This window comes from Actinoplanes sp. NPDC004185 (assembly GCF_053603475.1).
In genome coordinates this window covers 1-56073 of record NZ_JBSGFR010000007.1, presented here as the reverse complement: position 1 = coordinate 56073, position 56073 = coordinate 1, and the positions used below count along the sequence as shown (strand labels likewise).

The following is a 56073-nucleotide window of genomic DNA, read 5'->3' as shown; positions in this document are numbered from 1 at the left end:
ACTGCTTGAGCTCGACCTGCATCTGCTGGCGCAACTGCAGATCCAGCGCGCCCAGCGGCTCGTCCAGCAGCAGCACCTTGGGCCGCACCACCAGCGCGCGGGCCAGGGCGACCCGCTGGCGCTGGCCCCCGGAGAGCTGGCCGGGCTTGCGGTCGCCGAAGCCGGTCATCCGTACGCCGGTCAGCGCCTGCTCGGCCCGTTCGCGGCGTTCGGCCCGGCCGACCTTGCGCACCGCCAGCCCGTACTCGACGTTCTGGCGGACCGACAGGTGCGGGAAGAGCGCGTAGTCCTGGAACACGGTGCTGACGTCGCGCTGGAACGGCGCGGCGCCGGTGACGTCCACGCCGCCGAGCAGGACCCGCCCGGCGGTGGGCCGCTCGAAACCGGCGATCATCCGCAGCACCGTGGTCTTGCCCGACCCGGACGGGCCCAGCATGGAGAAGAACTCACCGTCGGCGATCGTCAGATCGAGGCCGTCGACCGCGACGGTGCTGCCGAAGGTCTTGTGCAGGCCGGTCAGGGTGATCGCCGGAGCAGTGTCCACGCAGGCCCCCGGTGACTGGAGAATTCCGCCGTTGCGGCGAAACCTATGGCGTCGCCGCGCGGAGCACAAGCCTTGATCAGCGGGCCCGGCGGGCGGTCAGCGCACGGCGGGACCCCAGTCCGGGTAGCTGTCGTAGAGCTCGGTGCGGGTGATGTTGCGGACGTGCGTGGCGTCAGCGTCCATGACCAGGACATCGGCGTTGGTCCCGCCGGTCTCCGGCCGCCGCCCGACGGTGATCTTCCGGCCGTCCGGGGAGTACGACGAACCCAGGTAGTTGACGGTCCCGCCGACCTCGAAGGTGAGCTGACGCAGGTGACTGCCGTCGGGATGGACCGTGTAGAGGTTGGCGGAGACCTCCGGCACGCCGTTCTCGTTGGAGTGGAAGAGGATGCGCCGTCCGTCGGGGGACCAGTCGGGGGAGTCACCGCCGCGCAGGGGGTACGGGGTGATCCGGTGTTCCCGGCCGGAGGCGAGATCGATCGTCCAGAGCGCGAGGCCGCCGCTCGGTAGCGCGGCACGAACGTTGGTGCGCTCGAAGACCATGGTGCGGCCGTCCGGGGACCACTGCGGATCGGTGTCCTCGCCGTTGGACGGACGCGCCCGCTGGGTCAGCTGGTGCAGGTGCGAGCCGTCGGCGTTCATGACGTAGATGCCGACGTTCTCCACGTAGTCGTCGACCACCGGGCCGGACTCACGGTTGAAGGCGATCCGGCGGCCGCTGGGCGACCAGGCGGGTGAGCCGTTGCAGAAGCCGTCGTTGCCGCAGCCCAGGCCGGGAGCGCTGTGGGTGAGCTGGGTCGGACGGGTGCCGTCGGTCCGGACGATGAAGATCTCCGAGGTGGTGCAGCCCGGTCCGCAGTCGACGGCCTCGCGCTGGAAGGCGATCCACCGGCCGTCGGGGGAGACATCGGGATTGCGGTCGACATAGCCCCGCGGTGGCCGGGTCACCTGACGTTCCCCGGAACCGTCGGGCCGGACGGTGAAGACCGCACCCCAGGTCCGGTCCTCGTTGAGGAACCGGCGGAAGGCGATACGGCCGTTGTCGCCGGGGAAGGTGGCCTGCGCCGGCGCCGCGGGAACGGTGAGACCGGCGACGAGCAGGACGAGGGCGGACAGAGCCAGGGGAGTTCGCTGCGGACGCACGGAAGCTCCTACGGACCCGGACCCGGAGCAGGAGGTCGCGGTGCACGGGCGCGGCCGGCACCGTCGCGGAGGTGACTTCGGACCTCCGTCGGCGGTGGATCCGGTCCGCCCTCCGTTCTACTCCCGGCCCGGCGGCCCGGACATCCCTCGATCGGTTGCCGGCCTCAGGTGCAGGCCACCGTCAGGCACCCGACGACCGAGGTCTTGTCGATGACCGGGCCGTACGCCGTCGGGCCCGACGTGCTGGCGAAGTCGATCGTGGCCGGGCCACCGGTGCCGACGAAGACGAAGCTCCGGCGGACGTAGCCCATCTTCGTGAACGACCTGCCCGTGGTGTCGAAGGAGAACGTCTGGCGCACCGTACCGTTGATCAGGACCTGGCCGGTCTTGACCGCCGGGCCGCCGGCCGGGTTGCCGGCCAGGTAGTAGCTGACCCGGTAGCGGACCGAGGGCTGGGTCGCGGCCGTGGTGCGGACCGTGCCCTCGGACCGTCCGTTCAGGTCGATCGACTGCCGGCTGTCGGCGGCCTGCCAGTAGCCGCGGCCGATCTGGTCGATGCTGCCCCGGGTGACCGTCCACCGGCCGAACGTCTCGCCCGCGGTGCGGGTGACGTAGGTGCCGGGGGTGACGACGGGCTTCTCGAAGCCGTCGGCCGGCCGGCCGGGTGCGGCGGATGCCGGTGCGGCCACCCCGGCCAGGACACAGAGCACGACAGCGGTACGGCCCCACGTGCGCATCAGCGCGCGTCGATCTCTACATAGTCCAGATCGCCGGCGTAGTAGTCGCAGCCCACGTCGATCTGGTCGCAGTCGGTCTTTCCGCCGATGCTCACCGGCCACGAGTTCGCGATCCGGCCGGTCCAGCCCGCGGCGCGCGCCACCTTCGCGCCGTCGACGAACAGGGTCACCCCGTCGCCCGTACGGGCGCAGCGCACGGTGTGCCAGCGACCGTCGTTGAGGCGGCGCGGGGACGACACCGTCAGCGAGCGGGACGAGCCGCGGAACAGGCACTCGACGATGCCGCTGGGGATCTGCAGTTTGAAGTTGCCGCCGGAGACCGTCGCCTGGCCCTTCTGGATGATGTTGCCGAACTTGTGGGTGGTGCGGAGCCGGACCGTCACGGCGAAGTCGCGGGTGCCGGGGTCGAGGGCGTCCGAGTCGCGCACCGTCACCAGATGGCCCGGGTGGGCCGGCGGGGAGTCGGGTTCCAGCCGGTCGAAGCGGTAGCCGGTGGCGCCGTTGACGCGGGTGTCGGTCCGTACCTCGCTGCCGATCCGGCCGTGCAGCCCGCGGCCGCTGCTGTCGGTCATGGTGCGGGCGCCGGAACGCTCGTCCATCTCCCAGACGGCGACCGGCCGGTCGGAGGAGGCGTCAGCGGTCGCCGCGGTGGCCAGCAGGACAGTTCCGACCGTCAGAAAGACGGTCAACGAGCGGCGACTTCTCATGGCATCCTCACGCTTGCCGGCAGGTGAGGACCATGCTAAACGCCGTTAACGGGATCAAAAGCGTAATAACGTCTAAATCGCTCGGGCGTGCTGGTCGGGCCGTCCGGGCGGTGGTCGCCCACACCCCGTGCGAGCAGGCGTTTCCTGGTCCGGACCGGTCCGAACGGCCGACGGCTCCCGCTGAACGGCTTCTCGCGTCCGGCCTGTTCAAGTTGGTAACATGCCGCCGATCATGGCCAGCGTTCCAGCCGGTACGCCGGGGCCGACAGCCGCGTCGACCGTGTCCGCTCCCGCCTCCCGGCAGGGGCCTCGTCGACCGAAGCCGCCGCGGTGAAGCCGCACGTACGGAGGTCTCCAGTGACTGACAACCGGATGAAGGATCGCGTCAAGGTCATGCTCGGGACGTCGCCCGACGGCGCGACCTCCGAGCACGCGCTGGTCTCGCCCACGCCCGTACCGGGCCTGCCGAGCCAGGCCCTCCAGGTGCTGACCATGGCCCAGCGCACCGCCGAGGACTACGTCGCCAAGGCCCACCAGGAGGCCGACAAGATCCGTACGGAGGCGCTGGCCGCGGCGGAGAACATCGCCCGCGACGCCCAGATCCACGCGCACAACGTGCGCCGCGAGGCCGACAAGGTGCTCTACGACGCCCGCGCGGGGGCCGAGCAGATCGGTCAGGACGCCCGCGCGGCCGCCGAGGAGGCCCGGCGCAACGCCGAGCAGATCGTGCTCGACGCCCAGGCCCGGGCCGATGCCGTCGCCGCCGAGGCCAAGGCCAACGCCGAGCAGCTGAACCTGCAGGCCAAGCAGCGGTACGACGACGTGGTCGGCAGCCTCGGCGTCAAGCGGGAGGCCCTGCAGGAGCAGATCGAGGCGCTCGAGCAGTTCGACCGGGAGTACCGCGGCCGCCTCATGACCTTCATGCAGGGCCAGCTGCGCGCCCTGTGGGTGGACCAGCCCCAGGTCATCGGCGAGCTGCCGGTGCCGGACGAGTCGGCGGGCCGGCACGGCTCCAGCGCCGAGGCCGTCGTCCCGGCGCAGCGCCAGCCGGTGGAGGACACCGTCGAGGTCCAGCAGGAGGACCCCGAGCGCGCCGAGGCCGAGCCGGTGCCCAGCGAGCGCTGACGTCCCTCAGGCGTCCGGGGCGGCGTGCACGCGTTCGCCCCGGATGTAGGTCAGCGCCACCCGGGCCTCCGCGATCGCCTCCGGCGGGCCCGCGAACAGGTCCCGATCGAGGACCACCAGGTCAGCCTGATTGCCGGCCCGCAGCGTGCCGGTGTCGTCCCGGTGATTCACAAAGGCCGACCCCGACGTGTACGCCCGCAGCGCCGTCGCCAGCTCGAGCCGCTGCCCCGGCAGGAACGCCTCGGCGTCGCTGCCCGGCAGTGCCCGGTTGACCGCCACGTGGATGCCGCGCAACGGATCCGGGCTGCTCACCGGCCAGTCGCTGCCCGCGGCCAGGGTCGCGCCGGCGCGGTGCAGGTCGCCGAACGGGTACTGCCGCCCGGACAGCTCCGGGTCCAGGAACGGCAGCGTCAGCTCGTCCATCTGCGGCTCATGGGTGGCCCACAGCGCCTGGATGGTCGCGGTGGCCCCGAGGGTCCGGAAGCGCGGCACGTCCTGCGGGTGCACCACCTGCAAGTGGGCCAGGTGCGGCCGGGTGTCCCGCGGGCCGTTGGCCGCCCGGGCCGCGGCGATCCCGTCCAGGGCCTCGCGGACGGCCCGGTCGCCGAGCGCGTGGAAGTGCGCCTGGAAGTCCAGCGCGTCCACCGCGGTGACGTAGTCGCGCAACGCGACCGGATCGATGAACGACAGGCCGCTGTTCGCGGTCGTGCAGCCGTGCCCGTCGCGGTAGGGAGCCGTCATCGCCGCGGTGAAGTTCTCGGCGACCCCGTCGAGCATGAACTTCACCGAGCCGCAGCGCAGCCGCCCGACGCTGAGCTCGGCCCGCTTGGCCACGAGCTCGGGGAGCTGGCCGGCGTCCCGCTCGCGGTCCCACCAGAGCGCGCCGACGACGGTGGAGATCAGCGAGCCGTCGGTGGCCGCGGTGCGGTAGGCGTCGGAGATGTCCGGATAGCCGTTGGTCGCGCACAGCATCGCGTCCTGCCAGGCGGTGATCCCCAGCTCGTGCAGCAGCCGCTGGGCCCGCAGCAGACCGGCGAGCCGTTGCGCCGGGGTCACCGCCGGCACGACCGCCGCGACCAGCGCCATCGCGCCCTCCTGGAGACCGCCGCTCGGGGCGCCGCCGGGCTCGCGGTCGATCCGGCCGTCGACCGGGTCCGGGGTGCCGGCGGTGATCCCGGCCAGGGCGAGCGCCCTGCTGTTCACCCAGGCCCCGTGGTGGTCCCGGTTGGTCAGGTACACCGGCCGGTCGCCGACCACCGCGTCCAGCAGCTCGCGGCCGGGCACACCGCCGGGGAAACTCTCCATCGACCACCCGCCGCCGACGATCCAGGGATCGTCCGGGTGGGCCCGCGCGTACGCGTCGATCCGGGCGAGATAGTCGGTGAGCTCCGTCGTGCCGGTCAGATCGCACTGGCCGAGCTCCACACCGCCCATCACGGCGTGCACGTGGGCGTCCTGGAAACCGGGGAGCAGCATCCGCCCGCGCAGGTCGACGACCTCGGTGCGTGGCCCGGCCAGCTCGGTGACCTCGGCACCGCCGACGGCGAGGATCCGGCCGTCGCGCACAGCCAGGGCTCCGGCGGAGCCTCGACCGGGATCGGCGGTGAAGACGCGACCGCCGGTGAAGATCAGGTCAGCCGTGGTGTCCACGGCGGCCAGAGTGCCACGTTCACCGGCCGTCGGCGACCACTGTCATGGCGGCCTCGATCAGGGAGCCCGTCGTCTCGGCGGCCCGCGACCGCAGCAGCGCGTACGCCAGGTCCGCGTTGGTCTGCCGATCGGAGATGATCATGCCGATCGCCTGCTGGATCGTGGCTCGGACGGCGAACGCGCCGACGAGCCCGGCGATCAGGTCCTGCGCGCCCGGGCAGAGATCCTCGGCCGGGCCCGCCGGGCGTCCCTCCGGTGCGTCGTCGTAGGCGGACAGGACCGCCGCGCTCAGCGGCGCCATGGCGGCCGGGTCATGACTGTAGAGATTGAGTGCTGCCACCGGCAGTCCGCGCCCGGCGAACAGCGGGATGGACAGCGACGAGCGCAGACCGAGCTTGTAGGCGGCGTCCCGGAAGGCGGGCCAGATCATCGTCGCATCGATCCGCGGCACGCTGGTCGGGGAGCCGCTGTCCAGGGCGTCGAGGCAAGGTCCCGCTTTTTCGGCGTACTGGGCCTCGTCGACGGCCATGGCGAGCTCGCTGCTCACCGCCACCGTGCTGTAACCGCTCTCGTCCTGGCAGGTCACCGAGGCGAAGGCCACCGCGTCCACCATGTCGGCCGCCAGCTGCGCGATCGTGGTCAGCCGGCCGCCGACGGTCGAGTCGTCGTCGGCCGTGCCCGCCAGGTCGATCAGGGCGTCGGTCAGGGTGCCGCGGCCCGGGGGTCTGGCCGGCGCCGGGGGCTGCGATCGGGTCACCACTACATCTCCTCGCTGGGCAACGGGGAACGTCGGTGTTACCCGGCGTTCGCCGTGCTACACGCGACTTTCCCCGCTCAGGCGCCGATGAGCAGACCGTCCAGGTTCGCCACCTCGAGCACCATCCGGACCATCGGCCCGGGCTCGCGCAGGCGCAGCGTGATGCCCTTGAGCTCGGCGGCCCGGCGGGCGGCGACCAGCATGCCGAGGCCGGAGGAGTCCAGGAACGTCACGGCGTGCATGTCGACCTCGATGCGGCCGTCGTGCTTGTCCGCGACCACCTGGCGCAGGACCTCGCGCAGGTAGGTCGCGGTCTCCAGGTCGACGTCACCCTCGGGGGTGACCACGACGGTGTCACCCTGGCGCTCCACGGTGCAATCGAATGCCATGTCAGCTCCGCTCTTTCCTCGCACGGCCGTCCGTCCGGCAACCATTGTCGCGGATCACCAATCGTCGCCACTCCCGGCCTTGGTGACCAGTGCGGAGGCGACGTCGCGCAGCTTACGGTCGGCATCCTGGGAGATCCGGGTGAGGACCTGGAACGCCTCGTCGGCCGAGCACCGGCGGCGGCCCATGACGATGCCCTTGGCCTGCTCGATCACGGCCCGGCCGGCCATCGCCGTCTGCAGCTGCCGGGCCAGGCGGGCCGTGACGCCGTACAGGTTGGCGTTGGCCAGGGCGACCGCCGCATAGCCGGCGAAGGTCTCGGCCAGCACCACCGCGTCGTCGTCGAACGCCGCATCGCGGACGCCGTAGAAATTGAGCGCGCCGCCGACCTGCTCCTCGATCGGCAGCCCGACCGACAGTGAGCTGCGCGCGCCTGTCGCCACCGCATGTTTCGCCCAGTCCGGCCAGCGCGCCTCCCCGGCGAGGTCCGGCACCGAGACGGTCGCGTTCGCCGCGGCGGCCTCCAGGCATGGCCCGGTACCCCGCTGGTACTGCCACTGGTCCAGGGTCAGGGCCAGGTGCCCGGTGTACGCGGCGGTCTCCGCGATCGATCCGCGGACCATGGTGACGGAGACCTCGTCGGCGCCGGGCACGGTACGCCGGGCCAGGTCGGCGACCCGGGACAGCACCCCATCGAGATCGTTCTCGGCGAGGCTGATGCGGCCCAGCTCAGCGAAGGCGGCCGTGGGATCCAACCGGTCCGATGACATGTGCGTCGAGCTCCCTGTCCACCCCGGCCCGGTGGCCTGGGCTCACTGACGGATCTGCCGGCGTTAACCGCCGGACTTCCCGGTCTGCACCGGAGCATCTTGGCGATCGCAACCCGGCCGCACCCCGGGCGGTAGAAAATGACCCTCTCGGAGGTCGGTCGGCGAAGCGGGGGCGGGTGACATGGCGGCTGCGCGCAGCGCATCGGGAAGCCACCGCCGGCCGGGGCCGGTCGCTCGCCGCGTGGCCGGCGCCTGGCTGAGCTTCCTGCTGGCCGGCAGCGTCGTGGCGGTCGCGGCCGCGTTCGCCACGCCCACCGGCCGGGAGGCCGCCTACGCCCTGCTGTGCCTGGCCGTCATCGGCGCCGTGGCCACCGGCGTCCGGCTGCACCGGCCCGCCCGCCCGCTGGGCTGGTGGCTGCTGGCCGCCGGCATGGGCTGCGGCGTGGTCGCGCACAGCCGGTGGGTCTTCCAGCAGCCGGACGCCGTGCTGAACGCGGCGGTCACCTGGACCGAGGTCGTCTACTTCTCGATGTACCTCCTGGTCGCCGCGGCCGTGGCGGCCCTGTCGGCGTCCCGCCGCCGGGGTGCGGCGCTGGCGGGTATGAGCGAGGCGGGCATCGTGGCCTGCACGGCGGTCGTGCTCGCCTGGGTCTTCCTGCTGGACCCGTTCATCAACGACCGCGACGACTGGTCCGCCGGTGCCGCTGTGCTCGCGTACCCGTTTCTGGACCTGCTCGTCCTCACGATGGTGGTCCGCCTGCGCTTCACGACCCGGGCGCTGAGCCGCGCCCAGCAGCTTCTCGTGCTGGCCGTCGTCGTGGTCCTGGCCGCGGACCTGGCCTACATCGTCGCCGTGATGGCCGGCGGCCGGTGGGCCGGATCGGCTTTCAGCGCCGCCGGCTGGCTGATGTTCCTGGTGCTGCTGGGCGCCGCGGCCCTGCACCCCTCCATGGCGGTCGGGCCCGGCGCCCACGGCAGCCGGCTGACGCCGGGCAACGGCCGGTGGATCGTGGCCGGTCTGCTGACCGTCGTGCTGATCGGTCCGGCGGCCACCTGTTACGCCCTGCTGAAGGACATCGCGGAGGGCGACCTCGACGTCATCGACGTCGTGCTGCCGCTCGGCGCCACCGCGGTCACCGCCGTCCTGCTCATCGCCCGCCTGATCAGCGCCAGCGCCCTGGCCCGGCGGCGCGCGGCCGAGCTGCAGGACGCCGTGGAGTACCAGGCCACGCTGCAACGGGAGATGAGCCACCTGGCCCTGCACGATCCGTTGACCGGACTGCCGAACCGCCTGCACCTCGACCGTGAGCTGCGCGCCCGGGCGCACCGGGACGACCCGGGCTGCCTGCTGCTGCTGGACGTCGACGGCTTCAAGCACATCAACGAGAGCCTGGGTCACCCGATCGGGGACGCGCTGCTGGTCGCCCTGGCCCAGCGCCTGCTGGACACCGTGGGGTCCGACGCGCTGCTCGCCCGCCTCGGCGGCGACGAATTCGCCGTGCTGATGCCCTGCGGGGACGCCGGCGCGGTCGACAGCCGGTGCGCGAAGATCCTCGCCGCGGTGCGGCGTCCCGCCGACATCCACGGCCACCGGCTGCACGTGACGATCAGCATCGGGGTACGCCGGCTGGCCGGCTCGGCCGGCAGCACCGACGCGCTCAGCGACGCCGACCTGGCGCTGTACGAGGCCAAGGCGGCCGGGCGGGACCGGGCGGTGACCTACGACGCCGGCCTGCGCGAGCGGCAGCTCGAACGCACCGACCTGATCGACCGGCTGCGCGGTGCCCTCACCGCCGAGCAGTTCACCGTGTACTACCAGCCGATCGTCACGCTTGGCACCGGCGGTTTCGACGCGGTCGAGGCGCTCGTGCGCTGGTTCCCCCGGCCGGGCGAGATCGTCGGCCCGGACCTGTTCATCCCGGCCGCCGAGGACAGCGGACTCATCGTCGCCCTGGGCGAATGGGTGCTGCGGCAGGCCTGCCGGGACGCCGCCGGCTGGCACCGGCAGCACGGTACGGCGGTGACCGTCAACGTCTCTCCCCGCCAGCTCATGGAGCCCGACTACGCCGCGACGGTCAACCGGGCGCTGCGGGACTCCGGACTGCCGCCCACGGCGCTGATCCTGGAGATCACCGAGGGCATGCTGGTCGGCGCCGCGAACCGCGACGACCGGACCATCGCCCAGCTCACCGCGTTGCGCCGGCAGGGCGTCCGGGTCGCCGTCGACGACTTCGGCACCGGCTACTCCTCGCTGGCCTACCTGCGCGACCTGCCCATCGACATCCTCAAGATCGACCGGTCGTTCCTGCCGGCGGACGACTCCGGGGCGGCCGACCGGCAACTGTCGTTCGTGCGGACCATCGTCGATCTGGCCCACAACCTGCGTCTCGCCGCGGTCGCCGAGGGCGTCGAGACCCCGGCCCAGGTCGCGGTCCTGCGCGAGCTCGGCTGCGACAAGGGTCAGGGCTATCACTTCGGGCGGCCGAGCGGCGCCGCCGAGACGACCGACGTGCTGGCGGCCGCTCAGCTCGCGGCCGCTTCCCCGGTGGGCGCATGACGCTCTGTCACCGGGGTAGACGCCTGCCATGACGGGCTTGATCCACAAATTCCTCCACGAGGGCCGCGCCGCCCTGGTCGATGAGCTCATCGAGTGGGCTCGCCTGCGTTCGGTGGCCGGAGTGCCGGAGCGCGAACCGGATCTGCTCCGGTCGGCCAACTGGCTGGCCGCCGCCCTGCGCAGCACCGGATTTCCGACCGTGGAGGTCTGGCCGGTCGAGGGCGCCCCGGCGGTCTACGCCGAGTGGTGCGCCGCCCCGGGCGCGCCCACCGTGCTGATCTACAGCCACCACGACGTGCGGGCGGCCAAGGACGAGCTGTGGGAGGAGACGGCACCGTTCGAGCCGGTGGCGCGGGACGGCCGGGTCTACGGGCGCGGCACCTCCGACGCCAAGGGCCAGGTGCTGAGCCACGTCTGGGGCATCCGGGCCCATCTCGCCGCGACCGGCCGCGCCGCGCCCGCGGTGAACCTCAAGCTCATCGTCGAGGGGAGGAGGAAGCCGGCTCGACCCACCTGGCCGGGCTGATCCGGGAGAACCGCGAGCGGCTGGACGTGGACCTGGTGGTCTTCTCCGACACCCTCACCTGGCGCGCCGACCATCCCGCCGTCTGCACCAGCCTGCGCGGCATGGTGATGGCTGAGATCGAGGTGTACGGACCCCGCCGCGACGTGCACAGCGGCGCCGCCTCCGGGCCCGCACCCAACGCCGCGGTGGAACTGTCCCGGCTGCTGGGCCGCCTGCACGACGACAAGGGCCGGCTGACGCTGCCGGGCTTCTACGACGAGGTCGCCGAGCCGTCCGCGCGCCGCCGCGCCGAGCTCGCCGCCCTGCCGTTCACCGAGCAGGACTGGCTGGAGCGTTCCGAGAGCCGCAGTGTCGCCGGTGAGGCCGGCTACACGGTGCTGGAGAAGCTCTGGACGCGACCGGCCGCGGAGATCATCAGCATGGTCGCCGGGGATCCGGTCGGCATCACCCGCTCGGCGATCCCCGCGGTGGCCTCGGCGACGGTCAGCATCCGTACGGTGGTCGGCCAGCGGTGCGCCGACGTGGCCGACCAGCTCCGGCGCTGGGTCGCCGAGACCATCAGTGACACCGTCGACCACCGGCTGACCGTGGCCGAGGAGACGATGCAGGAGCCGTACGAGACCCCGCAGGACCTGCCGGCGCTGGAGGCGCTGGCGGCGGCGATCGAGGACGGTTTCGGCGTACCGGCTGGGCGGATGGGCAACGCCGGTGGGGGCCCGGCCGAGCTGCTGGCCCGCGAGCTGGGCTGCCCGGTCATGTTCTTCGGCACCGGCCTGCCCGAGGACCGCTGGCACGACAGCGACGAGCGGGTGTCCATCGACATGCTGGTCAGCGGCGCGGCCACGCTCGCACACCTGTGGCAGCGCCTCGGTTGACGGAAGGTGTGAGCGGGGCCTGAGCGGGAATCCGCCGGCATGGCACGAGTGACGCATGCGGCGGTCGCCGCGTCGAGCGAGTGGGTCGCACCCGAGGGCGTCCGGCAGCCGGGCGGCGAGGTGCACGCCTGGCTGCCCGGCACCAATCAGACGGTCTGCGGTCTGGCGCTGAGCCGGACGCGGCTGCGCCGCTTCCCGCACGTGCGGTTCGACTTCCGGGCCACCGACGTCGTGACCGCGGGGGACGAGGTCCGGTTCATCTGCCCGCGGTGTGTCGCGGCGACCAGCCGGCGCGGCGAACGCTCCTGGACCAGAACCGCCCCGCGGCCCTGAGCGGCCGAAAAGATCTTCATAAACTGATGGCTGACTGTGAGATCGCTGGGTATAGCGGGCCACACGTCTCGGAAATGGAGGGGCACCAATGGCCCAGTCCCTCGGTTCGGCGCCCGGTACGGGCACCATCCGCAGCCTGATCCCGGCCCGCATCGATCGGCTCAACTGGTCACCGTTCCACACCCGTATGGTCATGGCGCTCGGCACGGCCTGGGTTCTCGACGGCATCGAGATCACCATCGCCGGTGCCATCGGCCCGGTGCTCACCGACAAGGCCACCCTCGGCCTGAGCACCACCGAGGTCGGTGCCATCGCCACCGTCTATCTGCTCGGTGAGGTGTTCGGCGCGCTGTTCTTCGGCCGGCTCTCCGACGCGCTCGGCCGCAAGAACCTGTTCGTCGTCACCCTCGGCGTCTACCTCGCGGGCAACGCTCTGACCGCGCTGACCTGGGGCAACAGCACACTGGCGCTCATCTTCCTGTACCTGACGAGATTCATAGCCGGCGCCGGCATCGGCGGGGAGTACGCCGCGATCAACTCCGCCATCGACGAGATGATGCCGGCCAAGTACCGCGGCCGGGTCGACATCGGCGTCAACGGTACCTACTGGGGCGGCGCCATCATCGGTACCCTGGGCACCTACATCCTGCTCAACCAGGTGGACCTCAACATCGCCTGGCGGATCGGCTTTCTGATCGGGCCGGTGCTCGGTGCGCTGATCTGGAACATGCGCCGGCACCTGCCGGAGAGCCCGCGCTGGCTGATCATGCACGGCCGGGAGGCCGAGGCCGAGGACAACATCAAGATCATCGAGCACGAGGCGGAGAAGGCCGGCCAGCGGCTGGCGCCGGTGGACGAGTCCAAGGCCATCGAGATCCAGCCGGCCAAGGCGCACGGCTACCTGTCGCTGCTGCGGGTGCTCTTCAAGCAGTACCCGTCGCGGTCGATCCTGGGTGCCACGTTGATGATCACGCAGTCGTTCCTCTACAACGCGATCTTCTTCACCTACACGCTGGTGCTGACCGACGTCTACGGCGTCGACAAGGAGGACGCGCCGCTGTACCTGATCGCGTTCGCGCTGGGCAATCTCATCGGCCCGCTGACCATCGGGCACCTCTTCGACGTCATCGGGCGGCGCAAGATGATCGCCGGCACCTACCTGCTCTCCGGCGTCCTGCTGGCGATCACCGCGTTCCTGTTCAACGCCGGGGTGCTGAACGCCATCACCCAGACCATCGCGTGGAGTGTGATCTTCTTCTTCGCGTCGGCCGGGGCCAGTTCCGCGTACCTGACCGTCAGCGAGATCTTCCCGCTGGAGATCCGGGCCCAGGCCATCGCGGTCTTCTTCGCCATCGCGCAGTGCTTCGGCGCGATCGGGCCGGTCTTCTACGGCTACCTGATCGGCGAGGGTGACACCGGCAAGCTGCTGATCGGCTACCTGATCGGCGCCGGCGTGATGATCATCGGCGGCATCGTCGAGATCTTCCTGGGCATCGACGCGGAGGGCAAGTCCCTGGAGGAGGTCGCCGCGCCGCTGTCCGCGGTCACCAGCCGGCCGCGGGCGACCGGCTGACCGCCCCCTTTCTGCCGGCGAGCTGCCCGGTCACTCCTGAGGGTGACCGGGCAGTGACTTGTCCATCCCGATGAGCCCTTCTCCACCGTTCCGCCGAGAAGACTCATACTTTCGGCTAGTCATAGCTCCACTCTTCAGCTAGGGTCACTGCATCGGTCAAGAAGGCGCCGAGATCACCACCATGCGATGTCTCTGTCGCGGTGCGCATCTCTCTCGTCTCTTGGCGCTCTGATGCGTTCCTCCACCGCGGCACAGCAGGTGGTCCGGCAACGGATTCACATGACGCAGCGTTCGAGAAGAGGAACATCATGTACGCACCCGCCATCAGGCCGATTCGCTCCCGCCGCCCGTCCGACCCCGCCGACGCGGCGACGGAGGAGCGGGGCGTCGAGTTGATCGCGGCCCTGGCGCGCACCCCGCTGGGTGACCCGGCGCGACCTCGGCTGCGGGACGAGACCATCGAGGCCTGGCTGCCGATGACCCGGCGCCTCGCCCGTCGCTACGCCGGCCGCGGCGAGCCGCTGGACGACCTGATCCAGGCGGCCACCGTGGGCATGATCAAGGCGATCGACCGGTTCGACGCCGAGGTCGGTGTCGACTTCACGGTCTTCGCGATCCCCACCATCCTCGGCGAGATCAAGCGGCACTTCCGCGACCGCGCGTGGGCCATCCGGGTCCCACGGCGGCTCCAGGAGATGCGGATGGCGATCAGCGACGCCGGTACGGTCCTGGCACACAGCCTCGGGCGGGCCCCCACGGTCGCCGACATCGCCACCTACCTCAAGGTCAGCGAGGAGGAGGTGCTCGAGGGCCTGGAGGGCGCCCGCGCGTACAGCACGACCTCGCTCTCCACGCCGGTCGGCACCGAGAGCGGCACGCTGGAACTCGGCGACACCCTGGGCGCGGAGGAGGACGACTACGCCCGCACCGAGTTGCACCTGAGCCTGGGCCCGGCGATGAAGTGCCTCACCGAGCGCGAGCGGACCATCGTGACGCTGCGCTTCTTCGGCAACCAGACGCAGACGCAGATCGCCACCCAGATCGGGGTGTCGCAGATGCACGTGTCGCGGCTGCTGTCGGCGGCGCTGCTCAAGCTGCGGACCCGGCTCGGCCCCGACGCCTGCTGAGCTCACCTCAGCGACGGGCCCGGCTGCGCGAGGACCGTCGGGGCCGGACGGTCCTCGCCGGCCATCCGCATCCGGGCGGCGAACGCGGGATCCTGCCGGGACAGTCCAACCTCGATCTCCGCCGGCTCGCGGCGCTCCCGTTCGCCGAGCATCTCCCACCTCCCGGGCCGCCGAAGCAGCCCGCCTACCCCGGCTCGCCGCATTCAAACCCACCGATTCGTGATGACCGGTTAGAAGCAGCTGTAGGTGGGTAGGCCGCCGTCATCCGCACGGTGGAGGAGAAGGCATGACTGCTGTCACCCCGCGCCCGGTAGTGACCCGCCCATGGCCGGTCCGGCGCCCGGTCCGTGGTTCCGCGCTGGCCCGCGTGCTGCGCACCACGGACGCGAAGCAGATCGGCATCATGTACATGACCACGGCCTTCGTGTTCTTCATGGTCGGTGGGTTCATGGCCCTGCTCATGCGGGCCGAGCTGGCCCGCCCGGGCATGCAGATCCTGTCGCCGGAGCAGTACAACCAGCTGTTCACCATGCACGGCACGATCATGCTGCTGTTGTTCGCGACGCCGATCGTGTTCGCCTTCGCCAACTTCGTGGTGCCGATCCAGATCGGCGCGCCCGACGTGTCGTTCCCGCGGCTCAACGCCTTCGCCTATTGGCTGTACCTGTTCGGCGCGATCATCGCCGTCGGGGGCTTCCTGACTCCTGCCGGCGCCGCGGACTTCGGCTGGACGGCGTACACCCCGCTGAGCACCTCGCTGCATTCACCGGGCATCGGCGGCAACATGTGGGTCGTCGGGCTGGCCCTGTCCGGCCTGGGCACGATCCTCGGCGGCGTCAACATGATCACCACCATCCTGACGCTGCGGGCGCCGGGCATGACGATGTTCCGGATGCCGATCTTCACCTGGAACATTTTGATCACCAGCCTGCTGGTCATCGCGGTCTTCCCGTTCCTGGCCGCGGCGCTGTTCGCGCTGGCCGCCGACCGTGTGCTCGGTGCGCACGTCTTCGACGTGGACACCGGCGGCCCGATGCTCTGGCAGCACCTGTTCTGGTTCTTCGGCCACCCCGAGGTCTACATCGTGGCGCTGCCGTTCTTCGGCATCGTCACCGAGGTCATCCCGGTCTTCAGCCGCAAGCCGCTGTTCGGCTACAAGGGTCTGGTCGGGGCCACGATCCTCATCGGCATGCTGTCGTTCAGCGTGTGGGCCCACCACATGTTCGCCACCGGCCAGGTGTTGCTGCCGTTCTTCAGCCTGCTGAGCTTCCTGATCGCGGTCCCGACGGGCATGAAGTTCTTCGTCTGGATCGGCACGATGTGGCGCGGGCAGGTCAGCCTCGAGACCCCGATGCTGTTCGCGATCGGCTTCATGGTGACCTTCCTGCTGGGCGGGCTGACCGGGGTGTTGCTGGCCTCCCCGCCGATCGACTTCCACGTGCACGACAGCTACTTCGTGGTGGCCCACTTCCACTACGTGCTGTTCGGCACGATCGTGTTCGCGGTGTTCTCGGGCATCTACTTCTGGTTCCCGAAGATGTTCGGCCGGATGCTCGACGACCGCCTCGGAAAGATCCACTTCTGGCTGACCTTCCTCGGCTTCCACGCCACGTTCCTGGTGCAGCACTGGCTGGGCGCCGAGGGCATGCCCCGGCGCTACGCCGACTACCTGCCGGACGACGGCTTCACCTTCCTGAACACGTTCTCGACCATCGGCTCGTTCATCCTCGGCGCGTCCACTCTGCCGTTCCTGTACAACGTCTGGCATTCGTACCGGGCCGGTGTGCTGGTGACGGCGAACGACCCGTGGGGTCACGGCAATTCGCTGGAATGGGCCACCACGAGCCCGCCGCCGCTGCGCAATTTCGACAAGATGCCGCGGATCCGCTCCGAGCGGCCGGCCTTCGACGCGAAGTTCCCCGAGCTGGCCGCCGGTGAGCAGTCCGAGGCGGGACCGCCCGAAGGCGGCGCCCGGCCGCTGACCAGCGAGTCCGACAGCGGCGCCCGGTACCAGGAGGACACCGACCACCGGCTCGAGGAAGGCCGGTAGGTCCCGGTGGTGGGCTCCTGGTCCACCGCCGGTCTCGTCGACTCTCAGGTGCAGGAAGTCAGCCCTTTCAGGACGCCGCCGCGATAGGCGCCGATCCGTTCGAAGGCACTGGCCTCCTGCTGGGACCCGGCCCGGCCGAAGGCCAGCAGGGCCGCCACCGCCTCGTCGAGATCGCCGGGCGACAACCGGATCCCGGCCGAGGGATCGCGGGTCAGCAGATCGTTGGTCCACGACCCGGCGAAGCAGTCCACCGCCAGCTGGCCGGTCCGGTCCCGGGTCTGCGCACCCCGGCGGTCCTGGACCGCCCGGGCGAAGAGATCCCCGAGCAGCATGCCGACCGCGTTGTCCCCGATGCGCTGGTACAACTGCTGCCCGAGCTGCTCGTCGTCGAAGGCGATGAAGTCCCCGTCCGGGCAGTAGAAGGCCGAACCGCCGGCCGAGGACTCCGGCGCCGGGCAGGACGGCGCCGAGCCGCTCTCGAACGCCTGCACCTGCAACGTCTCCCAGGGCCGGCCGGTGAGCTGCGGATACACCCGCGTCCAGTACGCCTGCGCGTCCTTGCTGAGAGAGTCCACCGCCTGCGCGTACGGCAGGTCCCCGCCCGAGGCGGCCTCCTCCTGGGTGGTGAAAGGCACCTCGGTCACCGGCACGTTGTCCGCCCGGTAGCCGGCGCAGAGCGACACACCCTTCTCCACGCCGTCCTGCATGGCCCGGATCCGGTCGAAGGCGTTGCCGTGCGCCTGCGGGTTCTGCGCCGCGGTGCCCGGCTCGTCGCGCAGCAGCAGCATCCCGGCGACCGTGTTGTCGAGCTGGGCCGGGGTGACGTTCCGGAACGTCGTCGACCGGCCGGCCAGCACGTCGGCCGTCCAGGCCCCGGCGAAACAGTCGGCCTGCTGCTCCAGCACGACCGTGGGCTGCTCGACGGCGCCCAGCCGGGACTGGATCGCGTGCCCGTACTCGTGCGCCATGACGAAGCCGACGAGCAGCGGGCCGAAATCGCTGTACAGCTGGGGGATCAGCGTCTGGGCGTCCCAGGCGATGAAGTCGCCGGCCGGACAGTAGAAGGCGTTCGGCTGGTACTCGGCGGCTTGGCCGCCGCAGGCGGGCGCCGGGTCCGACCGGGTGTACGGGTGGTAGCCGCCCCTGATCGGCTTGAAAGTGGCACCGTCGGCGACCTGGGGATAGGCCGCCGACCAGAAGCGCTCGACGTCGCGCAGCGCCCCGGTGACGACGTCGCCGGGCACCGCGCTCGCCGACGCGTCGTTCATCCGGCCCAGGCCACCCGGCGGCGCGGGCCGGCGCGGCCCGGTGCCGCCGGACGAGACGACCACACAGCCGGAGGCGGCGGCGACCAGCACTCCGGCGAGCAGCCCTCGGACAAGTCTCTGAACTCTCACGGTCGGGATGGCCGGCCGGTCATGAGCCGTCGGACGCGGTACGCCCGCCGGGCCCGTACGGCGAGACCTGGCTCTCCGGGACCGGGCTGTCACCGGTCTTGTCGGGGCGGCCACCCGGCGCGCTCGTCGGATTCGCGTCCTCGGTGCGCTGCTTGCTGGTCGGCGACTCTCCGCTGCGGCGCAGTTCGGGCTGCTGAGGGTTGGTCATGGTGCGGCTCCTTCCGTTGTCGGAGCGGCTACCCGATCCGCGGGGGGATATGTATCCCGGGTGTCCGATGGATACGCAGCTGCCGTCGTTGTCCCACGCGGTGAGGGCGTGGCTCGTGGACGCCTGAGGCGGTGGCGTCATCCGGCCCGGCGCAGCTCCTGCTGGCTAACGGTCAGCGTGACGACGCCTTCCTGGTCGGTCGTCGTCACCTCGGCGACCTGTGACCCGCCGGCGTACCAGGCCGTGGCGAACAGGCCGGTGCCGCCGGCCCGCAGATAGCCCTCGGCCATCAACGGGGCGGCCCGGTCACCCGACCCGTCGTCCGCCAGGCCGGGCCGGACCTCGGTGCCGGGCATCTCGACCGCGGTGACGGTGCCGACCTCGTCGCCCGCGGCGTCGATGACGGTCATGCCGGTGCTGACCTGGGCGATCGGCAGGGGACGGTCCGGCTCGCCGGGACCGGTGGATCGAAGTGGTTCCATGCCGAGCTGGGTGCCCGGGGCGCGGACGGGCCAAACGGGGTCAGGCGGTCAGGCCGCAGTTGACCAGGCCGAGCTCCGCCCCGGCCGGGGCGTGCCCGTCCGGCCGGGGCTTGGCCAGCCCGAACTGCTCCAGCAGGCCGGCGATCTGCAGCACCCGACAGGTCATCGGGGTGGGACCGGTCAGGAACAGCCGGCATTCCAGCTGCTGGGCGTCGGCCTGGCAGCGCAGCAGAGCCTCGATGCCGGCGGCGTCCAGGAACGTCACACGCTCGCCTTGCACGGTATCGCCGGACGGTGGGGAATGACCAGGATCAGGTGGAGGAACGCGGCGGTTGCTGGGCCCGGGCGACCAGCGCCGCCGCCACGTCGCGCAACTTGCGGTTCGAGTCCTGCGACAGTTTGCTCATGATCCGGAACGCCTCGTCGGCGGTGCACCGGCGCTCGCCCATGATGATGCCCTTGGCCTGCTCGATGACCGCCCGGCTCTCCATCGCGGCCTGCATGTGCTGGGCCAGGGTGGCCGTGACGTCGTACAGGTGGGCGTTGGCCAGCGCCACGGCGGCATAGCCGGCGAAGGTCTGGGCGAGGATGATCGCGTCGTCGTCGAAGGTGTCGGGCTTGAGGGCGTAGATGTTCAGCGCCCCGCTCACCGTCTCGTGGATCGGCAGACCGATCGACAGAGAGCTGTTGACGCCGGCCTCTCGCGCCCGGGCCGCCCAGTCCGGCCAGCGGCTCTCGGTGGCCATGTCCGGCAGGGAGAGGCTGACCCCTGACGCGGACGCGTCCAGGCACGGGCCGTACCCCTTCTGGTACTGGATCTCGTCCAGAGCGATGGCGATCTGACCCGTGCAGGCCGCCGTGTATGCCCCTTTACCGCGGACCAGCGTCACCGACACCTCGTCGGTGCCGGGAACGGTGCGCTTGGCCAGGGCGGCGATCTTGTTCAGCACACCGTCGATGTCGGTCTCGCTGAGCTTGATCCGGCCGAGCTCGGCGAACGCGTCGGTCGGGTCCATCGGCTGTCTGTCGATCATGAGCTACGCGTCCTCGGTTTGTGCACGTCACTACGTCGCCGGTGCCGGTCGTGCTCTCGTCACTTCAGGACTTACGGTGGACCGCATCCGGGATCGCGCCGCTTCCTGACGCCTGTGCCGTCGCCCGCGGGGCAGGACGCAGAGGTCCAGGGTAGCGGTCTCCGGTGATTCCGCAGCAGGTCGAGGGGCCCGGCCTCAGAATGTCCGCTGGTAGAGCGAGCACCCGCGGCAGACGTCCGGCGGTTCCTCCCCGGCCAGCCGCCGGCGGAACTCCCGGTACGCGGGCCCGTGCCAGATCTCCGGGAAGCTCTGCTCATCGAGGTGGCCCAGGGTGACCCGGTCGTCGCCCATGACCATGCAGCAGGGCTGCACGACCCCGGCGCTGGTGATGTACGCGGCCTCCCAGGGCCACGAACACCCCCGGCCCCGCACCGGCTCGGCCGGCTGGGCGGGTCCCAGCGCCGGCAGCCGCAGCTTGAGCCCGTGCTCGCGGGCCAGCCGGGCCGCCTCGGCGAACATCCCGGCCGCCCGGTCCAGGTCGGCGCCGGTCCAGAGTGCCTGGTCGGCGGTGAAGGTGCGGATCCCCTCGTACCGGCCGGCCGGGTCGGTGTCCGAGAAGCTGTGCGACAGATTCTGCACGTGCAGCTCGTCCACGCCGATCGCGCCCAGCAGCCGGACCAGAGCCGGCAGTTCGCCCACGTTGTCGCGCATGGCGACGAAGACGACCCGGATCCAGGGGGTGCCGCTGTCCGCCGCCTGCTTGGCCCGGACCAGCCCGGCCAGATTGTCGATGACGGTGTCGAAGTGCGCGCCGTCGCGGATGGCCTCGTACGCGCCGGCGTGGGCGCCGTCCAGGGAGACGTGCAGCCAGTCGACCCGGCTCTCCACGAGCTCACGGGCGCGGCGTGCGGTGAGCAGGGTGCCGTTGGTGTTGAAGCCGACGGTGATCCGCCGGGCGACCGCCGTCCGGATCATCTCCGGCAGGTGCGGGGACAGCAGCGGCTCACCGAGACCTTGCAGCGTCAGCCGGCGCAGCCCGGGCACCTCGCCGACGAGCCGGTGGAACAGCGGCAGCGCCATGGCCCCGGCCAGCTTGTTCACCGGCGGCCGGTAGCGCACCAAGCACATCATGCAGCGCAGGTTGCAGGCGGAGGTGATCTCGAGTTGCAGGTGTGGCGGCAGGGGTGGCGCCTCGAGGGTGGCCGGCATGGGCGCGGAGTGCCCAGTGCGGCCCCGAAGAAACGTGTCACACGGCCCGGCGGTCACGCGCGGCCCCGGCCGGGCTACCTTGAGAGAGGGCCAAGCCATGTGCCCGTCGATTTTACTGACGGGAGAGGTATGTCCACTTCAGGTCGGCTGCCCCGGCGGTCACCGCCGGAGGTCGCGATCATCGCCGCCCCGGTCCAGGGCACTCCGGTTCCGGCGGCCGGCGCGCGGGTCATCGCCCAGGACGGGTCGGTCATCGCCGCCGTCTCGCGCCGGGTCCGCCCCGCCGAGCCCGGCGAGGCGGGTCCCGAGGTGGTCGTCAGCGTCCAGGGCGACCTCGATCTCGACACTGCCCCCTTGGCGCAGGCCACGCTGATCCAGGCCCTGGACGGGGCCGAGCGGGTCTGCCTGGAGCTGAGCGAGGTGCGCTTCTTCGGCGCCGCGGGCGTCCGGGTCGTCATCGCCGCCCAGCAGCACGCCGCGTCGCTGGGCCGGCAGCTGCGGCTCAGCGGCGTGCACGGCATCACCGAACGGATTCTCGTCCTCACCGGGGTGTACCGCGAGGACTGAGCACAGCACCGCGGCGCGGGGAGGCTCGGCTATCATCTTGGTCAGCCGCCGGCACCCTTGAAGGTGCGGGCGGTCCGGCGTCAAGCAGCGGCGCGGGTTCAGGGTCCACCGTCTCTGAACAGGTAGTCCGTCCACTCCGCACGGCCGCCTCCCGGGCGGCAGCGTGCCCCGCTGCAGGGAATACAGACGTACATGGCTCAGCAACCCACCGACCCGGCGGCCGCGTTCGCGGAGTTCGGCCGGATCAAGCTCGGCGAGACAGACCTGCACGGCGTCCTGACCCGCGTCGCCGAGCTCGCGCGGAGCACGCTGCCCGGCGCGGACGAGGTCTCGATCACCCTGGTCCGCGACGGGCGCCCGTACACCGCGGCGTACACCGGCGAGATCGCCCTGCAGCTCGACGACCGGCAGTACGAAGGCGACGCGGGCCCCTGCCTGCAGGCCGCCGCCGACAAGATCACCGTCTCCGTCCCGGACACGGCGAGCGACACCCGCTGGGACGCCTGGGCTCCCAAGGCCGCGGCCGCCGGCGTGGGCAGCGTGCTCTCGGTCGGCCTGCCGATCCTGGAGAGCGTCACCGGCGCGGTGAACATCTACGGCCTGCGCCCGCGCGCCTTCGACGAGGACACGATCCAGCTGGCCCAGCGCTTCGCCGGCTACGCGACGGTGGCCCTGGCCAACGCCCACCTGCACGACAGCACGGCCAACCTGGCCCAGCACATGCAGGCCGCGATGGAGAGCCGAGCCGTGATCGAACAGGCCAAGGGCATCATCATGGGGGACCGCCGGTGCGGCGCCGACGAGGCCTTCGCTGTCCTGACCAAGATCTCCCAGGACTCGAACCGCAAGCTGCGGGACGTGGCCGCCGCCCTCGTCGCGCGGGTCGAGAGCGGCTCGGCACCCTGAGAAAGATCGCTCGCCGCTCGCCGTGCACAGCGCCGGGGGGTCGTCTAGGGTCGATCTCATGGGAGTCCGCACCTGGATCGGGCACTGGCCGGTCTACCGGCAGCTGACCGGCACCGACCCGCTGGGCCGCGGTGCCGCCGCGCAGTCCGACCGCTCGAAGTCGCTCACCGCGCGCACCGAGACGGCCGACTCGATGGCCCGGTCCGTGTGCCCCTACTGCGCGGTCGGCTGCGGGCAGCGCATCTTCGTCAAGGACGGCAAGGTCGTCCAGATCGAGGGCGACCCGGACAGCCCCATCTCCAAGGGCCGGCTGTGCCCCAAGGGCTCGGCCAGCAAGAGCCTGGTCACCAGCGACCGCCGTCAGCAGAAGGTGCTGTACCGGCGCCCCTACGGCACCGACTGGGAAGAGCTCGACCTCGACACGGCGATGAGCATGATCGCCGACCGGGTGCTCGCCGCGCGCGAGCAGACCTGGGAGGACAACGACGCCGAGGGCCGTCCGCTCAATCGCACGCTCGGCTTCGCCAGCCTCGGCGGTGCCACCCTGGACAACGAAGAGAACTATCTGATCAAGAAGCTCTTCACCGCGATGGGCGCACTCCAGATCGAGAACCAGGCGCGTATTTGACACTCCGCCACCGTTCCCGGTCTGGGAACCAGCTTCGGCCGTGGCGGGGCCACCGGATTCCTCCAGGATCTGGCCAACGCAGACTGCATCATCATCCAGGGCTCCAACATGGCGGAGGCCCACCCGGTGGGCTTCCAGTACGTGGTGGAGGCGAAGAAGCGCGGCGCGAAGATCATTCACGTCGACCCCCGGTTCACCCGCACCAGCGCGCTGGCGCACAGCTATGTCCCGGTGCGGGCCGGCGCGGACATCGCGTTCCTGGGCGGGATCGTCAACTACATCCTCAGCAACGAGAAGGACTTCCGGGAGTACGTGGTCGCGTACACCAACGCGTCCATGATCGTCAGTGAGGACTTCCAGGACACCGAGGACCTCGGCGGGCTGTTCTCCGGCTACGACCCCGAGACCAACGCGTACGACCAGACGTCCTGGGCGTACGAGGGTCAGGAGGACGAGGCGCAGAACGAGGGCGAGGCGCACGCCGACCGGGAGACCGCCTCGGGCCTGGAGCAGGAGTCGCACGGCCCGCCGGTGCCCGCCGACGTGCCCCGTGACCCCACGCTGCAGCACCCCCGCTGCGTCTACCAGGTGCTCAAGCGGCACTACGCCCGCTACACCCCGGAGGTCGTGGAGCAGGTCTGCGGCGTCCCGCAGGACAAGTTCCTGGAGGTCTGCGAGGCCTGGACGGCCAACTCCGGCCGGGAGCGCACCACCGCCCTGGTCTACTCGGTCGGCTGGACCCAGCACAGCACCGGCGTGCAGTACATCCGTACCGGCGCGATCATCCAGCTGCTGCTGGGCAACATGGGCCGTCCCGGCGGTGGCGTGATGGCGCTGCGCGGGCACGCCAGCATCCAGGGCTCCACGGACATCCCGACCCTGTTCAACCTGCTGCCCGGCTACCTGCCGATGCCGCACCACACCCAGCACGAGACGTTCCGGCAGTGGGTCGACGCCATCCGGCACCCCGAGCAGCAGGGCTTCTGGGCCAACGCGGAGGCGTACGCGGTCAGCCTGCTCAAGGCGTACTGGGGCGACGCAGCCACGGCGGACAACGACTGGGGCTACAGCTGGCTGCCCCGGCTGACCGGCGACCACGGCACGTACCAGCAGGTGCTGGACATGATCGACGGCAAGATCAAGGGGTACTTCCTGCTCGGGCAGAACCCGGCCGTCGGCTCGGCCCACGGCAAGGCCCAGCGCCTGGGCATGGCCAACCTCGACTGGCTGGTGGTCCGCGACCTCTTCATGATCGAGAGCGCCACCTTCTGGAAGGACGGCCCGGAGGTCGCCACCGGCGAGATCGTGCCCACCGAGTGCAAGACCGAGGTGTTCTTCATGCCCGCGGCCTCGCACGCCGAGAAGGAGGGCACGTTCACCCAGACCCAGCGGATGCTGCAGTGGCGCGAGAAGGCGGTCGAACCGCCGGGCGACTGCCGCTCCGAGCTGTGGTTCTTCTACCACCTGGGCCGCATCGCGCGGGAGCGCCTGGCCGGCTCGACGCTGCCCCGCGACCAGGGCATCCTCAACCTGACCTGGGACTACCCGCTGCACGGCGAGCGCGGCGACGAGCCCAGCGGCGAGGACGTGCTCAAGGAGATCAACGGCTACGACACCGCCACCGGCGAGCTGGTGCCCAACTTCACCTCGCTCAAGGCCGACGGCTCCACCACCTGCGGCTGCTGGATCTACTCCGGTGTCTTCAAGGACGGCGTCAACCAGGCGGCCCGCCGCAAGCCCGGCTCGGAGCAGGACTGGGTGGCCCGCGAATGGGGCTGGGCCTGGCCCTCGGACCGGCGCACGCTCTACAACCGCGCCTCCGCCGACCCGGACGGCAAGCCGTGGTCGGAGCGCAAGAAGTACGTCTGGTGGGACGAGGAGGCCGGCGAGTGGACCGGCTACGACGTGCCCGACTTCGAGAAGACCAAGCCGCCGTCGTACCGTCCGCCGGAGGGTGCGAGCGGGGTCGCGGCCATCTCGGGTGACGACGCGTTCATCATGCAGGGCGACGGGAAGGGCTGGCTGTACGCACCCAGCGGCCTCATCGACGGTCCGCTGCCGACCCACTACGAGCCGGTCGAGTCGGCCGTGCGCAACCCGCTCTACCAGCAGCAGGCCAACCCGACCCGGAAGATGTACGAGCGCGGCGACAACCTGACCAACCCCAGCCCGCCCGAGCAGCACTCCGAGGTCTTCCCGTACGTCTTCAGCACCAGCCGGCTCACCGAGCACCACACCGCCGGTGGCATGAGCCGGCAGCTCGCGTACCTGTCGGAACTGCAGCCGGAGATGTTCGTCGAGGTCTCCCCGGAGCTGGCCGCGGAACGCGGGCTCGAACACCTGGGCTGGGCGCACATCGTGACCGCCCGGGCAGCGATCGAGGCGCGGGTGATGGTCACCGACCGGCTGACCCCGCTGCGCATCGACGGCCGGGTCATCCACCAGCTCTGGCTGCCGTACCACTGGGGTGGCGAGGGTCTGGTCACCGGCGACTCGGCCAACGACCTGATCGGCATCACGCTCGACCCGAACGTGCTCATCCAGGAGAGCAAGGTCGGCACGTGCGACATCCAGCCCGGCCGCCGCCCGACCGGGCCGGAGCTGCTGGAGTACGTCGTCGGCTACCGCCGGCGGGCCGGCCTGGCGCCGGACCACCACACCCCCATGCTGACCAGGAACGAGCCGGAGGAGCCCGGATAATGGCCGGACCGAACAGCCTCTACGGCCCGCTGGACCCCGCGCCCGACGCGGGGTACGTCGACGCGCCGCCGCGGATGGGCTTCTTCACCGACACCAGCGTCTGCATCGGCTGCAAGGCGTGCGAGGTGGCCTGCAAGGAGTGGAACCTGATCCCGGACGACGGGTTCAATCTGCTCGGTCAGTCGTACGACAACACCGGCGGCCTGACCGCGAACTCGTGGCGCCACGTCGCGTTCATCGAGCAGCCGGTGGCCGACCGCGGCGGCTCGACGGACACCCCCGGCGCGTTCGCCGGCCTGCCCGTCGGCCCGTCGGTGAGCGCGCACACCGCGGTGGTGGCGGCCGGCAGCGGGCAGGACCAGGGCACCGACCCGGGGATCCCGCCCGCCGTCGACGCGCTGGCCGCGGCGGCCACGATCACGGCACCGAACGGACCGCAGTTCATCGGCATGCCCGGCTCCGACCTGCCCGGGCGGACCATGGACGCGCCGCGCAGCGACTTCCGCTGGCTGATGATGTCCAACGTCTGCAAGCACTGCACGCACGCCGCCTGCCTGGACGTCTGCCCGACCGGTTCGCTGTTCCGCACCGAGTTCGGCACGGTCGTGGTGCAGGAGGACATCTGCAACGGTTGCGGCTATTGCATCCCCGCCTGCCCGTACGGCGTGATCGACCAGCGCAAGGACGACGGCCGGGCCTGGAAGTGCACGATGTGCTACGACCGGATCGGTGACGGCCTGACCCCGGCGTGCGCGAAGGCCTGCCCGACCGAGTCCATCCAGTACGGCGAGCTCGACGAGTTGCGCGCCCGCGCCCAGCACCGCGTGGAGAAGCTGCAGGAGCAGGGCGTCGAGTCCGCCCGCCTGTACGGCCACAGCCCCGACGACGGCGTGGGCGGCGACGGCGCGTTCTTCCTGCTCCTCGACGAGCCCGAGGTGTACGGCCTGCCCCCGGACCCGATCGTGACCACCCGCGACCTGCCGGACATGTACAAGCGGGCCGGGCTGGCCGCGCTGGCCATGGCCGCCACGGTGATCGCCTCGTTCGTCGGACGGCGCGGATGAGGCCCCGCGAGGAGGCCGAACGCCCCCGCGACGACTCGGTCAGCCCGCCGCCCGCGGGACGGCCCGGCAGCGGCCTGGCCCGCGACGAGGCCTCCGGCGGCCCGGTCCGCGACACCGCCCGCAAGGGCCGACGGCGCGGTGGTGGCCGGGGTGGCGACCGGTCGATGGTCCCGCCGGCGGAGTTCCGGTCCTACTACGGGCGGCCGATCGTCAAGGCCGCGGTGTGGCATCACGACATCGCCGCGTACCTGTTCACCGGTGGCCTGGCCGCGGGCTCCGCGCTGCTGGCCGCCGGCGGTGACGCCTCCGGCCGCCCGGCGCTGCGCCGCGCCGGCCGGGTCGGCGCGCTCGGCGCGGTCCTGGCCAGCACGTACTTCCTGGTCAACGACCTGGGCCGGCCGGAACGCTTCCTGCACATGCTGCGCGTGGCCAAGCCGACCTCACCGATGTCGATGGGCACCTGGATCTTCAGCGCCTTCGGTGTCACCGCGGGCGCGGCGGCAGTCGCCGAGGCAGCCCCGCTACTGCCGGAGAAGGGAGTGCTCGGGCTGGCCCGCAAGCTGCTCCCGCCGGTGGGCACAGCCGGGCAGTACGGCGCCGCGGTGGTCGCGCCGGCGCTGGCGACGTACACGGCGGTGCTGCTGGCCGACACCGCGACGCCGAGCTGGCATGCGGCGTACCCGGAACTGCCGTTCGTCTTCGCGGGCAGCGCGCTGGCCAGCGGGGCCGGTGTGGGCCTGGTGGCGGCCCCGTCCGACCAGGCCGGCCCGGCCCGGCGGATGGCCGTGCTCGGGGCGGCGATGGAGCTCTACGGGGCGCACCGGGTGGAGACGACCAAGGGCCTCCTGAGCGAGCCCTACACCGAGGGCAAGGCCGGCAAGCTGCTGCGAGCGGGCCGGACGCTGACCGCGCTCGGGGTGGTCGGGGCGGTCCTGGGACGCCGCAGCCGGGTGGTGTCGGCGCTGTCCGGGCTGTCGCTGCTGACGGCCTCGCTGGCGACGCGGTTCGGGATCTTCGAGGGCGGGCTGACGTCGGCGCGCGATCCGAAGTACACGGTCCTGCCGCAGCGGGAGCGACTGGCCCAGCAGGCTGCCGCGAACGGCAGCGACGGCGACCCGAAGACCCAGCAACCGGGGTAGCGCCTCAGCCGATCCGGCCGATCAGCATCCTGAGCAGCTCGTCCCCGGTGACCTGCCACTTCTCGGCGGTCAGGTGGCCGCTGTTCTCCATCGCGATGATGCCCTGCACGCTCGCCATCACCAGCGCGCCGATCGGCCGCGCCCGCTGCGGATCACCGATGACGTCCGCGACGATGGCCAGGAACTGGTCATGCGTGCGGGAGACCGCGGCGAGCGCTTCGGGGTGCTCGGCGGTCGGGGCGGAGAACATCAACGCGTACGCGTGCGGGTGCCGCCGGCCGACGTCCATGAGCCCGGCCAGGGCCAGCTCCAGGCGCTCGGACGGCGGCCGGTCCCGGTCGGCGATCAGAGTGCCGAGCTGCTCACCCACCGCCTCCCAGCTCTTGGTCGCGACGGCGGCGAGCAGATGCTCCTTGTCCGGGAAGTGGCCGTAAGGAGCGCCCCGGGACACCCCGGCACGGGCGCCCACCGCGCGCAGCGTCACGGCGTCGACGCCACCCTCGTCGAGCAGCTCGGCTGCCGCGTCGACCAACGCGCGCCGGGTCGCCGCCGCACTCTCCACCCTGCTGACCATGCCGCCAATCTACCTGACAGCGTCATCCGAATCACTTGACAATGTCAGCTGAGTGCGTAGCGTGTGTCATATGACAACGTCACATGAAGAACTGGTCCTGATCAGCGGCGCCTCCACCGGAATGGGCGCCGCCACCGCCCGCGAGCTCGCCCGCCGCGGCTACCACGTGCTCGCCGGTGTCCGGCGCGAAGCGGACGCCGCCACGCTGCGCGCGCCGAACCTGGAACCGGTGACGCTCGACATCACCGACCCGGCCCAGATCGAGGCGGTCGCCCGCCGCATCACCGCCGACCCGGCGCGACGACCGCTGCGCGCCGTGATCAACAACGCCGGCATCGCCATCAACGCGCCGGTCGAGCTGCTGTCGATGGCCCGGTGGCGGGAGCAGTTCGAGGTCAACTTCTTCGGGCACGTCGCGGTCACCCAGGCCGTCCTGCCCGCGCTGCACGCGGCCGGCGGCCGGGTGGTGAACATCAGCTCGGTCGGCGGCAAGGTCGCGATGCCGACGTACGGCGCGTACGCCGGCGCCAAGTTCGCCATGGAGGCGATGAGCGACGCCCTGCGCCGGGAACTCGCCCCGCACGGCGTCCAGGTGGTCGTCGTCGAGCCGGGCGGCGTGCGGACCGAGATGACCGGCCACGGCGTCGAACGGGCGAACGACATCATCGCCGGGCTGTCGCCGGCCGAGCAGGGCCGGTACGGGGCACTGTTGCAGGCGATCGTCAGTCACGCCACGGCGTTCACGAAGTCGGGGCTCCCGGCCGAGGCGGCCGGGCGGGTCATCGCCGACGCCGCGACGGTGCGCCGGCCGCGCACCCGCTACACCATCGGGCGGGACGCGGCGGTGCTCACGCGGCTGTCCCGGGTGCTACCGGACCGGGTGCTCGACCGCCTGCTTGCCGCTGACCTGCGCTCACATTTCCCCAAGGAGCGGCCCGCCACGGTGGCCGGCTGAGGGGTTCCGGGCCGGTCCGGGGGCGAACCGGTCGGCGGGCGCGAGCTCTCCCGCAGGCCCGGTCCGGGGGTGAACCGGTCGGCGGGCGCGATCTGCCCGTGGGCCGGGCTGGGTGTGATGGGCGAGGCGTCGGCTCCGCTCAGCGGACCAGCAGGGTCGTGCCTTCGCCGCGGGCGGGCAGCAGCTCGCCGATGACCGGGTAGCCGGGCACCTCGCCCGCCACCAGCAGCCCGCCCGAGGTCTGCGCGTCCGCCAGCAGCAGCAACTCGGCCTCGGAGACACCGTCCGCGTCCAGGTGCGGCCGGACCCAGTCCAGGTTGCGCCGGGTGCCGCCGCTGACGTACCCGGCGGCGAGGGCGTCGCGGGCACCCTCCAGATAGGGCACTGCCGCCGCGTCCACCCGGGCGGTCAGCCCGCTCGCCCGGGCCAGCTTGTGCAGGTGCCCGAGCAGCCCGAAGCCGGTGACGTCGGTCGCGCACACGGCCCCGGCGGCCAGCGCGGCCTCGGAGGCGGCCCGGTTGAGCCCGGTCATCGCGGCGACGGCCTGCGGGAAGACCTCCCCGGTGTTCTTGTGGCGGCTGTTGAGCACGCCGATGCCCAGTGGCTTGGTCAGGGTCAGCGGCACGCCGGCCACCCCGGCGTCGTTGCGCATCAGATGATCGGGGTCGGCGATGCCGGTGACCGCCATGCCGTACTTGGGCTCCGGATCATCGACGCTGTGCCCGCCGGCGACGTGGCAACCGGCCTCCCGGGCGACGGCCAGGCCACCGCGCAGAACCTCGGCGGCCAGCTCCATCGGTAGCAGGTCCCGCGGCCAGGCCAGCAGATTGACCCCGACGACGGGCGCACCACCCATGGCGTACACGTCGGAGAGCGCGTTGGCGACGGCGATCCGCCCCCAGTCGTAGGCGTCGTCGACGACCGGCGTGAAGAAGTCGGCGGTGGCGACGATGGCCACGCCGTTGGCGATCCGCACGACCGCGGCGTCGTCGCCGTCGTCCAGCCCGACGAGGAGCTCACCCGGCCCGCGCGGCGCGGACTCACCCATCAGGCCGGAGACGACAGTCTCCAATTCGCCCGGAGGAATCTTGCACGCGCAGCCACCGCCGTGCGCGTACTCCGTCAGCCGTCGGCTCTGTGTAGACGTCACCATCGCACTCTTGCACGATCACCGGCATCCCGCCGTGCGGGGCGGTGCGGGGCGGCCTAGGGTGATCGACGGAGGCGTTCAGGTGGCTGGTGCCCCTCCCGGTCTTCAAAACCGGTGTGGCCCGGTATCCGGGCCGGGCGGGTTCGATTCCCGTCCGCCTCCGCTCCCCACCATGAGTCCGGCCCGTACCGGCTTGCTGCCGTCAAACCGTCCGAGACGAGAAAGTCTGAACTCAGAAAGTCTTGCCTCAGACTTTCTCGGCTCGTACGGTCTCCTCATGCCTTCTCTCCCGGCCGCACACCCGCCTGCGGACATGGCCATCTACCACCTGCCGACCGGCACCTACGAGACCCGGGCGGCGTTCGCCGTCCGGGGCGGGTCGTTCCGCGACAAGCGCCACTTCGCCGCGTCCGCGGTGCTGGTGCGGCACCCGGACGGGGACCTGCTGATCGACGCCGGCTTCGGCGCCGACGTCGCCGCGCACATCAAGCTGCTGCCCGCCTTCGTCCGTGCCCCCTACCAGGTGGGCCGGACAGTGCAGGAGCAGCTCGACGCCGCCGGCTACAGCCGCGACCGGCTGGCGGGGGTGCTGCTCACCCATTCGCACTGGGATCACGTGGGCGGCCTCGACAGCCTGCGGGGCACGCCGCTCTGGATGAATGCCGACGAGCAGCGGTACGCCGCCAAGGACCCCGACGGCAAAGTGTTCCGCCTGGTCTCCCGGGGCTACGACATCCGTGAGTACGCCTTCCCGGACGGGCCGTATCTCGGTTTTCCGTCGAGCTACGACGTGCACGGCGACGGCTCGGTCGTCATCGTGCCCGCGGGCGGCCACACCGAGGGCTCGGTGATCGTCTTCGTGACCGTGCCCGGCGGCCACCGGTACGCCTTCATCGGTGACCTGACCTGGCAGATCGACGGTATCCGCCGGCGGGCCGAACGGCCGTGGCTGATGCGCAGGCTGGCCGACAGCGACCCCGGCCGGGTTCGCCAGGACCTCGATCGCATGATCGCCCTCGACGGCCTGATGCGGATCGTCCCCGCGCACGACCTCGGCTCCTACGACGGCATCCCGCTGCTGGTGCCCGAGGGCGCCGGTCGCTCCCGCTGAAGACGTACGGTGCTCGCATGCACAGCCCGCAACCGCCCGGGGACGTCGGCCCGCGTCCCACCGTCGACTCCGAGATCACCTGGCTGCTGCACCGCGCGGCCCAGCGCATGCGCGCCGCGACCGGTGACACGGCCGAGAAGCACGGACTCACGCTGCGCGAATACATCGTGCTGAGCGCCCTGCACAAGAGCCCGGGCCTCACCCAGGGCGAACTCGGCAAGACCCTGGGACTCGACAAGACCACCCTGATGAGCCAGCTCGACCGGCTCGAACGCAACGGCTTCGTCGTGCGGCACAACGACCCGCGTGACCGCCGCCTGCGCATCCCGGTGATAACCACGGACGGCGAGGCACTGCGTACGAAGGTCGCCGCCGCCTGCGACACCGTCGAGTCCTCGGCTCTGACCGGCCTCGACCCGGACGAGATCCAGAACCTGCGGCGCTTGCTCATCACCGTGATCGGCGACGTGGATGACCGCGGGTCCTGCCTGTGACCTACCCGGGACGCCCGCCGCGCCGAGAGCGAGCCGACCCCATCGCCTTCGCCCAGCGTGTCAGCGCGGAAGCCGGCCCGCTGACCGGCGGTGGCGGCAGCGGCGTGAACGGACCCCAGTCGACCGTGCCTCCGACATGCCAGGCTCCGGCGAAGTTCGCCGCCGGCGGCGCCTGGACGTCCTTGAACGACACAGTCCCTTGGCGAACGTGGCCTCGCCGAAATTGACTGTTCTGCCGACCAGCACAGCTTTGTCGAAGGTGACGGATTCGCCGGCGAAGGTGGCCCGGGTGAACCAGATCGGCGCGCCGTTGAGGACGAAGGCGGTTGAACAGGAAGCTGCCGACGAACGTGGCGCCGTGGAAGGTCATGTGGCCGGTTGGGGGCGAGCTCGGCCCCGGAGAGGTCGCCGCTGTCCAGCACCGCGCCCTCGAAGCTGAACCGGTAACCGGACCACTTCGTCTCGCTCCAGCGGGTCTCCGGACGGAGGTGGTTGCGCAGCACCCGGAACAGCGTCCGGCGTACCTCACGTTCACCCGTACCCAGGATGCCCAGCGCGACGACCGCGCCGACGCCGCCCACCGTCGCCAGGACCAGCTTGATGCTGTCCAGCCGTTCGGCGGCCGTGAGCGAGCGGGCGGGCGGCCGCCGACGCGGAGGGGGCCGGAGCCGGCGCTGCCGGGTCCGGCTTGCCGAGGCCGGCCCACAGCAGCACGCCGAGCAGAACGGCGAGCCCTGCCCCCGGCGTCAGGAGCAGAGCGACCGCCGCCAGGTCGTGAAGGCGTTCCGGTTCCGCGCGCGAATGCTGAATGTCACGAGCGTCAGTATGGCGATCCGGGGTACCCGTGGCGGTGGGCAGCGCTGCCCGCAGTACGGTGGATCGGCGGCAGGTGACGGAGGAGGCTCGGGTGGCTGAGGCCACGGTTGACCGGCGCAGGCTCGTCCCGCGTACCGATGCGGTCCTGGCCGATCCCCGGCTCGTCGACGCCGCCGCGCGGCTCGGGCGGGCGCCCGTCAAGGCCGCCGTCGTCGCCGCCCAGCAGCGGGCCCGCGCCGGTGAGCTCGACCCCGCCGACGTGGCCGCCGCGGCTTTCGCGGCGCTTCCCGACACGGCCGGCGGCCTGCGGACCGTTCTCAACGCCACCGGCGTCATCCTGCACACCAATCTCGGCCGGGCCGCCCTCTCCCCGGCGGCGCTCGCCGCCGTCGCCGCCGCCGGGGCGCACACCGATGTCGAGCTCGACCTGGCCACCGGTGTCCGGGCCCGCCGCGGGCGCACCGCCCTGGCCGCCCTGGCCGCGGCCGTGCCGGCCGCCGGGGAGGTGCACGTCGTCAACAACGGCGCCGCCGCGCTCGTGCTCACCGCCACCGCCCTGGCCGCCGGCCGGGAGGTCGTCGTCAGCCGGGGCGAGCTCGTCGAGATCGGCGACGGTTTCCGGCTGCCCGACCTGCTCGAGTCGACCGGCGCGCGGCTGCGGGAGGTCGGCACCACCAACCGCACCGCGCTCGCCGACTACGCCGCCGCGATCGGGCCGCGGACCGGCTTCATCCTCAAGGTTCACCCCTCCAACTTCGTCGTCCGCGGCTTCACGAAGGCGGTCGACGTCAGCGAGCTGACCGGGCTCGGCGTGCCGGTCGTCGCCGACATCGGGTCCGGGTTGCTCGCGCCGGATCCGCTGCTGCCGGACGAGCCCGACGCCGCCACCACGCTGCGGGCCGGCGCCGATCTGATCATCGCCAGTGGGGACAAGCTGCTCGGCGGACCGCAGGCCGGGCTGCTGCTCGGCGCCGCCGCGCTGGTCGAGCAGGTGCGCCGGCACCCGCTGGCCCGGGCGCTGCGGGTGGACAAGCTCACGCTCGCCGCGTTGCAGGCGACGCTGACCGGGCCGACGACGCCCACCTGGCAGGCGCTGCGCTACGACCTCGGCGCCCTGCGGGCCCGCACCGAGCGCATCCAGGACCAGCTGGCCGGGGTCGAGCTGGTCGAATCGGTCGCGGTCGTCGGCGGCGGCGGGGCGCCCGAGCTCGAGCTCCCGTCGTGGGCGCTGTCACTGCCCGAGCGGTACGCCACTGCGCTGCGGCTCGGTCCCGTCCCGGTCGTCGGCCGGGTCGAACGGGGACGCCTCCTGCTGGACCTGCGCTGCGTCCCCGAGGAGCGTGACCCCGACCTGATCACCGCGATCCGGGCCGTGCTCGGGTCCGGGGGCCGCTGATGCACGTGCTCGCCACCGCCGGGCACGTCGACCACGGCAAGTCCACCCTGGTCCGCGCCCTCACCGGGATGGAGCCCGACCGCTGGGCCGAGGAACGCCGCCGCGGCATGACCATCGACCTCGGGTTCGCCTGGACCTCGCTGCCGTCCGGCGCCACCGTCGCGTTCGTCGACGTGCCCGGTCACGAGCGGTTCGTCGGCAACATGCTCGCCGGGGTCGGCCCGGTGCCGGCCGCCGTCGTGGTCGTCGCCGCGGACGAGGGCTGGCGGGCCCAGTCGGCCGAGCACCTGGCCGCGCTCGACGCCCTCGACGTCCGGCACGGGCTGGTCGTCGTCACCCGCAGCGATCTCGCCGATCCGGGCCATGCGATCGAGCATGCCCGCGCCGAAATCGCGGCCACCTCGCTGGGCACCGTCGAAGCCGTGGCGGTCAGCGGTGCCACCGGCGCCGGGCTCGACGAGTTGCGGGCCGCTCTGGACCGGCTCGTCGCCCGGCTGCCCGCGCCCGACCCGGCGGCGGCCGTGCGGCTGTGGGTCGACCGTTCGTTCACGGTCAAGGGCGCCGGCACCGTCGTCACCGGCACGCTCGGCGCCGGGGAGCTGCGCGTCGGCGACGAGCTGGAGCTGACCGGCGCAGCCCGGCCGGTGCGGGTCCGCGGGCTGCAGAGCCTCGGTGCCGCCGCTGATCGGGTCGGCGCGGTCGCGCGGGTGGCGATCAACCTGCGCGGCGTCGACAAGGACACCATCGGCCGCGGTCAGGCGCTGCTCACACCCGGCCGGTTCCGGCTCACCGACCTGGTCGACGTACGCGTGCACGGCGATCCCGTGGCCGACCTGCCCGCTACCGTCACCCTGCACACCGGTTCCGCCGCCGTGTCGGCCCGGGTCCGGCCGCTGGGCCCGGACACCGCCCGGCTGCGGCTGCACACGCCGCTGCCGCTGCGGATCGGGGACCGGGCCCTGCTGCGCGATCCCGGCCGCCACCACGTGGCCGGGGGAGTGACCGTGCTCGACGTCGTACCCCCGGGTCTGTCCCGGCGCGGCGCGGCCGCGACCCGGGCCGCCCAGCTGGCGACCATGTCGGGGAAGCCCGACCTGGCCGGTGAGCTGCACCGTCGTCTTCTGGTACGCCGGGCCGACCTGCTCCGGATGGGCGTCAGCGACCCCGGGGACCCGGTCGCCGGCGACTGGCTGGCCGACCCGGCGCACTGGGCCGGGCTGGGGGAGCGGCTGGCGCGGGAGGTGGCCCGGCATGCCGCCGCGCATCCGCTGGAGCCGGGCGCCCCCGTCGAGGCCCTGCGGCACCGGCTGGGCCTACCGGACCGGGCCCTGGTCGAGGCGCTCGTGCGGCCGCCGCTGGTCACCCGGCGCGGACGGGTCTCCGCCGGTGCCGCCGACGTGCCGGCCGAGCTGGTCACGGCGGTCGAGCGGGCCTTCGACGGGCTGGGCGACCGGCCGTTCGTGGCGCCGGACGCGTACCGGTTGAGCGAGCTCGGGCTCGGCACCCGGCAGCTCGGCGCGGCCGTCCGCGCGGGTCTGGTGGTGCAGCTGGCCGACAACGTCATCCTGCGGGCCGACGCGCCGCGGCGGGCGGCGCAGGTGCTGGCCGGGTTGCCCGGCCCGTTCACCGTCAGCGAAGCCCGGCGGGCTCTGGACACGAGCCGCCGGGTCGCCGTTCCCTTGCTGGAGTTCTTCGACACCACCGGCGTCACCCGGCACCTGCCGGACGACCGCCGGGTCGTCGAGACCGGCTGACCTACTCCGGCCGGACAGCCGCCGTGTCGCCAGAGACCGCGTCGACGTCGTAGCCCGCGCGCCGCACCTCCGCGTCGTTCGCGTCCGTCTCCGGGTCGTCGTCCGCCCCGAAGTCGACGCCGTCGTCCGGCCCGCCGGGGAGGCTCTCGCCGGGCGGGCGCATCGAGGCCGCGTGGGCCGGCGTTCCGTCGGGCTCGTCAGTGTCGCTGCGGTCGGTAACGTGATCAGTCATGCCCTCGGCGTGCCCGCCGGGCACCTTGTCAAACCCGGGTCAGACGACCAGCAGGCCGAGGCGCGACCCGGAGTGGCGCAGGGCCGACATGGCCAGGCCCAGCGGCAGCCGGCCCGGGACCCCGGCGGCCTCGTGCCGGGCCCGCAGCACCCCCGAGGCGTGGCTGGTCGGCAACGGCAGCAACGGATACCGGCCCAGCGCCTGGCGGTTGAAGTGCGTGCGGTGCTCCCCGAAGTGGGCGACGGACCGCCACTGCGCGGCGGCGGCATGGACGTCGCAGACGGTCCCCGGCGGCTCGGGCAGGATGGTCACCGCGGCGAACGGGCCGCTGCCGGCCAGCCACCATTCGGCACCGTCGACGGCGGTCCGGGCCGACGACTCGCACCAGTACGGCACCAGCCCCGACCGCAGCACCCGCCACGGATCGACCAGCCGTCCCGTCTCCACCACACACTCGTCCCCGCCGCGTCCCACGTCCCGCAGCCAGGCCCGGTACAGATCGGCCACGCAGGCGCTGAGCACCTCCGGCCCGGGATACAGCACCCGGTGCACGGGCCGGTCCAGGTGCCCCGACAGGCGCCGCAGGTCACGGTCGAACTCCGGCTCACCGGCGGTCTCGGCGTACCGCGGCGGCGTGTCCAGATACGGCGTCGACCACCGGTCGCCGCCGACAGTCTGCAGCAGCCGCCGGAACGACGGGTTGTCCAGCGTCTGGTCCTCGTGCCGCATCCCGCCGGCCGGCCGGCCGAGCTGGAAACTGTGCCGGTCGGTCAGCTCCAGGACCGGCCAGGTCCGGGTGTCCCGCAGCAGCAGGGCAGTGCCCCCGGGCCCCAGACCGGACCCCAGGAAATCCCGGTACGCCGGGGGCAGCCGCTGCCAGCGCACGTGCAAGGTCACCGTCGAGCCGCACAGCGGACCCCGGCCGACCGGGTCGTGCACCTGGCGCACTGTCACCCCCGGATTGGTTGCCAGGATCAGATCGGCGAGCTTGGCGCCCCACTCCATCGCCCCGGTCCAGTCGCCGACATCGCCGTCCGGCCACGGCACGGTGAGGGTGAAGCTGGTCGGCAACCAGGGCGCGCCCAGGGCCGCGGCCAGATGCGCGGCGCCCCCGTGCGCCGACCCGAGCACCACCGCCGGGTACGGCCGCGCCGGATAGTGGCCGGTGAACCACGAAGCCACATCACCGGCGTCCACCCGGTCCACCAGCTCCAGCGGTACGGCCTCGGCGCAGTCCTCGAACGCCAGCGCGGGTCCGCGCAGCTCCGCCGGCAGCCCACCACGCCGGCCCAGCACCGGCACGCGGTGCAGATCCTCACAGCCACGCTGCCGCAGGGCCCGCGAGACCGCCTCCAGCAACGGCCGTTCGGGGCCGTCGGGGGCGACGATGCGAGCGGCGGACAGAGCGGATGTCGCCGGGGATTCCGTCACGCGAGGCTCCTTCAGGTGGGGCGGCGGCACGAGGGGAGGCGCCAGCGCTGCGCGGCATCGATCCCGGCACACGCGGCGGATACCCTGGGCGCCCCGGATCATTCGGCTGCCCCGCGCCAATCGCCGGACCGGGTCAGCGCTGCCCGGCCGGTACCGGCCCCACGTGCGAGCGCCGGCCCGGTGCGACCGCGGCGTGCCGCTGACCCGGGCCCGGTCCGCCGACGCCGGTCGCGTTCTCCAGCAGTTGGTCGCTGGTCAGCCGGACCACCGTGAACATGGCCGAGGCCCACGGCCCGCGCAGCCCGGCGTTGGCCATGGCGCCGCGCAGGACGCCGACGAGCATCGCCTGGCCGGTGTGCATGGTCCAGTTCAGAGCGTCCGAGCGGCGCGGCTCGACGTCGCGCCGCCCGGCCAGCCGCTGCAGCACGTACGCCGGTGCGTACGAGCCCGGGCGGTGGGTGAGGCGTTGCTCGGCCTTCTCGGCCGGCGTCATCACCGCGACCCCCGCCGCGCCCGCGACCAGACCCTGCCACACCGACCGGGTGACGGCCCCCATCAGGACGCGTCCTGACCGTCGCTGTCGCCGGGAACGTCGCGGTCGGCCGGCTCGCTCGGTGCGCGCTCGCTGAGCTCCACGTCGGTCTAGGTGATCGGGGCGCCGGCGTTGTCCTCGGCCGCGCCCCGTTCGATGTGCTGCCCCTGCTGATCGGTCATGGCTCCTCCTGAAGTCGCCGGAGCGCCTCGGCTACCCGCGTCGCCGGCGGGCAAACCGGCCCTCAGCCGTCCACGGTCAGCCGGGAGACCTCGGTCAGGACCGCCCTGACGTCGCCGGTGCGGCGCAGGATGCGGCGCTGCCGTTCGGCGCCGGTGCCGTCGGTGCGCAACCGCTGGAGTCCGGCGCGCACCTCGGCCAGGTCGCCGTGGCTCTCCAGCGCCGGGGTGACCGCGCCGACGAGGTCCTCGACCAGCTCCCAGGCCGGCCGGGCGGTGCCGCGGACCGGATCCAGCAGGGTGCCCCCGACGCCGGCGTGGGCGGCGTTCCAGTGCGCGGCGCGGACGAGGTAGTCCGGGATGCCGGGCGCCGGCACCTCCGCCGTGATCTGGTCGACGGCGGTGGCGACCAGGGCCCGGACCAGGCCGGCGACCAGGACCGTGTCGTCGACGGTCAGGCAGGTGTCGCCGACGCGTACCTCCACCGTGGGCCAGGCCGCGGACGGGCGGGCGTACCAGAGCACCATGCTCTCGTCGAGCATCACGCCCGAGGCGACCATGGTCCGGACCGTACGGTCGTACTCCTCGCCCGACGCCAGCAGCGGCGACGGTCCCAGGCTGGGCCACCGTTCCAGCTGGATCGAGCGCCAGCTCGCATGCCCGGTGTCGGCGCCCTCGAACAGCGGTGAGTTCACCGTCAGGGCCTGGACCACCGGCAGCCACCCCCGCAGGTGGTTGCACACCTGGATGGCCAGCTCGCGGTCCGGCACCCCGACGTGCACGTGGCAGCCGCACACCGCGGGATCGTGGGCGATCGGGCCGTAGTGCCGGCCGATCGCCTGGAACCGCGGGTTGTCGGTCACCGTGCGCTGCGGGTCGGCGATCGGCGTGGCCCCGATCGCGGCCAGCGCGGCCCCCGTGGCGGCAGCCGACTCGGCGGCGGCCCGGCGCAGCCCGCCCAGCTGCTCGCGTACCTCGGCCAGCTCGGTGCAGACGCCGGTGACCATCTCCACCATGCTGTGCCGCACCTCCAGCCGGCTCTGCGCGCGGGCGTCGTCGTCCAGCCCGGCCAGCACCTTCTCGGCCGCCGGGGAGTTCTCCCCGGTGACCGGATCCAGCAGCAGGAACTCTTCTTCCACACCCAGGGTCATGGGCATCAAGCAACCACCGTTCCGACGGTCGGCACTCGCAGGTCAGCCCGGGCGCACGGCGGTGAGGACGACGACGGCGATGCGCTCCGCGTGCGCGTACGCCGGCCCGTCCAGCTCCTCGCCGTAGACGTCCGGGTCCACCTCACGATAGGACCAGGTCAGGTCCGTGCCGGTCAGACGCTCGGTAGCGGCCGTCCGGAACGGGTCCTGCCCGTCCACGATGCCGGTCCCGCTGAACAGGACCAGGGAACCGCCGGGCGCCAGCCGCTTGGCGGCCGCGTCGAGGATCGCCAGGGACAGGTCGTGCCCGTGCTCGCCGCCGCCGTCGCGGTAGGCCCGGCCGGCCGGATCGATCATGAACGGCGGGTTCGAGATGATCAGGTCGAAGTCGCCGTCGATGTCGTTGAGCAGGTCACTGCGGCACGGCCGTACCCCCGGGGTCCGGGCCAGTCCGGTGTTGACCCGGGCGAAGCGCAACGCCGCGTCGTTGATGTCGACCGCCAGCACCTCGGCCTCCGGCGCGCGCTTGGCGACGGTGATCGCTCCGGCCCCGGTGCCGCAGCCGATGTCCACCGCACGGCGGACCGGCCGCTCGCGGGTCTCGACGTGGGCCGCCGCGGCGTCGGCCATCCGGTAGGTGTCCGGGCCGAAGAAGACCGAGTCGGCCGCGGCGGTCGGGAAGGCCGAGTGGACGAACAGCTCGCCGTCGTACGAGGAGAAACGGACCAGGCTCCGCCCCGTGTCACCGTCGCGGTCCAGCACACCGGCCGTGTCCATCAGCTCGACCAGCTCCGCCGGGAGCACGCCGGGGCCGAACGGGCGGCTCCACCCGAACACGTCCCGCGCGGTCCGGGCCCGGGCGTTCTCCGGGCGGTCGTTGACCCGCTGATGAGTGGCCGGCGTGACGGTGGTGAACGTGTAGCCGCTGTCCTTGAGGAGGGTCCCGAGTTGCCGTAGTGCGTTGTCGGCGGCGACATCCCTGGTCGCCACGGCAGCCGTCGTGTCGGTCATGGTCATGGCGGGCGATTGCCCCGGAACGGCCGGGTCATTCGTACCGAAATCTTGCGCCGGACCAACGAGCATCCGGGGCAATGGTGACGGCAAGTGCGATGACCTGACTCTCTACGACAGTTCGGGCACTGTGCCATTGCCGCCCCGGGCATCGACCACCACGATCGTCGTCGCCAGCGAAGCAGCCCCGGGGAAGGACACCACGACACGTGCAGCCAGACTCCACCGCGAACGGCGCAGGCCTGGACGAGCCCGCCACCGTCGACCTCAGTGGCCGGTGCGTCGGCAACTCGTACATCCTGATCTGCCCCGTCGGCCAGGGCGCGACCGGCACGGTCTGGCGCGGCATCGAGCGGACCTCCGGCGAACAGGTCGCGGTCAAGCTGCTGCACGAGGGCCTGCTGCGCCAGCCGAAACTGGTCACCCGCTTCGTGCAGGAGCGCACGATCCTGATGATGGTGCGCCACGAGCACATCGTCGGCGTCCGCGACCTGTTCAGCGCGGGCGAGTCGCTGGGCCTGGTGATGGACTTCGTCGCCGGCGGCAGCCTGCGCGAGCGGCTCCGGTCGGCCGGCACCCTCGCGCCCGCCGAGGCGGCCCGGCTGCTCGCCCAGGTGGCGGCCGCACTGGCCGAGGCGCACACCCTCGGGGTCGTGCACCGCGACGTCAAGCCGGACAACATCCTGCTCCAGACGGTGGACGGCCGCGCCGACGCGCGGCTCACCGACTTCGGCATCGCCCGCGTCGTCGACGCGGCCGGCCTCACCACCCCGCACGCGATCATCGGTACGCCGCACTACATGGCCCCCGAGGTGATCAGCGGCGCCGACGCGGGCCCGGCCGCCGACGTGTACGCGGTCGGCGTGGTCCTCTACGAGCTGCTCACCGGGCACACGCCGTACACGGGTGAGCCGCTCGCGGTGCTCCGCCACCACCTGGACGACGTGGTGGTCCGCCCGCCCGGCGTGTCCGACGCGGCCTGGGCGGTGATCGAGTCCTGCCTCGACAAGGACCCGGACCGGCGCCCGGCCGGCGACGAGCTGGCCCCGATCCTGCGGGACCTGGCCCGGATCACCGCCCGCGAGCCCGCCCTGCCCCCGCCGCTGAGCGCCCCCGAGCCGCCGCTGCCGAGCCCGGCCGTACGCGCGACCCCACCGCGCCGGAACGCCGCTCCCCGCCGCCGCCCCCCGAACCGGCCGCGCAGCTGGGTCTGGGGCCGCTCGGCGACGATCGTCGCCCTGGTCGCCGGGGCCTTGGCGGTCTCGGGCGTCGGCGGCTACACGGTCTGGAAATCCAGCGAGACCGCCGCGGCGCGCACCAGCGCCGGCGCGGCGCCCGAGAAAGGCATGGGTGCCGGGCCGAGCTTCGCGGCTCAGCCGGCGCCACCGGGGGTCCAGACCTCACAGAACCCGGCGTACGGCGGCAGCGTGCCCGGCGGCGGCGGCGCGCAGCCGACCGGTGCGGCCGTGGGCCCCTCCCCGGCCTCGCGGGGCCGCCGGGCCGGTGCCTCGGTCGGCGTGTCCGCGGGCCCGGCGGCGGTCGGGGCGTCGGCGGGACCGGGCGGGGCGCACGCCGAGGCCACCTTCGGACCGTGGCAGTGCGGCGACGAGTTGGACTGGGACGTCGGCCATCCGGTGCTGGCCCAGCCGTGCCACGCCGTGGGCGGGGCGATCAAGGTGGTCGGTCACATGCAGGCGGGCCCGGGCGTCCAGACCGACATCTCCCTGTCGGTCCGGGACGTGGCCACGGGCGAGGTGGCCGCGGGGCCGTACACCTGCAAGGCGATGATGTTCACGGACTTCGCCCCGGAACACACCTGCGGGCCGGTCGACCTGAAGGCGCCGCGCGGCCGCCGCTATGTCGTGGTGGAGTCCTGGGAGTACACCGGCCGGTTCCTGCTGCCGGGCGGCAGCGCGGTGGGCCGCGAGTTCACCTGGTGACGCAGAATTGTCGGGGGTGCCTTCTATGGTCTCCGGCATGGCTGAGCGCAGGAACGGCACCGCGGCACCCGGGACGCACAGCGTCGTGCGCACCGAGGAGTGGGACGAGGGGGCCGGCGCCGAGAAGAGGCACGAGCGCGTCGCCTTCGTCGACCTCGACCTGTGCGAGACGACGCTGCAGGCCGTCGAGTTCCAGGAGTGCACCTTCCGCGACGTGCGGTTCAACTGCTCGGCCCAGACCGACGTCGCGTTCGTCAACTGCACCTTCGTCAACTGCTCGTTCTTCGACGCCACGTTCACCCGGTGCAAGCTCGTGGGCAGCATGTTCGACCGCTGCACGTACGACATCATGACGGTCGAGGACGGCGACTGGTCGTTCGTCGGGCTGCCCCGGGCGGCGCTGGGCACGGCCACCTTCACCGGGGTCCGGATGCGCGAGGCCGACCTGACCGGGGCCCGCTGCCAGGGCGCGACGTTCCGCGGCGTCGACCTGTCCGGTGCTTCGCTGCGCGGCGCCGACTTCACCCGCGCCGACCTGCGCGGCACCGACCTGTCCGCGCTGGACCCGGCGATCACCGAGATCCGCCACGCGATCATCACCGCGGACCAGGCGGTGGTGGTCGCCATGGCGCTGGGCCTCGACGTCCGCCCGGCCTGATGCCGCAGCGGCAGGGGCGGGACGCTGATCTGCGTCCGCGCCACCTGGCCGGCCGGGGTCAGCGGCCGGCGAGCGCCGGGGGAGGGGTGAAACGATCGCCGTAGGTCTTCGCCAGTTCCGTGGCGCGCGCGGCGAAACCGGCCGGTCCGCCCGCGTACTGCTGGACGTAGCGCAGCACTCCGCCGGTCCAGGCCGGGAAGCCGATGCCGAGCAGCGAGCCGATGTCACCGTCCACCGCCGAGCGCAGCACGCCCTCGTCCCGGCAGCGCATCGCGTCCAGCGACTCGGCGAACATCATCCGTTCCTGGAGGTCGACGAGCGGGACGGCCCGGCCCTCCGCGGTGGCCAGGCGGGCGATGCCGGGCCACAGCCTGCCCCGGCTGCCGTTGTCGTAGTCGTAGAAGCCGCGGCCCGCGGCCCGTCCGGGGCGGTCGTGCTCGTCCAGCATCCGGTCGACGAAGGCGTGCGCCGGCAGCACCGGGAAGGTCCCGGCCGCGGCTGCCTCGAACTGGCGCCGGATGCGCCGGATCAGGGTCAGCGACACCTCGTCGGCCAGCGCCAGCGGCCCGGTCGGATAGCCCGCCTGCAGCGCCGCCTGCTCGATCGACGGCGCGGGAACGCCCTCGGCCAGCATGCTGATCGCCTCGTCGAGGAACCGCCCGATGACCCGGCTGGTGAAGAAGCCCCGGCCGTCGTTGACCACGATCGGGGTCTTGCCGATGCGCCGGCCCAGATCGAAAGCGCGGGCCAGGGCCGCGTCGCCGGTCTGCCGCCCGACCACGATCTCCAGCAGCGGCATCCGGTCGACCGGGGAGAAGAAGTGCATGCCGATGAAGTCAGCCGGCCGGCTCACCCCTTCGGCCAGGCCGGTGATGGGCAGCGTGGAGGTGTTCGAGGCGAGCAGCGCGTCCGGCGCCAGCACCGGCTCGACCTCGGCGAAGACGGCGTGCTTGAGAGCGGGGTCCTCGAAGACGGCCTCGATGACGGCGTCGCAACCGGCCAGCGCGGCCACGTCGGCCGTCGCGGTGATCCGGGCCAGCACGGCGGCGGCCCGCTCCGCGTCCAGGCGGCCCTTACCCACGTCGCGGGCCAGCAGCTTCTCGGCGTGCGTGCGACCCCGCCGGGCGGCCTCCTCGGTGACGTCCTTGAGGACGACGGGCAGACCGGCGCGGGCACACGCGTAGGCGATCCCGGCACCCATCATGCCCGCACCCAGCACCGCCACCCGGGTCACCGGCGGGACCTCGACCGCGGGCCGGCTCGCGCCGTCGTTGACCGCCTTCAGGTCGAAGAAGAACGCCCCGATCATGTTCTTGGCGATCTGCCCGGTCAGCAACGAGACCAGGTAGCGGGTCTCCACCGTCAGCGCGGTGTCCAGGTCGACCTGGGTGCCCTCGACCGCGGCGGCCAGGATCGCCTCCGGCGCCGGCAGGCGGCCCTTCAGCTGCTTGCGCAGATTCGCCGGGTACGCCGGCAGCTGTGCGGCCAGTTCGCGGCCGCCGCCGGGGATCCGGTATCCGGGCCGGTCCCAGGGCTGGGCCGCGTCGGGGTGCGCGGCGATCCAGTCCCGCGCCCCGGCCAGCATCTCCTCGGCGGTGTCCACGACCTCGTCCACCAGGCCGGCGGCACGGGCGGCGGCGGGTCGCAGCTGGCGCCCGGTCAGCAGGAGGGTCGTCAGGGCGTCGGCCAGGCCCAGCATCCGTACGGTCCGGGTCACGCCCCCCGCCCCCGGCAGCAGGCCGAGGGTGACCTCCGGGAAGCCGATCCGGGAGCCCGGCGCGTCCAGCGCGATCCGGTGGTGGCAGGCCAGCGCGATCTCGAGCCCACCGCCCAGCGCGGAGCCGTTGACCGCCGCGACCACCGGGCGGCCCAGCGTCTCCAGCCGGCGCAGGTCCGCCTTGATCGTGGTGAGCAGCGCGGTCAGCGCCGGCGCGTCCGCCGGGGTCGCCCTGATCATCTCGGGCAGGTCCCCACCGGCGAAGAACGTCCGCTTGGCGCTGGCGACGATGACCCCGGTGATCTCGTCCCGCTCGGCCTCGAGCCGGTCGACGGCCGCGGTCATCGAGGCCGCGTAGGCCCGGTTCATGGTGTTGGCCGACTGGCCCGGGTCGTCCAGGGTGAGCGTGACGACGCCGCCGGGATCACGGTCGTAGCGGACGGTGCCGGTCATGAGCACCTCTCGATGATCGTGGCGACGCCCATGCCGCCGCCGATGCACAGGGTGACCAGGGCGCGCTGCCGGTCCCGGCGTTCCAGCTCGTCCAGGGCGGTGCCGAGCAGCATCGCGCCGGTGGCCCCGAGCGGATGGCCCAGCGCGATGGCCCCGCCGTTCACGTTGACCCGCTCGGGATCCAGCTCCAGCTCGCGGATGTACTTGAGCACCACCGCCGCGAACGCCTCGTTGATCTCGAAGAGGTCGATGTCGTCGACGCCGAGCCCGGCGGTGGCCAGCGCCTTGCGGGTGGCCGGGATCGGCCCGGTCAGCATCAGCGTCGGGTCGGCCCCGCTGACGGCCGCGGCGACGATCCGCCCACGCGGCGTCAGCCCGAGCTCCCGCCCGCCCGTGTCGGAGCCGATCAGCACCAGGGCCGCCCCGTCGACGATCCCGGAGGAGTTCCCGGCGTGGTGCACATGCTCGATCTCCTCCAGCCAGTGGAACTTCTGCAACGCCACCGCGTCGAAGCCGCCCGCCGCGCCGATCCCGGCGAAGGAGGGGCTGAGCTCGGCGAGACCTTCCCGGGTCGTGTCCGGGCGCAGATGCTCGTCCACGGCGAGGACCACCCCACCGGTACGGTCGAGCACCGGCACGACCGACCGCGCGAAGTGCCCACCGGCCCACGCCTTGGCCGCCCGCTCCTGTGACCGCAGCGCGTACGCGTCCACGTCGTCCCGGCTGAAGCCCTCCAGCGTGGCGATCAGGTCGGCGCTGATGCCCTGCGGCACGAAGGAGGTGGCCAGCGCGGTCTCGGGGTCCATCGCCCAGGCACCGCCGTCGGAGCCCATCGGCACCCGCGACATCGACTCGACCCCGCCGGCCAGCACCAGGTGGTCCCACCCCGAGCGCACCTTCGCCGCGGCGATGTTGACCGCCTCCAAGCCCGAGGCACAGAAGCGGTTGAGCTGGACCCCGCCGACGTGGTCGGGCAGGCCGGCCAGCAGCGCCGCCGCCCGGGGCAGGTCGCCGCCCTGCTCGCCGATCGGCGTGACGATGCCCATGACCAGGTCGTCCAGCCGGTCGGTGTCGAGGCCGGGCAGCCGGTCCCGCACGGCGTCGATGAGCCCGACGGTCAACGAGATCGGCTTGACGCCGTGCAGCGATCCCGTGGCCCGCCCCCGCCCGCGCGGCGTCCGCACCGTGTCGTAGACGTACGCCTGACCGTCAGAGCGCACGGGCGATCAGCTCCTTCATGATCTCGTTGGTGCCGCCGTAGATCTTCTGGGCGCGGGCATCGGCGTACATCTGGGCGATGGGATATTCGGTCGTGTAGCCGTAGCCGCCGAACAGCTGGAGGCAGCGGTCGACCACCTCGCACTGCCCCTCGGTGAGCCAGTACTTGGCCATCGCCGCGGTGGCGACGTCCAGCTCGCCGCGGAGGTGCCGGGCGATGCAGTCGTCGAGGAAGACCCGGCCGGCCCGGGTGCGGGTGGCGCACTCGGCCAGCACCATGCGGGTGTTCTGATGCCCGATGAGCGGCTTGCCGAAGGCGGTGCGCTCCTTGACGTAGGCGACGGTCAGGTCGATCGCGCGTTCCATGGCGGCCACCGCGCCGATGCCGATGACCAGGCGCTCCTGCGGGAGCTGGCCCATGAGCTGGGCGAAGCCGAGGCCCTCGGTGCCGCCGAGCAGGTTGGTCGCCGGCACCCGGAAGTCGTCGAAGAACAGCTCGGCGGTGTCGTTGCCCTTGAGCCCGATCTTGGAGAGCAACCGGCCACGGCGGAAACCCGGGCCGGCGTCGCCGACTTCGCAGAGCAGCAGGGAGACGCCGGACGCGCGCTGGGCGGGATCGGTCTTGGCGGCCAGGATGACCAGATCGGCCAGGCCGCCGTTGCTGATGAACGTCTTCGCGCCGGTGACCACGTAGTCGTCGCCGTCGCGGATGGCCCGGGTGCGCATGGCCTGCAGGTCCGAGCCACCGTCCGGTTCGGTCATCGCGATCGCGCCGACCAGGTCGCCGGCGCACAGGCCGGGCAGCCAGCGCTGCTTCTGCTCCTCGGTGCCGTACGCGACCAGGTAGCCGGTGACGATGCCGCTGTGGACGGCCAGGCCGAGACTGCTGTCGCCCGCGCGCGTCTGCTCCTCGAGCAGCACGGCCTCGTGGGTGAAGGTGCCGCCTCCGCCGCCGTACCCGACCGGCACGGAGAGGCCGAGCAGGCCCAGCTCACCGGCCTTGCGGTAGTGCTCGCGGTCGGGGTGACCCTGGGCCAGCACCCGGTCGGCGTGCGGCAGGACCTCCTTGGTGAAGAAGGCCCGGACCAGATCGGCGAGCTCGTCGTGCTCCGGCTCGCGCCACGGTGAGACTCCCATGGGTCCACCTTGGTCAGTTATTGGCGGACTGTCAATAGCTCGGTGCAGCGGGCCGGGTCATCCGCGAACGGCAGGTGCCCGGCGCCCGGCAGCAGGACGTGCCGCGCGGCGGGCAGCTCCTCGCGGGCCCGGGCGGCCTGGCGGCGGTGGGGCAGGACCAGGTCTCGCGTACCCCAGGCGATCGTGACCGGGATGCCGGCAAGCGCACCGGGATCGGCGCCGACCGGCAAGCGCCAGACGCCGAAGGCCCGGCGCGCGGCGGCGAAGCCGGGCGCCCGGGACAGGGCGCGGGCCGAGCCGAGGCAGTCCTCGGGCGACAGCCGGCCCGGGTGGCCGTAGAAGATGCCGCAGAGGGCGACGCGGCCGGCCCGGGTGGCGAAGATACGGGGAAGTGCGGGCCCGAGGGCCGCGCTGAGGACGCGGGCGCCGCCGACGACGGCCTGGCACCAGCGGCGGCCCGCCGGTCGCCAGAAGCCCACCGAGGCGAACGCGGTGACGGCTGACGCGCGGCCGCGGCGGCCGAGCTCGAGGGCGATGCCGCCGCCGAGGGAGCTGCCGGCCAGCTCGGGACGGTCCAGGCCGAGCTCGTCGAGGAACGCGGCCACCAGGTCGGCCAGGTGATCCACCGAGCCGGGGGCCGGGAAGCTCCCGACGGCCGCCGGGCCGTCGCCGGGTGCCGGGGCGGCCGGTTCGCGGAATTCGGTTGGGTCGGCCGCTGGCGCCGGACCGGAGGCTGGGTGTCCGCCGCCGGGCAGCGCGGGCGAGGGCGGCGGCCAGAGGGGCGAGTCGCCGAAGCCGGGGAGGTCGATCGCGATCACCTCGCGGTGGCGGGTCAGCTCCGCGAACAGCGGCTCCCAGACCTGGCGGCGGCTGCCCAGCCCGTGGATCAGGACCAGTGCGGGTCCGCTGCCGCGGCGATCATGGGCCAGCATCGCCGCACCCCCTTGTTGACAGCCCGACAATAGCGGTGCCACGGTAACTCATGGCGTACGACTACGACGTCCTGGTCATCGGCTCCGGCTTCGGCGGGGGTGTCACCGCGCTGCGGCTGACCGAGAAGGGGTACCGGGTCGGCGTCCTCGAAGCGGGCCGGCGTTTCACGGACGAGCAGTTCGCCAAGACCTCCTGGCGGCTGCGCGACTACGTCTACGCTCCCGCGCTCGGCTGCTACGGCATTCTGCGGCTGACCCTGCTGCGCGACGTGCTGGTCATGTCCGGCGCCGGGGTCGGTGGCGGTTCCCTGGGGTACGCCAACACGCTCTACGAGCCGCCCGCCGCGTTCTTCGCCGACCCGCAGTGGGCGTCCATCACCGACTGGAAGGCCGAACTGGCGCCGTACTACGACCAGGCCAAGCGGATGCTGGGCGTGGTCACCAACCCCGTCGAGACGTACGCCGACGTCACGCTGCGGGCGGTCGCCGAGGACCTCGGGGTCGGGCACACGTACCGGCGTACCCCCGTGGGTGTGCTCTTCGGTGAGCGGCCCGGCGCGGCCGTGCCGGACCCTTTCTTCGGCGGGGCCGGGCCGGCCCGCCGGGCCTGCACCTCCTGCGGCGCCTGCATGACCGGCTGCCGGATCGGCGCCAAGAACACCGTGACCAAGAACTACCTGTACCTGGCCGAGGCGGCCGGCGCGGCGGTGCACCCGCTGACCACAGTGGTCGCGGTCCGGCCGCGGCCGGGCGGCGGGTACGAGGTCGACACGCGCGCCACCGGCAGCCCCCGCCGGCGCACCCGCCGCTTCACCGCCGAGCAGGTGGTCTTCGCCGCCGGCGCGCTCGGCACCCAGCGGCTGCTGCACCGGATGCGCGACCGTGGCCTGCTGCCCGCGGTCTCGGACCGGCTCGGCGAACTGAGCCGCACCAACTCCGAATCCATCCTGGGCGCCCGCACCCGCCGCCGCGACCTCGACGTGAGCCGCGGCGTGGCGATCACCTCGTCCATCCACCCGGACCCGGTCACCCACGTCGAACCGGTGCGCTACGGCCGGGGCAGCAACCTGCTGGCCCTGCTCGCCACGGTGCTGGTGGACGACACCGGCGGTGGCCGGCGCTGGGTGGCCGGCCTGCGCCACCTCGCCCGCGGCTGGCGCGACCTGCGGCTGCTGGCCGTGCCCCGGCGCTGGTCGCAGCAGACCATCGTGCTGCTCGCGATGCAACCGCTGGACAACTCGGTCACCGTGCACACCACCCGGTCGCTGCTCGGCCGCCGCCGGCTGACCACCCGTCCCGGCGTCGGCGAACCGAACCCGGCCTGGGTGCCGGCCGCCCACGACGTCGCCCGCCGGGTCGCCGAGAAGATCGACGGGGTCCCGCTGGGCGCGGTCACCGAACTGGTCGGCCGGCCGGTGACCGGCCACTTCATCGGCGGCTGCGCCATCGGCGCCGGCCCGGCGACCGGCGTGGTCGATCCCTACCAGCGCCTGTACGGCCACCCGGGCCTGCACGTGATCGACGGCTCGGTGGTCGCGGCGAACCTGGGGGTGAACCCGTCGCTGACCATCACGGCGCTGGCCGAACGGGCGGTGGCGTTGTGGCCCAACGCGGGGGAGCCGGATCCGCGGCCGCCGTCGGGGGCGCCTTATGTGCGGGTGGCCCCGGTGCCGCCGCGGTGTCCGGCGGTGCCGGCGTCGGCCCCGGCGGCGCTGCGCTTGGTCTGACGGCCGGGATAGCTTGCCGGGATGGACTGCTACGCCTGCCGGAACAACGATCGATTCGACCGGCTGCCCCCACGGGAGCGGATCGCCGCTGATTCGTACTGGCGCGTGGCGCACGACTTCACCAGCGCTCTCCCGGGCTGGCTGATCCTTGTGCCACGCCGGCACGTCACCGCGATCGCGGCGCTCACCGACGCCGAAGCGGCCGCGCTGGGCACCTGGCAGGTGCGCCTCTCCCGCGCGCTCGGCCTGGTCACCGGATGCGTGAAGACCTACGTCATGCAGTTCGCTGAGAAGGACGGCTTCGCCCACGTCCACTTCCATGTCGTGCCGCGCATGCCGGACCTTCCCGTGGAACGTCGCGGTCCCGGCATATTCCGGTATCTCACCCCGGGATCGACCGACGACCGGCTGGCCGAGGAGCAACGAGACGACCTGGCCCTGGCCATCCGAGCCGCGCTCGATGATCTCGAGCACCACTAGCCGGATCGGCCGCCGGCTGTCGGCTGGAAACGGGGATGGCATGAAGGTTCTGCTGGACGCTGCGCCCGAGCTGGACGACACGCGGGACGAGATCGTCGAGGTGTCGTTCCGCCGTACCCGTCGGGAGGTGCACCTGCTGGGGCTCGACGACGACACGCCGCACCCGCTCGGCCTGCCACCGGGCGACCACCGCGTCCGGTGCAGCGTCCGCGGCATCGACGAGGCCGACCACAGCGAGGAAGCGCCGGACGCGTACCTGCTGCAGTTCTGTCCGGCTCCGCCGGCACCGGACCGCATCCTGCGCCGGACCAGCCCTCGGGCCGCCCTCTGGCACCGCGCCCACCGCGGCCGGCCGCTGGCGCCGGCCGAGCAGGACGCGGAGGACCACGTCGTGGCCGGCTGCCCGCAGTTCCTGGACGATCTCCGCACCACATTCCCGCAATGTCGACGACGGGGACGCTGACCGGGCCGACGGCGATGCGGGCTCCCGGCGGATAAGGTCGCCGGGTGACCGTCGATGCAGCGCAGACCCGCAGACGCCTGGAGCCGGACGTCCGCCGCGGGCAGATTCTTGCCTGTGCGGTCCGGCTTTTCGGTGAGCGGCCCTACGCCGAGGTCTCCACCACCGACATCGCCCGCGCCGCCGGGGTGGCCCGGGGGCTGATCAACCACTATTTCGGCACCAAGAAGGACCTGTATCTCGAGGTCATCCGGGTCATGCTGACCATTCCCGAGGTGGCCGTGCAGAGCCTGCCCGCCGGTGATCTGCGCACCCGGGTCGACGCCAGCGTGTCCTGGTTCCTCGACGTGGTCTCCCGGCACAGCACGTCCTGGCTCGCCGCCGCCACCGCGGCCGGCACCGGCCGGGATGTCGATGTGGAGCGGGTGCTGGCCGAGGCGGAGGACACCGCCGCCGAGTACGTGCTGATCGCGGTCGGGCTGGCTGAGGTGGCCGAGCACCGGGCGGAGCTGCGGGGCATGATCCGGGCGTACGTCGGCATGGCCACCGCCACCGCCAAGGAGTGGCTCAACCGGGACGCCCTGACCCGCGCGCAGGTGCATCTGCTGCTCGCGACGACGTTGCTGGCCATCGTCGAGCAGGTCATTCCGACGGTGGTCACGCCGGCCCGCTGACCCTATTGGCAACCTGTCAACAGCTTGCTAACGTTCGGCACCATGACGGCCACCCCGGGTGGCACCGCCACCTCCCCGCCCGTTCCGTCCACCATGTGCGCCGCCTTTCAGGCCACCGTGCGGCGCATGCCCGACGCCGTCGCCCTGCGCACGGTCGGCGGCACCACCTCCTTCACCTGGGCGCAGTACGCCGCCCAGGTGCACGCCATCGCCGCCGGGCTCGCGGCCCTGAGCGTCGGCCGCGGTGACACCGTGGCTCTGCTGCTCACCAACCGCCCGGAGTTCCACCTGGTCGACACCGCCGCCCAGCACCTGGGCGCCGTCCCGTTCTCCTGCTACCACAGTTCCTCACCCGAGCAGATCAGCCACCTGCTGACCGTCTCCGGCGCCCGGGTGGTGATCACCGAACGCCGCCTGGCCGGCCTGCTGACCGGCAGCGCAGCCCCCGGCCCGGCGCCGGACGGCGCCGAACAGCACGGGCAGCCCGACCGGGCCGACCGCGACGGAAAGGAACCGGAGAAGCCACCCCGCATCATCGTGCTCGACGGAAAGTCCGGGCTCGACGAAAAGCCCGGGATCGGCGGTGAGGCGGCGGACTTCACTCTGGACGACCTCATCGCCGGCGGCCGACCCGATTTCGACCTCGACGCCTCCTGGCACGCGGTCCGCCCCGACGATCTCCTGACCCTCGTCTACACCTCCGGCACCACCGGCGCCCCCAAAGGCGTGGAGGTCACTCACGCCGGCATGGTCGCCATGGCCACCGCCAGCGCGCCCCTGCTCGGCATGCGCGCCGGCGACCGGCTGATCTCGTTCCTGCCGTCGGCGCACATCGCCGACCGCTGGGCCAACCACTACCTGCACACCTGGACCGGCACCGAGGTGACCACGCTGGCCGACCCGCGGGAGATCGTCGGCGCCCTGCGCGACGTGCGGCCCACGCTGTTCGGTGGCGTGCCGCAGGTGTGGCAGCGCCTGGTCGCCGGGGTCCGCGGTATGCCCGGGCTGGCTCCGGCCGTCGACGTCGGCCACCGCTACCAGCAGGCCCGGCGCGCCGGTGAGGTGCCCGCCGAGCTGGCCGCGGCGTACCGGATGGCCGACGAGCAGGCGCTGAGCACCGTCCGCGCCCGGCTCGGTCTCGACCAGGTCCGCCTGGCCATCACCGCTGCCGCGCCCGCGCCGCGCTGGGTGGTGGAGTACGTCAACGCGCTCGGCGTCCCGCTCAGCGAGGCCTGGGGCATGTCCGAGCTCTCCGGCATGGCCACCATGAACCCGCCGGACGCGATCCGCCCCGGCACGGTCGGCCGGCCGCTCCCCGGGGTCGAGGTCCGCCTGGCCGCCGACGGCGAGCTGCTGGTCCGCGGGCCGATGATGATGCGCGGCTACCGCGACCGGCCGGACGACACGAGAGCCGTCCTGGACGCCGACGGGTGGCTGTCCACCGGCGACATCGCCACGATGGACGGCGACGGCTGCCTGAGCATCGTCGACCGCAAGAAGGAACTGCTGATCACCTCCGGTGGGGAGAACATCGCCCCGGCGCTGGTCGAGCTGGCCATCAAGGCGCACTGCCCGCAGGTCGCGCAGGCCGTGGTCGTGGGCGACGCCCGGCCGCACCTGGTCGCTCTGCTGGTGCTCGACTCCGAGGCACCGGCGGACGCGACCGCCGCGGTCGCGGCCGGGATGCGGGCGGCCAACGCGACGTTGTCGCGGGCCGAGCAGGTACGGGCGTACGCGATCCTGACCGACGCCTGGCCGCCGGGCGGCGAGCTGGTCACCCCGACCATGAAGGTACGGCGGCGCCCGGTGCTGCGCGCCTACGCCGAGCGCATCGACGCCCTGTACGCGGAGAAGTGAGTGCCACCCCGGATCGCGATCATCGGCGCCGGTTTCGGCGGGGTGGCCGTCGCCGCGGCGTTGCGCCGGGCCGGGTACCACGACTTCGTGCTGCTGGAGAAGGCCGAGCGGCTGGGTGGGGTGTGGCGGGACAACGCGTACCCGGGCTGCGCCTGTGATGTCCCCGCCCCGCTCTACTCGTTCTCCTTCGCGCCGAATCCGGACTGGTCACGGCGTTTCCCGCCGCACTCGGAGATCCTGGCCTACCTGCACCGGTGCGTCACCGACCTGGGCCTGACCCCGCACCTGCGGCTGGGCGCCGAGGTCACCGGGGCCGAGTGGGACGAGCAGGGGTCCTGCTGGCGGCTGGCGATCGCGGACGGCACCGAGGTGGTCGCCGATGTGCTCGTACCGGCGGTCGGGCAGTTGTCCCGGCCCGTCATTCCGTTGCTGCCCGGCGCCGCGCGGTTCCGCGGCCCGGCGTTGCACACCGCCCGCTGGGATCCCGCGCTGCGGATCGACGGCCGGACGGTAGCGGTCGTCGGGACCGGCGCCAGCGCCATCCAGCTCGTTCCCGCGATCGCCGGTACGGCCGCCCGGGTCGTCGTCTTCCAGCGCAGTGCACCGTGGACGCTGCCCAAGCCGGACCGCCGCTACAGCGCGCTGCGCCGGGCCCTGTACCGGCGGGTGCCCGCGCTGATGCGACCGCCGCGCGCCGGCACCTGGGCCATGACGGTGTTCACCGGCGCGGCCGTGCTCGGCAATCGGGCCGCCGGAGCGTTCCTGCGGACCGCCTCACGCACCCAGCGCTGGTGGCAGGTCCGTGACCGGCGGTTGCGGGCGCAGGTGACGCCGGACGAGCCGATGGGCTGCAAGCGGGTGCTGTTCACCAGCGCCTGGCTGCCCACGCTGGCCCGTCCGGACGTCGACCTGGTGACCGCGCCGATCGCGGCGGTCACCGAGACCGGGATCCGCACCGCCGACGGGGTCGAGCACCCGTGCGACGTGCTGGTGTACGGCACCGGCTTCGCGGCCACCGAGTTCCTCACCCCGATGCGGGTGACCGGGCGCGGCGGGGCGCGGCTCGACGAGGTGTGGCGGGACGGCGCGCACGCGTACCTGGGGATGGCCGTGCCCGACTTCCCCAACATGTTCCTGGTCTACGGGCCGAACACGAACACCGGCAACACCTCGGTGGTCTACTTCCACGAGGCCCAGGCCCGCTACATCGTGCAGGCCGTACGCGCCCTCGCCGCCGGTGCGCAGCCCCTGGACGTACGCCCGGAAGTGGCCGCCGCCTACGACGCCGAGCTGCAGTCCCGCCTGGCCGGCAGCGTCTGGACCGCGTGCAGCAGCTGGTACCGCACGCCCAGCGGCCGGGTCGTCACCAACTGGCCCGGGATGGCGGGGGAGTACCGCCGCCGCACGGCCCGCCTACGTCCGGGCGACTTCCGCGTGGCCGGCCAGCCCGGGCAGTCGTGATGCGGTCAGGGCCAGGTGGCGGCCGGGGCCGGAGCCGCGGTGCCGAAGCGCAGCCGGAAGTCGGTGAGCGTCAAGGTCAGCAGCGGACGCCGCCCGGCGAGGTAGCCCAGGGGCCCGCCCGCCCCCAGGCGCCAGGTGGCCGTGCCGAGGCGCAACCCGGCGCTACCCCGTACCGGAGTGCGCAGGATCCGGTCGCCCAGGGCCTGGACCACCGACAGCGGCGTCGGCCAGCGGCCGGGCAGCCGCAGGCCGGGCCGCACGGAGGCCGAGCCGATCGGGGCCCGCGACCGCACTGCTACTTCGAATGGGCGGAGGGCAGCCCACTGGTGCACCTGTTCCGCTATCTGCTGCTGGGCCGGGGCGACACGGCGCCGGTGG

52 protein-coding genes, 1 tRNA gene and 1 pseudogene (1 of these 54 only partly in view) are annotated in these 56073 nt (G+C 72.6%); 27 read left to right on the top strand and 27 right to left on the bottom strand.

The window, feature by feature from the left end; all coding sequences use genetic code 11:
* From ACWEOZ_RS09350 to ACWEOZ_RS09335, 4 genes are all read right to left on the bottom strand, one after another.
* A protein-coding gene (locus ACWEOZ_RS09350) for an ABC transporter ATP-binding protein (RefSeq protein ID WP_451910234.1) crosses the window boundary here: on the bottom strand, nt 1-544 show its 5' portion. It extends 470 nt beyond the left edge of the window; the window shows 544 of its 1014 coding nt (coding positions 1-544); the start codon lies at nt 542-544; the stop codon falls past the left edge of the window.
* A gap of 96 nt (nt 545-640) precedes the next feature.
* Complete coding sequence (locus ACWEOZ_RS09345; RefSeq protein WP_451910233.1) at nt 641-1687, bottom strand: TolB family protein; 1047 nt, start codon at nt 1685-1687, stop codon at nt 641-643.
* Nucleotides 1688-1851: 164 nt separating this feature from the next.
* A complete protein-coding gene (locus ACWEOZ_RS09340; RefSeq protein ID WP_451910232.1) occupies nt 1852-2424 on the bottom strand; it encodes a choice-of-anchor C family protein in 573 nt (190 codons plus the stop codon).
* Nucleotides 2424-3113 (bottom strand): laminin G domain-containing protein, encoded by a 690-nt coding sequence (locus ACWEOZ_RS09335; protein ID WP_451910231.1) that lies wholly within the window; start codon nt 3111-3113, stop codon nt 2424-2426. The genes ACWEOZ_RS09340 and ACWEOZ_RS09335 overlap by 1 nt, the downstream gene beginning before the upstream one ends.
* 375 nt (nt 3114-3488) lie before the next feature.
* On the opposite strand from ACWEOZ_RS09335, the gene ACWEOZ_RS09330 reads away from it, so the two are divergent.
* Entirely contained in the window at nt 3489-4256 is a 768-nt protein-coding gene (locus ACWEOZ_RS09330) for a hypothetical protein (protein ID WP_451910230.1), read from the top strand.
* A gap of 6 nt (nt 4257-4262) precedes the next feature.
* On the opposite strand, the gene ACWEOZ_RS09325 is transcribed toward ACWEOZ_RS09330, so the two are convergent.
* From ACWEOZ_RS09325 to ACWEOZ_RS09310, 4 genes are all read right to left on the bottom strand, one after another.
* Nucleotides 4263-5906 (bottom strand): amidohydrolase, encoded by a 1644-nt coding sequence (locus ACWEOZ_RS09325; RefSeq protein ID WP_451910229.1) that lies wholly within the window; start codon nt 5904-5906, stop codon nt 4263-4265.
* 19 nt (nt 5907-5925) lie between these two features.
* Complete coding sequence (locus ACWEOZ_RS09320; RefSeq protein WP_451910228.1) at nt 5926-6663, bottom strand: GAF and ANTAR domain-containing protein; 738 nt, start codon at nt 6661-6663, stop codon at nt 5926-5928.
* Between the two features lie 77 nt (nt 6664-6740).
* Nucleotides 6741-7052, bottom strand: a complete 312-nt coding sequence (locus ACWEOZ_RS09315) for an STAS domain-containing protein (protein ID WP_451910227.1) — start codon at nt 7050-7052, stop codon at nt 6741-6743.
* A gap of 54 nt (nt 7053-7106) precedes the next feature.
* Nucleotides 7107-7820, bottom strand: coding sequence for a GAF and ANTAR domain-containing protein (locus ACWEOZ_RS09310; protein WP_451910226.1), 714 nt, complete (start codon nt 7818-7820; stop codon nt 7107-7109).
* Between the two features lie 241 nt (nt 7821-8061).
* On the opposite strand from ACWEOZ_RS09310, the gene ACWEOZ_RS09305 reads away from it, so the two are divergent.
* The 6 genes from ACWEOZ_RS09305 (at nt 8062) to ACWEOZ_RS09280 (ending at nt 14811) form a co-directional block, all read left to right on the top strand.
* Entirely contained in the window at nt 8062-10377 is a 2316-nt protein-coding gene (locus tag ACWEOZ_RS09305) for a putative bifunctional diguanylate cyclase/phosphodiesterase (protein WP_451910225.1), read from the top strand.
* 28 nt (nt 10378-10405) lie between these two features.
* On the top strand, nt 10406-10903 hold the full coding sequence (locus tag ACWEOZ_RS09300) for a M20/M25/M40 family metallo-hydrolase (protein WP_451910224.1): 498 nt from the start codon (nt 10406-10408) through the stop codon (nt 10901-10903).
* Complete coding sequence (locus tag ACWEOZ_RS09295; RefSeq protein ID WP_451910408.1) at nt 10792-11778, top strand: M20/M25/M40 family metallo-hydrolase; 987 nt, start codon at nt 10792-10794, stop codon at nt 11776-11778. The genes ACWEOZ_RS09300 and ACWEOZ_RS09295 overlap by 112 nt, the downstream gene beginning before the upstream one ends.
* 39 nt (nt 11779-11817) lie before the next feature.
* Complete coding sequence (locus ACWEOZ_RS09290; RefSeq protein ID WP_451910223.1) at nt 11818-12111, top strand: hypothetical protein; 294 nt, start codon at nt 11818-11820, stop codon at nt 12109-12111.
* 88 nt (nt 12112-12199) lie between these two features.
* The gene (locus ACWEOZ_RS09285; protein WP_451910222.1) at nt 12200-13684 is read left to right on the top strand and encodes an MFS transporter; all 1485 of its coding nucleotides are present in this window, start codon (nt 12200-12202) and stop codon (nt 13682-13684) included.
* Nucleotides 13685-13992: 308 nt separating this feature from the next.
* On the top strand, nt 13993-14811 hold the full coding sequence (locus ACWEOZ_RS09280; RefSeq protein ID WP_451910221.1) for a SigB/SigF/SigG family RNA polymerase sigma factor: 819 nt from the start codon (nt 13993-13995) through the stop codon (nt 14809-14811).
* Between the two features lie 2 nt (nt 14812-14813).
* Here ACWEOZ_RS09280 and ACWEOZ_RS09275 read toward each other — a convergent pair whose 3' ends face one another.
* Nucleotides 14814-14963, bottom strand: a complete 150-nt coding sequence (locus ACWEOZ_RS09275; RefSeq protein WP_451910220.1) for a DUF3040 domain-containing protein — start codon at nt 14961-14963, stop codon at nt 14814-14816.
* A gap of 134 nt (nt 14964-15097) precedes the next feature.
* Here ACWEOZ_RS09275 and ctaD point away from each other — a divergent pair, with 134 nt between their 5' ends.
* The gene (gene ctaD / locus ACWEOZ_RS09270) at nt 15098-16861 is read left to right on the top strand and encodes an aa3-type cytochrome oxidase subunit I (RefSeq protein ID WP_451910219.1); all 1764 of its coding nucleotides are present in this window, start codon (nt 15098-15100) and stop codon (nt 16859-16861) included.
* 44 nt (nt 16862-16905) lie between these two features.
* Here ctaD and ACWEOZ_RS09265 read toward each other — a convergent pair whose 3' ends face one another.
* From ACWEOZ_RS09265 to ACWEOZ_RS09240, 6 genes are all read right to left on the bottom strand, one after another.
* A complete protein-coding gene (locus ACWEOZ_RS09265; RefSeq protein WP_451910218.1) occupies nt 16906-18258 on the bottom strand; it encodes a neutral zinc metallopeptidase in 1353 nt (450 codons plus the stop codon).
* 19 nt (nt 18259-18277) lie between these two features.
* Nucleotides 18278-18466: a hypothetical protein gene (locus tag ACWEOZ_RS09260; protein WP_451910217.1), complete on the bottom strand. Its 189-nt coding sequence runs from the start codon at nt 18464-18466 to the stop codon at nt 18278-18280.
* A gap of 137 nt (nt 18467-18603) precedes the next feature.
* The gene (locus ACWEOZ_RS09255; RefSeq protein WP_451910216.1) at nt 18604-18948 is read right to left on the bottom strand and encodes a hypothetical protein; all 345 of its coding nucleotides are present in this window, start codon (nt 18946-18948) and stop codon (nt 18604-18606) included.
* 40 nt (nt 18949-18988) lie between these two features.
* A complete protein-coding gene (locus ACWEOZ_RS09250) occupies nt 18989-19213 on the bottom strand; it encodes an STAS domain-containing protein (RefSeq protein WP_451910215.1) in 225 nt (74 codons plus the stop codon).
* 46 nt (nt 19214-19259) lie between these two features.
* Nucleotides 19260-19982: an ANTAR domain-containing protein gene (locus ACWEOZ_RS09245; protein ID WP_451910214.1), complete on the bottom strand. Its 723-nt coding sequence runs from the start codon at nt 19980-19982 to the stop codon at nt 19260-19262.
* Nucleotides 19983-20177: 195 nt separating this feature from the next.
* Nucleotides 20178-21191: an SPASM domain-containing protein gene (locus ACWEOZ_RS09240; RefSeq protein WP_451910213.1), complete on the bottom strand. Its 1014-nt coding sequence runs from the start codon at nt 21189-21191 to the stop codon at nt 20178-20180.
* 129 nt (nt 21192-21320) lie between these two features.
* Here ACWEOZ_RS09240 and ACWEOZ_RS09235 point away from each other — a divergent pair, with 129 nt between their 5' ends.
* The 5 genes from ACWEOZ_RS09235 to nrfD all read left to right on the top strand — a co-directional run bounded on the left by ACWEOZ_RS09235 (nt 21321) and on the right by nrfD (nt 28195).
* Nucleotides 21321-21758, top strand: a complete 438-nt coding sequence (locus ACWEOZ_RS09235) for an STAS domain-containing protein (protein WP_451910212.1) — start codon at nt 21321-21323, stop codon at nt 21756-21758.
* A gap of 192 nt (nt 21759-21950) precedes the next feature.
* Nucleotides 21951-22664, top strand: a complete 714-nt coding sequence (locus tag ACWEOZ_RS09230) for a GAF and ANTAR domain-containing protein (protein ID WP_451910211.1) — start codon at nt 21951-21953, stop codon at nt 22662-22664.
* A gap of 58 nt (nt 22665-22722) precedes the next feature.
* On the top strand, nt 22723-25992 hold the full coding sequence (gene fdh / locus ACWEOZ_RS09225) for a formate dehydrogenase (protein ID WP_451910210.1): 3270 nt from the start codon (nt 22723-22725) through the stop codon (nt 25990-25992).
* On the top strand, nt 25992-27056 hold the full coding sequence (locus tag ACWEOZ_RS09220; protein WP_451910209.1) for a 4Fe-4S dicluster domain-containing protein: 1065 nt from the start codon (nt 25992-25994) through the stop codon (nt 27054-27056). The genes fdh and ACWEOZ_RS09220 overlap by 1 nt, the downstream gene beginning before the upstream one ends.
* Entirely contained in the window at nt 27053-28195 is a 1143-nt protein-coding gene (gene nrfD, locus ACWEOZ_RS09215) for an NrfD/PsrC family molybdoenzyme membrane anchor subunit (protein WP_451910208.1), read from the top strand. The genes ACWEOZ_RS09220 and nrfD overlap by 4 nt, the downstream gene beginning before the upstream one ends.
* A gap of 4 nt (nt 28196-28199) precedes the next feature.
* Here the strand turns inward: nrfD and ACWEOZ_RS09210 are convergent, their stop codons facing one another.
* Nucleotides 28200-28769: a TetR/AcrR family transcriptional regulator gene (locus ACWEOZ_RS09210; RefSeq protein ID WP_451910207.1), complete on the bottom strand. Its 570-nt coding sequence runs from the start codon at nt 28767-28769 to the stop codon at nt 28200-28202.
* Between the two features lie 70 nt (nt 28770-28839).
* On the opposite strand from ACWEOZ_RS09210, the gene ACWEOZ_RS09205 reads away from it, so the two are divergent.
* Nucleotides 28840-29724 carry an SDR family oxidoreductase gene (locus ACWEOZ_RS09205; RefSeq protein ID WP_451910206.1) on the top strand — a complete coding sequence of 295 codons (885 nt, stop codon included), beginning with the start codon at nt 28840-28842 and terminating at the stop codon, nt 29722-29724.
* A gap of 139 nt (nt 29725-29863) precedes the next feature.
* On the opposite strand, the gene selD is transcribed toward ACWEOZ_RS09205, so the two are convergent.
* Nucleotides 29864-30877, bottom strand: coding sequence for a selenide, water dikinase SelD (gene selD, locus ACWEOZ_RS09200; RefSeq protein WP_451910205.1), 1014 nt, complete (start codon nt 30875-30877; stop codon nt 29864-29866).
* A 67-nt stretch (nt 30878-30944) separates the two neighbouring features.
* Between selD and ACWEOZ_RS09195 the strand changes: the two genes are divergently transcribed.
* The 5 genes from ACWEOZ_RS09195 to selB all read left to right on the top strand — a co-directional run bounded on the left by ACWEOZ_RS09195 (nt 30945) and on the right by selB (nt 36445).
* Nucleotides 30945-31037: transfer RNA gene (locus tag ACWEOZ_RS09195), tRNA-Sec, on the top strand.
* 114 nt (nt 31038-31151) lie between these two features.
* Nucleotides 31152-31985 (top strand): MBL fold metallo-hydrolase, encoded by an 834-nt coding sequence (locus tag ACWEOZ_RS09190; RefSeq protein ID WP_451910204.1) that lies wholly within the window; start codon nt 31152-31154, stop codon nt 31983-31985.
* Nucleotides 31986-32002: 17 nt separating this feature from the next.
* Nucleotides 32003-32479 (top strand): MarR family winged helix-turn-helix transcriptional regulator, encoded by a 477-nt coding sequence (locus ACWEOZ_RS09185; protein WP_451910203.1) that lies wholly within the window; start codon nt 32003-32005, stop codon nt 32477-32479.
* A 907-nt stretch (nt 32480-33386) separates the two neighbouring features.
* Nucleotides 33387-34691, top strand: coding sequence for an L-seryl-tRNA(Sec) selenium transferase (selA, locus tag ACWEOZ_RS09180; protein ID WP_451910202.1), 1305 nt, complete (start codon nt 33387-33389; stop codon nt 34689-34691).
* Nucleotides 34691-36445 (top strand): selenocysteine-specific translation elongation factor, encoded by a 1755-nt coding sequence (gene selB / locus ACWEOZ_RS09175; protein WP_451910201.1) that lies wholly within the window; start codon nt 34691-34693, stop codon nt 36443-36445. The genes selA and selB overlap by 1 nt, the downstream gene beginning before the upstream one ends.
* A gap of 1 nt (nt 36446) precedes the next feature.
* On the opposite strand, the gene ACWEOZ_RS09170 is transcribed toward selB, so the two are convergent.
* The 5 genes from ACWEOZ_RS09170 to ACWEOZ_RS09150 form a co-directional block, all read right to left on the bottom strand.
* Nucleotides 36447-36677, bottom strand: a complete 231-nt coding sequence (locus ACWEOZ_RS09170) for a hypothetical protein (protein WP_451910200.1) — start codon at nt 36675-36677, stop codon at nt 36447-36449.
* A gap of 39 nt (nt 36678-36716) precedes the next feature.
* On the bottom strand, nt 36717-38108 hold the full coding sequence (locus tag ACWEOZ_RS09165; RefSeq protein WP_451910199.1) for a hypothetical protein: 1392 nt from the start codon (nt 38106-38108) through the stop codon (nt 36717-36719).
* A 133-nt stretch (nt 38109-38241) separates the two neighbouring features.
* Nucleotides 38242-38664, bottom strand: coding sequence for a hypothetical protein (locus ACWEOZ_RS09160; RefSeq protein ID WP_451910198.1), 423 nt, complete (start codon nt 38662-38664; stop codon nt 38242-38244).
* 220 nt (nt 38665-38884) lie between these two features.
* Nucleotides 38885-39976 carry a carboxylate-amine ligase gene (locus ACWEOZ_RS09155; protein WP_451910197.1) on the bottom strand — a complete coding sequence of 364 codons (1092 nt, stop codon included), beginning with the start codon at nt 39974-39976 and terminating at the stop codon, nt 38885-38887.
* Nucleotides 39977-40012: 36 nt separating this feature from the next.
* Nucleotides 40013-40987 (bottom strand): methyltransferase, encoded by a 975-nt coding sequence (locus tag ACWEOZ_RS09150; RefSeq protein ID WP_451910196.1) that lies wholly within the window; start codon nt 40985-40987, stop codon nt 40013-40015.
* A 203-nt stretch (nt 40988-41190) separates the two neighbouring features.
* Between ACWEOZ_RS09150 and ACWEOZ_RS09145 the strand changes: the two genes are divergently transcribed.
* Entirely contained in the window at nt 41191-42921 is a 1731-nt protein-coding gene (locus ACWEOZ_RS09145) for a serine/threonine-protein kinase (protein ID WP_451910195.1), read from the top strand.
* A gap of 37 nt (nt 42922-42958) precedes the next feature.
* A complete protein-coding gene (locus tag ACWEOZ_RS09140) occupies nt 42959-43579 on the top strand; it encodes a pentapeptide repeat-containing protein (RefSeq protein ID WP_451910194.1) in 621 nt (206 codons plus the stop codon).
* Between the two features lie 58 nt (nt 43580-43637).
* Here ACWEOZ_RS09140 and ACWEOZ_RS09135 read toward each other — a convergent pair whose 3' ends face one another.
* Genes ACWEOZ_RS09135 through ACWEOZ_RS09120 form a run of 4 tightly spaced genes read right to left on the bottom strand, consistent with a single transcriptional unit; the run spans nt 43638 to nt 49036 of the window.
* A complete protein-coding gene (locus ACWEOZ_RS09135) occupies nt 43638-45749 on the bottom strand; it encodes a 3-hydroxyacyl-CoA dehydrogenase NAD-binding domain-containing protein (RefSeq protein WP_451910193.1) in 2112 nt (703 codons plus the stop codon).
* Nucleotides 45746-46969, bottom strand: coding sequence for an acetyl-CoA C-acetyltransferase (locus ACWEOZ_RS09130; RefSeq protein ID WP_451910192.1), 1224 nt, complete (start codon nt 46967-46969; stop codon nt 45746-45748). The genes ACWEOZ_RS09135 and ACWEOZ_RS09130 overlap by 4 nt, the downstream gene beginning before the upstream one ends.
* Nucleotides 46959-48104, bottom strand: a complete 1146-nt coding sequence (locus ACWEOZ_RS09125) for an acyl-CoA dehydrogenase family protein (RefSeq protein ID WP_451910191.1) — start codon at nt 48102-48104, stop codon at nt 46959-46961. Before ACWEOZ_RS09125 ends, ACWEOZ_RS09130 begins: the two co-directional genes overlap by 11 nt.
* Nucleotides 48105-48121: 17 nt before the next feature.
* Complete coding sequence (locus ACWEOZ_RS09120; RefSeq protein ID WP_451910190.1) at nt 48122-49036, bottom strand: alpha/beta fold hydrolase; 915 nt, start codon at nt 49034-49036, stop codon at nt 48122-48124.
* 50 nt (nt 49037-49086) lie between these two features.
* Here ACWEOZ_RS09120 and ACWEOZ_RS09115 point away from each other — a divergent pair, with 50 nt between their 5' ends.
* Genes ACWEOZ_RS09115 through ACWEOZ_RS09090 form a run of 6 tightly spaced genes read left to right on the top strand, consistent with a single transcriptional unit; the run spans nt 49087 to nt 55695 of the window.
* Nucleotides 49087-50763, top strand: a complete 1677-nt coding sequence (locus ACWEOZ_RS09115; protein ID WP_451910189.1) for a GMC oxidoreductase — start codon at nt 49087-49089, stop codon at nt 50761-50763.
* Between the two features lie 21 nt (nt 50764-50784).
* Nucleotides 50785-51243 (top strand): HIT family protein, encoded by a 459-nt coding sequence (locus ACWEOZ_RS09110; RefSeq protein ID WP_451910188.1) that lies wholly within the window; start codon nt 50785-50787, stop codon nt 51241-51243.
* A gap of 40 nt (nt 51244-51283) precedes the next feature.
* Nucleotides 51284-51706, top strand: a complete 423-nt coding sequence (locus tag ACWEOZ_RS09105; protein ID WP_451910187.1) for a hypothetical protein — start codon at nt 51284-51286, stop codon at nt 51704-51706.
* Between the two features lie 44 nt (nt 51707-51750).
* Nucleotides 51751-52377 carry a TetR/AcrR family transcriptional regulator gene (locus tag ACWEOZ_RS09100; RefSeq protein ID WP_451910186.1) on the top strand — a complete coding sequence of 209 codons (627 nt, stop codon included), beginning with the start codon at nt 51751-51753 and terminating at the stop codon, nt 52375-52377.
* A gap of 42 nt (nt 52378-52419) precedes the next feature.
* Nucleotides 52420-54234 (top strand): AMP-dependent synthetase/ligase, encoded by a 1815-nt coding sequence (locus ACWEOZ_RS09095; RefSeq protein ID WP_451910185.1) that lies wholly within the window; start codon nt 52420-52422, stop codon nt 54232-54234.
* Nucleotides 54235-55695: a flavin-containing monooxygenase gene (locus ACWEOZ_RS09090; protein ID WP_451910184.1), complete on the top strand. Its 1461-nt coding sequence runs from the start codon at nt 54235-54237 to the stop codon at nt 55693-55695.
* A 5-nt stretch (nt 55696-55700) separates the two neighbouring features.
* Here ACWEOZ_RS09090 and ACWEOZ_RS09085 read toward each other — a convergent pair.
* Nucleotides 55701-56073 (bottom strand): annotated as a pseudogene (locus ACWEOZ_RS09085) (hypothetical protein); the annotation flags it as partial.

Coding starts and splice junctions, on each gene's coding strand:
- ACWEOZ_RS09340 (WP_451910232.1), bottom strand. CDS start 2,424: ATGCGCACGTGGGGCCGTACCGCTGTCGTGCTCTGTGTCCTGGCCGGG.
- ACWEOZ_RS09315 (WP_451910227.1), bottom strand. CDS start 7,052: ATGGCATTCGATTGCACCGTGGAGCGCCAGGGTGACACCGTCGTGGTC.
- ACWEOZ_RS09310 (WP_451910226.1), bottom strand. CDS start 7,820: ATGTCATCGGACCGGTTGGATCCCACGGCCGCCTTCGCTGAGCTGGGC.
- ACWEOZ_RS09300 (WP_451910224.1), top strand. CDS start 10,406: ATGACGGGCTTGATCCACAAATTCCTCCACGAGGGCCGCGCCGCCCTG.
- ACWEOZ_RS09290 (WP_451910223.1), top strand. CDS start 11,818: ATGGCACGAGTGACGCATGCGGCGGTCGCCGCGTCGAGCGAGTGGGTC.
- ACWEOZ_RS09285 (WP_451910222.1), top strand. CDS start 12,200: ATGGCCCAGTCCCTCGGTTCGGCGCCCGGTACGGGCACCATCCGCAGC.
- ACWEOZ_RS09280 (WP_451910221.1), top strand. CDS start 13,993: ATGTACGCACCCGCCATCAGGCCGATTCGCTCCCGCCGCCCGTCCGAC.
- ACWEOZ_RS09275 (WP_451910220.1), bottom strand. CDS start 14,963: ATGCTCGGCGAACGGGAGCGCCGCGAGCCGGCGGAGATCGAGGTTGGA.
- ctaD (WP_451910219.1), top strand. CDS start 15,098: ATGACTGCTGTCACCCCGCGCCCGGTAGTGACCCGCCCATGGCCGGTC.
- ACWEOZ_RS09260 (WP_451910217.1), bottom strand. CDS start 18,466: ATGACCAACCCTCAGCAGCCCGAACTGCGCCGCAGCGGAGAGTCGCCG.
- ACWEOZ_RS09255 (WP_451910216.1), bottom strand. CDS start 18,948: ATGGAACCACTTCGATCCACCGGTCCCGGCGAGCCGGACCGTCCCCTG.
- ACWEOZ_RS09245 (WP_451910214.1), bottom strand. CDS start 19,982: ATGATCGACAGACAGCCGATGGACCCGACCGACGCGTTCGCCGAGCTC.
- ACWEOZ_RS09240 (WP_451910213.1), bottom strand. CDS start 21,191: ATGCCGGCCACCCTCGAGGCGCCACCCCTGCCGCCACACCTGCAACTC.
- ACWEOZ_RS09235 (WP_451910212.1), top strand. CDS start 21,321: ATGTCCACTTCAGGTCGGCTGCCCCGGCGGTCACCGCCGGAGGTCGCG.
- ACWEOZ_RS09230 (WP_451910211.1), top strand. CDS start 21,951: ATGGCTCAGCAACCCACCGACCCGGCGGCCGCGTTCGCGGAGTTCGGC.
- ACWEOZ_RS09220 (WP_451910209.1), top strand. CDS start 25,992: ATGGCCGGACCGAACAGCCTCTACGGCCCGCTGGACCCCGCGCCCGAC.
- nrfD (WP_451910208.1), top strand. CDS start 27,053: ATGAGGCCCCGCGAGGAGGCCGAACGCCCCCGCGACGACTCGGTCAGC.
- ACWEOZ_RS09210 (WP_451910207.1), bottom strand. CDS start 28,769: ATGGTCAGCAGGGTGGAGAGTGCGGCGGCGACCCGGCGCGCGTTGGTC.
- ACWEOZ_RS09205 (WP_451910206.1), top strand. CDS start 28,840: ATGACAACGTCACATGAAGAACTGGTCCTGATCAGCGGCGCCTCCACC.
- selD (WP_451910205.1), bottom strand. CDS start 30,877: ATGGTGACGTCTACACAGAGCCGACGGCTGACGGAGTACGCGCACGGC.
- ACWEOZ_RS09190 (WP_451910204.1), top strand. CDS start 31,152: ATGCCTTCTCTCCCGGCCGCACACCCGCCTGCGGACATGGCCATCTAC.
- ACWEOZ_RS09185 (WP_451910203.1), top strand. CDS start 32,003: ATGCACAGCCCGCAACCGCCCGGGGACGTCGGCCCGCGTCCCACCGTC.
- selB (WP_451910201.1), top strand. CDS start 34,691: ATGCACGTGCTCGCCACCGCCGGGCACGTCGACCACGGCAAGTCCACC.
- ACWEOZ_RS09170 (WP_451910200.1), bottom strand. CDS start 36,677: ATGACTGATCACGTTACCGACCGCAGCGACACTGACGAGCCCGACGGA.
- ACWEOZ_RS09160 (WP_451910198.1), bottom strand. CDS start 38,664: ATGGGGGCCGTCACCCGGTCGGTGTGGCAGGGTCTGGTCGCGGGCGCG.
- ACWEOZ_RS09155 (WP_451910197.1), bottom strand. CDS start 39,976: ATGCCCATGACCCTGGGTGTGGAAGAAGAGTTCCTGCTGCTGGATCCG.
- ACWEOZ_RS09150 (WP_451910196.1), bottom strand. CDS start 40,987: ATGACCATGACCGACACGACGGCTGCCGTGGCGACCAGGGATGTCGCC.
- ACWEOZ_RS09140 (WP_451910194.1), top strand. CDS start 42,959: ATGGCTGAGCGCAGGAACGGCACCGCGGCACCCGGGACGCACAGCGTC.
- ACWEOZ_RS09135 (WP_451910193.1), bottom strand. CDS start 45,749: ATGACCGGCACCGTCCGCTACGACCGTGATCCCGGCGGCGTCGTCACG.
- ACWEOZ_RS09125 (WP_451910191.1), bottom strand. CDS start 48,104: ATGGGAGTCTCACCGTGGCGCGAGCCGGAGCACGACGAGCTCGCCGAT.
- ACWEOZ_RS09120 (WP_451910190.1), bottom strand. CDS start 49,036: ATGCTGGCCCATGATCGCCGCGGCAGCGGACCCGCACTGGTCCTGATC.
- ACWEOZ_RS09115 (WP_451910189.1), top strand. CDS start 49,087: ATGGCGTACGACTACGACGTCCTGGTCATCGGCTCCGGCTTCGGCGGG.
- ACWEOZ_RS09110 (WP_451910188.1), top strand. CDS start 50,785: ATGGACTGCTACGCCTGCCGGAACAACGATCGATTCGACCGGCTGCCC.
- ACWEOZ_RS09105 (WP_451910187.1), top strand. CDS start 51,284: ATGAAGGTTCTGCTGGACGCTGCGCCCGAGCTGGACGACACGCGGGAC.
- ACWEOZ_RS09095 (WP_451910185.1), top strand. CDS start 52,420: ATGACGGCCACCCCGGGTGGCACCGCCACCTCCCCGCCCGTTCCGTCC.